The sequence below is a fragment of the Phyllobacterium sp. SB3 genome (assembly GCF_040009165.1).
Taxonomy (GTDB): domain Bacteria; phylum Pseudomonadota; class Alphaproteobacteria; order Rhizobiales; family Rhizobiaceae; genus Phyllobacterium.
In genome coordinates this window covers 1,261,531-1,313,481 of record NZ_JBDYKI010000001.1, presented here as the reverse complement: position 1 = coordinate 1,313,481, position 51,951 = coordinate 1,261,531, and the positions used below count along the sequence as shown (strand labels likewise).

58 protein-coding genes, 1 tRNA gene and 1 other RNA gene are annotated in these 51,951 nt (G+C 53.6%); 32 read left to right on the top strand and 28 right to left on the bottom strand.

What is annotated here, in order from left to right; translation table 11 throughout:
* Window positions 1–95: 95 nt before the first annotated feature.
* The 4 genes from ABKW30_RS06455 to ABKW30_RS06440 all read right to left on the bottom strand — a co-directional run bounded on the left by ABKW30_RS06455 (window position 96) and on the right by ABKW30_RS06440 (window position 4,832).
* Window positions 96–1,982 carry a TonB-dependent receptor plug domain-containing protein gene (locus ABKW30_RS06455; RefSeq protein WP_348597539.1) on the bottom strand — a complete coding sequence of 629 codons (1,887 nt, stop codon included), beginning with the start codon at window positions 1,980–1,982 and terminating at the stop codon, window positions 96–98.
* Window positions 1,983–2,135: 153 nt separating this feature from the next.
* Entirely contained in the window at window positions 2,136–3,107 is a 972-nt protein-coding gene (locus ABKW30_RS06450; RefSeq protein WP_348597537.1) for a FecR family protein, read from the bottom strand.
* 60 nt (window positions 3,108–3,167) lie between these two features.
* Window positions 3,168–3,659, bottom strand: a complete 492-nt coding sequence (locus tag ABKW30_RS06445; protein ID WP_348597535.1) for a sigma-70 family RNA polymerase sigma factor — start codon at window positions 3,657–3,659, stop codon at window positions 3,168–3,170.
* A gap of 276 nt (window positions 3,660–3,935) precedes the next feature.
* The gene (locus ABKW30_RS06440; protein ID WP_348597533.1) at window positions 3,936–4,832 is read right to left on the bottom strand and encodes an arginase family protein; all 897 of its coding nucleotides are present in this window, start codon (window positions 4,830–4,832) and stop codon (window positions 3,936–3,938) included.
* Between the two features lie 126 nt (window positions 4,833–4,958).
* Here ABKW30_RS06440 and ABKW30_RS06435 point away from each other — a divergent pair, with 126 nt between their 5' ends.
* Entirely contained in the window at window positions 4,959–5,855 is an 897-nt protein-coding gene (locus ABKW30_RS06435) for a LysR family transcriptional regulator (RefSeq protein ID WP_348597532.1), read from the top strand.
* A gap of 12 nt (window positions 5,856–5,867) precedes the next feature.
* Here the strand turns inward: ABKW30_RS06435 and ABKW30_RS06430 are convergent, their stop codons facing one another.
* On the bottom strand, window positions 5,868–6,446 hold the full coding sequence (locus tag ABKW30_RS06430) for a TetR/AcrR family transcriptional regulator (RefSeq protein WP_348597530.1): 579 nt from the start codon (window positions 6,444–6,446) through the stop codon (window positions 5,868–5,870).
* Between the two features lie 138 nt (window positions 6,447–6,584).
* Between ABKW30_RS06430 and ABKW30_RS06425 the strand changes: the two genes are divergently transcribed.
* On the top strand, window positions 6,585–7,142 hold the full coding sequence (locus ABKW30_RS06425; protein ID WP_348597529.1) for a DUF308 domain-containing protein: 558 nt from the start codon (window positions 6,585–6,587) through the stop codon (window positions 7,140–7,142).
* Between the two features lie 53 nt (window positions 7,143–7,195).
* On the opposite strand, the gene ABKW30_RS06420 is transcribed toward ABKW30_RS06425, so the two are convergent.
* On the bottom strand, window positions 7,196–7,981 hold the full coding sequence (locus ABKW30_RS06420; RefSeq protein WP_348597528.1) for a phytanoyl-CoA dioxygenase family protein: 786 nt from the start codon (window positions 7,979–7,981) through the stop codon (window positions 7,196–7,198).
* Window positions 7,982–8,200: 219 nt separating this feature from the next.
* Between ABKW30_RS06420 and ABKW30_RS06415 the strand changes: the two genes are divergently transcribed.
* Window positions 8,201–8,608, top strand: coding sequence for a putative immunity protein (locus ABKW30_RS06415; protein ID WP_348597526.1), 408 nt, complete (start codon window positions 8,201–8,203; stop codon window positions 8,606–8,608).
* A gap of 92 nt (window positions 8,609–8,700) precedes the next feature.
* Here the strand turns inward: ABKW30_RS06415 and ABKW30_RS06410 are convergent, their stop codons facing one another.
* Window positions 8,701–8,877: a YegP family protein gene (locus ABKW30_RS06410; RefSeq protein ID WP_008122608.1), complete on the bottom strand. Its 177-nt coding sequence runs from the start codon at window positions 8,875–8,877 to the stop codon at window positions 8,701–8,703.
* A 426-nt stretch (window positions 8,878–9,303) separates the two neighbouring features.
* Here ABKW30_RS06410 and ABKW30_RS06405 point away from each other — a divergent pair, with 426 nt between their 5' ends.
* The 15 genes from ABKW30_RS06405 (at window position 9,304) to ABKW30_RS06335 (ending at window position 22,364) form a co-directional block, all read left to right on the top strand.
* Window positions 9,304–11,091 (top strand): site-specific integrase, encoded by a 1,788-nt coding sequence (locus ABKW30_RS06405; RefSeq protein WP_348597524.1) that lies wholly within the window; start codon window positions 9,304–9,306, stop codon window positions 11,089–11,091.
* Between the two features lie 98 nt (window positions 11,092–11,189).
* The gene (locus ABKW30_RS06400) at window positions 11,190–12,434 is read left to right on the top strand and encodes a phage portal protein (protein ID WP_348597523.1); all 1,245 of its coding nucleotides are present in this window, start codon (window positions 11,190–11,192) and stop codon (window positions 12,432–12,434) included.
* Window positions 12,434–12,736 (top strand): gene transfer agent family protein, encoded by a 303-nt coding sequence (locus ABKW30_RS06395; RefSeq protein ID WP_348597521.1) that lies wholly within the window; start codon window positions 12,434–12,436, stop codon window positions 12,734–12,736. Before ABKW30_RS06400 ends, ABKW30_RS06395 begins: the two co-directional genes overlap by 1 nt.
* On the top strand, window positions 12,733–14,268 hold the full coding sequence (locus ABKW30_RS06390; protein WP_348597519.1) for a phage major capsid protein: 1,536 nt from the start codon (window positions 12,733–12,735) through the stop codon (window positions 14,266–14,268). Before ABKW30_RS06395 ends, ABKW30_RS06390 begins: the two co-directional genes overlap by 4 nt.
* Window positions 14,268–14,900 carry a hypothetical protein gene (locus tag ABKW30_RS06385; protein WP_348597517.1) on the top strand — a complete coding sequence of 211 codons (633 nt, stop codon included), beginning with the start codon at window positions 14,268–14,270 and terminating at the stop codon, window positions 14,898–14,900. The genes ABKW30_RS06390 and ABKW30_RS06385 overlap by 1 nt, the downstream gene beginning before the upstream one ends.
* The gene (locus ABKW30_RS06380) at window positions 14,900–15,244 is read left to right on the top strand and encodes an HNH endonuclease signature motif containing protein (protein ID WP_348597515.1); all 345 of its coding nucleotides are present in this window, start codon (window positions 14,900–14,902) and stop codon (window positions 15,242–15,244) included. Before ABKW30_RS06385 ends, ABKW30_RS06380 begins: the two co-directional genes overlap by 1 nt.
* Complete coding sequence (locus tag ABKW30_RS06375) at window positions 15,241–15,867, top strand: hypothetical protein (protein WP_348597513.1); 627 nt, start codon at window positions 15,241–15,243, stop codon at window positions 15,865–15,867. The genes ABKW30_RS06380 and ABKW30_RS06375 overlap by 4 nt, the downstream gene beginning before the upstream one ends.
* Complete coding sequence (locus ABKW30_RS06370) at window positions 15,864–16,166, top strand: head-tail connector protein (RefSeq protein ID WP_348597511.1); 303 nt, start codon at window positions 15,864–15,866, stop codon at window positions 16,164–16,166. Before ABKW30_RS06375 ends, ABKW30_RS06370 begins: the two co-directional genes overlap by 4 nt.
* Window positions 16,156–16,587: an HK97-gp10 family putative phage morphogenesis protein gene (locus ABKW30_RS06365; protein ID WP_348597509.1), complete on the top strand. Its 432-nt coding sequence runs from the start codon at window positions 16,156–16,158 to the stop codon at window positions 16,585–16,587. Before ABKW30_RS06370 ends, ABKW30_RS06365 begins: the two co-directional genes overlap by 11 nt.
* Entirely contained in the window at window positions 16,584–16,997 is a 414-nt protein-coding gene (locus ABKW30_RS06360; RefSeq protein ID WP_348597508.1) for a DUF3168 domain-containing protein, read from the top strand. Before ABKW30_RS06365 ends, ABKW30_RS06360 begins: the two co-directional genes overlap by 4 nt.
* Window positions 16,997–17,311, top strand: a complete 315-nt coding sequence (locus tag ABKW30_RS06355; RefSeq protein ID WP_348597506.1) for a phage head closure protein — start codon at window positions 16,997–16,999, stop codon at window positions 17,309–17,311. Before ABKW30_RS06360 ends, ABKW30_RS06355 begins: the two co-directional genes overlap by 1 nt.
* The gene (locus tag ABKW30_RS06350; protein WP_348597505.1) at window positions 17,308–17,694 is read left to right on the top strand and encodes a phage terminase small subunit P27 family; all 387 of its coding nucleotides are present in this window, start codon (window positions 17,308–17,310) and stop codon (window positions 17,692–17,694) included. Before ABKW30_RS06355 ends, ABKW30_RS06350 begins: the two co-directional genes overlap by 4 nt.
* A complete protein-coding gene (locus ABKW30_RS06345) occupies window positions 17,694–19,340 on the top strand; it encodes a terminase TerL endonuclease subunit (protein WP_348597503.1) in 1,647 nt (548 codons plus the stop codon). The genes ABKW30_RS06350 and ABKW30_RS06345 overlap by 1 nt, the downstream gene beginning before the upstream one ends.
* 11 nt (window positions 19,341–19,351) lie before the next feature.
* Entirely contained in the window at window positions 19,352–22,009 is a 2,658-nt protein-coding gene (locus ABKW30_RS06340) for a phage tail tape measure protein (protein WP_348597501.1), read from the top strand.
* 1 nt (window position 22,010) lies between these two features.
* Complete coding sequence (locus ABKW30_RS06335; protein ID WP_348597500.1) at window positions 22,011–22,364, top strand: phage tail protein; 354 nt, start codon at window positions 22,011–22,013, stop codon at window positions 22,362–22,364.
* An 888-nt stretch (window positions 22,365–23,252) separates the two neighbouring features.
* Here ABKW30_RS06335 and ABKW30_RS06330 read toward each other — a convergent pair.
* Window positions 23,253–23,510: a hypothetical protein gene (locus ABKW30_RS06330; protein WP_348597498.1), complete on the bottom strand. Its 258-nt coding sequence runs from the start codon at window positions 23,508–23,510 to the stop codon at window positions 23,253–23,255.
* 235 nt (window positions 23,511–23,745) lie between these two features.
* Between ABKW30_RS06330 and ABKW30_RS06325 the strand changes: the two genes are divergently transcribed.
* From ABKW30_RS06325 to ABKW30_RS06310, 4 genes are all read left to right on the top strand, one after another.
* Window positions 23,746–23,949, top strand: coding sequence for a hypothetical protein (locus ABKW30_RS06325; RefSeq protein WP_348597496.1), 204 nt, complete (start codon window positions 23,746–23,748; stop codon window positions 23,947–23,949).
* A gap of 69 nt (window positions 23,950–24,018) precedes the next feature.
* On the top strand, window positions 24,019–24,561 hold the full coding sequence (locus tag ABKW30_RS06320) for a hypothetical protein (protein ID WP_348597494.1): 543 nt from the start codon (window positions 24,019–24,021) through the stop codon (window positions 24,559–24,561).
* A 107-nt stretch (window positions 24,562–24,668) separates the two neighbouring features.
* The gene (locus ABKW30_RS06315) at window positions 24,669–25,109 is read left to right on the top strand and encodes a hypothetical protein (protein ID WP_348597492.1); all 441 of its coding nucleotides are present in this window, start codon (window positions 24,669–24,671) and stop codon (window positions 25,107–25,109) included.
* A complete protein-coding gene (locus ABKW30_RS06310) occupies window positions 25,109–25,279 on the top strand; it encodes a hypothetical protein (protein ID WP_348597490.1) in 171 nt (56 codons plus the stop codon). The genes ABKW30_RS06315 and ABKW30_RS06310 overlap by 1 nt, the downstream gene beginning before the upstream one ends.
* 56 nt (window positions 25,280–25,335) lie before the next feature.
* On the opposite strand, the gene ABKW30_RS06305 is transcribed toward ABKW30_RS06310, so the two are convergent.
* Both ABKW30_RS06305 and ABKW30_RS06300 read right to left on the bottom strand, forming a co-directional pair.
* Entirely contained in the window at window positions 25,336–26,100 is a 765-nt protein-coding gene (locus ABKW30_RS06305) for a glyoxalase superfamily protein (RefSeq protein ID WP_348597488.1), read from the bottom strand.
* Between the two features lie 329 nt (window positions 26,101–26,429).
* A tRNA-Gln gene (locus tag ABKW30_RS06300) sits at window positions 26,430–26,503 on the bottom strand.
* 190 nt (window positions 26,504–26,693) lie between these two features.
* Here ABKW30_RS06300 and ABKW30_RS06295 point away from each other — a divergent pair.
* Window positions 26,694–28,118, top strand: a complete 1,425-nt coding sequence (locus ABKW30_RS06295; RefSeq protein ID WP_348597486.1) for a phosphomannomutase — start codon at window positions 26,694–26,696, stop codon at window positions 28,116–28,118.
* Here ABKW30_RS06295 and rfbD read toward each other — a convergent pair.
* From rfbD to rfbA, 4 genes are read right to left on the bottom strand one after another with little or no spacing between them, the layout of a single operon-like run.
* Window positions 28,115–29,008, bottom strand: coding sequence for a dTDP-4-dehydrorhamnose reductase (gene rfbD, locus ABKW30_RS06290; RefSeq protein WP_348597484.1), 894 nt, complete (start codon window positions 29,006–29,008; stop codon window positions 28,115–28,117). The two genes, ABKW30_RS06295 and rfbD, sit on opposite strands and share 4 nt — an antisense overlap.
* Window positions 29,005–30,078 carry a dTDP-glucose 4,6-dehydratase gene (rfbB, locus tag ABKW30_RS06285; protein WP_348597482.1) on the bottom strand — a complete coding sequence of 358 codons (1,074 nt, stop codon included), beginning with the start codon at window positions 30,076–30,078 and terminating at the stop codon, window positions 29,005–29,007. Before rfbB ends, rfbD begins: the two co-directional genes overlap by 4 nt.
* A 9-nt stretch (window positions 30,079–30,087) precedes the next feature.
* Entirely contained in the window at window positions 30,088–30,642 is a 555-nt protein-coding gene (gene rfbC / locus ABKW30_RS06280) for a dTDP-4-dehydrorhamnose 3,5-epimerase (RefSeq protein ID WP_348597481.1), read from the bottom strand.
* Window positions 30,639–31,520, bottom strand: coding sequence for a glucose-1-phosphate thymidylyltransferase RfbA (gene rfbA / locus ABKW30_RS06275; RefSeq protein WP_348597479.1), 882 nt, complete (start codon window positions 31,518–31,520; stop codon window positions 30,639–30,641). Before rfbA ends, rfbC begins: the two co-directional genes overlap by 4 nt.
* A 251-nt stretch (window positions 31,521–31,771) precedes the next feature.
* On the opposite strand from rfbA, the gene ABKW30_RS06270 reads away from it, so the two are divergent.
* The 4 genes from ABKW30_RS06270 to ABKW30_RS06255 all read left to right on the top strand — a co-directional run bounded on the left by ABKW30_RS06270 (window position 31,772) and on the right by ABKW30_RS06255 (window position 36,025).
* Entirely contained in the window at window positions 31,772–32,218 is a 447-nt protein-coding gene (locus tag ABKW30_RS06270; RefSeq protein ID WP_348597641.1) for a MarR family transcriptional regulator, read from the top strand.
* A gap of 11 nt (window positions 32,219–32,229) precedes the next feature.
* Complete coding sequence (locus ABKW30_RS06265; RefSeq protein ID WP_348597478.1) at window positions 32,230–33,429, top strand: HlyD family secretion protein; 1,200 nt, start codon at window positions 32,230–32,232, stop codon at window positions 33,427–33,429.
* A gap of 3 nt (window positions 33,430–33,432) precedes the next feature.
* The gene (locus ABKW30_RS06260; protein WP_348597477.1) at window positions 33,433–34,986 is read left to right on the top strand and encodes a DHA2 family efflux MFS transporter permease subunit; all 1,554 of its coding nucleotides are present in this window, start codon (window positions 33,433–33,435) and stop codon (window positions 34,984–34,986) included.
* Between the two features lie 61 nt (window positions 34,987–35,047).
* A complete protein-coding gene (locus tag ABKW30_RS06255; RefSeq protein ID WP_348597475.1) occupies window positions 35,048–36,025 on the top strand; it encodes a LacI family DNA-binding transcriptional regulator in 978 nt (325 codons plus the stop codon).
* Here the strand turns inward: ABKW30_RS06255 and ABKW30_RS06250 are convergent.
* The 8 genes from ABKW30_RS06250 to ABKW30_RS06215 form a co-directional block, all read right to left on the bottom strand.
* Window positions 36,022–36,477, bottom strand: coding sequence for an RbsD/FucU family protein (locus tag ABKW30_RS06250; RefSeq protein ID WP_348597473.1), 456 nt, complete (start codon window positions 36,475–36,477; stop codon window positions 36,022–36,024). The two genes, ABKW30_RS06255 and ABKW30_RS06250, sit on opposite strands and share 4 nt — an antisense overlap.
* A 12-nt stretch (window positions 36,478–36,489) precedes the next feature.
* Complete coding sequence (gene rbsK, locus ABKW30_RS06245; RefSeq protein ID WP_348597472.1) at window positions 36,490–37,422, bottom strand: ribokinase; 933 nt, start codon at window positions 37,420–37,422, stop codon at window positions 36,490–36,492.
* A 25-nt stretch (window positions 37,423–37,447) separates the two neighbouring features.
* Window positions 37,448–38,443, bottom strand: coding sequence for an ABC transporter permease (locus ABKW30_RS06240; RefSeq protein ID WP_348597470.1), 996 nt, complete (start codon window positions 38,441–38,443; stop codon window positions 37,448–37,450).
* Window positions 38,444–38,451: 8 nt separating this feature from the next.
* A complete protein-coding gene (locus ABKW30_RS06235) occupies window positions 38,452–39,429 on the bottom strand; it encodes an ABC transporter permease (protein WP_348597468.1) in 978 nt (325 codons plus the stop codon).
* Window positions 39,426–40,925, bottom strand: a complete 1,500-nt coding sequence (locus ABKW30_RS06230) for a sugar ABC transporter ATP-binding protein (protein ID WP_348597466.1) — start codon at window positions 40,923–40,925, stop codon at window positions 39,426–39,428. The genes ABKW30_RS06235 and ABKW30_RS06230 overlap by 4 nt, the downstream gene beginning before the upstream one ends.
* 85 nt (window positions 40,926–41,010) lie before the next feature.
* Window positions 41,011–42,054 carry an autoinducer 2 ABC transporter substrate-binding protein gene (locus ABKW30_RS06225; protein WP_348597464.1) on the bottom strand — a complete coding sequence of 348 codons (1,044 nt, stop codon included), beginning with the start codon at window positions 42,052–42,054 and terminating at the stop codon, window positions 41,011–41,013.
* 209 nt (window positions 42,055–42,263) lie between these two features.
* Complete coding sequence (locus ABKW30_RS06220; protein WP_348597463.1) at window positions 42,264–43,646, bottom strand: FAD-containing oxidoreductase; 1,383 nt, start codon at window positions 43,644–43,646, stop codon at window positions 42,264–42,266.
* A complete protein-coding gene (locus tag ABKW30_RS06215) occupies window positions 43,643–44,104 on the bottom strand; it encodes a DUF4126 domain-containing protein (RefSeq protein WP_348597462.1) in 462 nt (153 codons plus the stop codon). Before ABKW30_RS06215 ends, ABKW30_RS06220 begins: the two co-directional genes overlap by 4 nt.
* A gap of 167 nt (window positions 44,105–44,271) precedes the next feature.
* On the opposite strand from ABKW30_RS06215, the gene ABKW30_RS06210 reads away from it, so the two are divergent.
* The gene (locus ABKW30_RS06210; protein ID WP_348597461.1) at window positions 44,272–44,403 is read left to right on the top strand and encodes a hypothetical protein; all 132 of its coding nucleotides are present in this window, start codon (window positions 44,272–44,274) and stop codon (window positions 44,401–44,403) included.
* 2 nt (window positions 44,404–44,405) lie between these two features.
* Here the strand turns inward: ABKW30_RS06210 and ABKW30_RS06205 are convergent, their stop codons facing one another.
* On the bottom strand, window positions 44,406–44,594 hold the full coding sequence (locus ABKW30_RS06205; protein ID WP_348597459.1) for a hypothetical protein: 189 nt from the start codon (window positions 44,592–44,594) through the stop codon (window positions 44,406–44,408).
* Between the two features lie 202 nt (window positions 44,595–44,796).
* Here ABKW30_RS06205 and ABKW30_RS06200 point away from each other — a divergent pair, with 202 nt between their 5' ends.
* Entirely contained in the window at window positions 44,797–45,723 is a 927-nt protein-coding gene (locus ABKW30_RS06200; protein WP_348597457.1) for a transglutaminase family protein, read from the top strand.
* A gap of 126 nt (window positions 45,724–45,849) precedes the next feature.
* Window positions 45,850–46,116 carry a hypothetical protein gene (locus ABKW30_RS06195; protein ID WP_348597455.1) on the top strand — a complete coding sequence of 89 codons (267 nt, stop codon included), beginning with the start codon at window positions 45,850–45,852 and terminating at the stop codon, window positions 46,114–46,116.
* A gap of 5 nt (window positions 46,117–46,121) precedes the next feature.
* On the opposite strand, the gene ABKW30_RS06190 is transcribed toward ABKW30_RS06195, so the two are convergent.
* Together ABKW30_RS06190 and recR are read right to left on the bottom strand one after the other, a co-directional pair.
* On the bottom strand, window positions 46,122–47,348 hold the full coding sequence (locus ABKW30_RS06190; protein ID WP_348597639.1) for a lytic murein transglycosylase: 1,227 nt from the start codon (window positions 47,346–47,348) through the stop codon (window positions 46,122–46,124).
* Between the two features lie 31 nt (window positions 47,349–47,379).
* Entirely contained in the window at window positions 47,380–47,985 is a 606-nt protein-coding gene (gene recR, locus ABKW30_RS06185; RefSeq protein WP_348597453.1) for a recombination mediator RecR, read from the bottom strand.
* A 572-nt stretch (window positions 47,986–48,557) separates the two neighbouring features.
* Here recR and ABKW30_RS06180 point away from each other — a divergent pair.
* Window positions 48,558–48,992 carry a translation initiation factor 2 gene (locus tag ABKW30_RS06180; RefSeq protein ID WP_348597451.1) on the top strand — a complete coding sequence of 145 codons (435 nt, stop codon included), beginning with the start codon at window positions 48,558–48,560 and terminating at the stop codon, window positions 48,990–48,992.
* Between the two features lie 54 nt (window positions 48,993–49,046).
* Here the strand turns inward: ABKW30_RS06180 and ABKW30_RS06175 are convergent, their stop codons facing one another.
* The 3 genes from ABKW30_RS06175 to ffs form a co-directional block, all read right to left on the bottom strand.
* Window positions 49,047–49,370: a YbaB/EbfC family nucleoid-associated protein gene (locus ABKW30_RS06175; RefSeq protein ID WP_008122553.1), complete on the bottom strand. Its 324-nt coding sequence runs from the start codon at window positions 49,368–49,370 to the stop codon at window positions 49,047–49,049.
* A 16-nt stretch (window positions 49,371–49,386) separates the two neighbouring features.
* Window positions 49,387–51,243: a DNA polymerase III subunit gamma/tau gene (locus ABKW30_RS06170; protein WP_348597637.1), complete on the bottom strand. Its 1,857-nt coding sequence runs from the start codon at window positions 51,241–51,243 to the stop codon at window positions 49,387–49,389.
* A gap of 89 nt (window positions 51,244–51,332) precedes the next feature.
* Window positions 51,333–51,429: signal recognition particle sRNA small type (gene ffs, locus ABKW30_RS06165), an RNA gene on the bottom strand.
* Between the two features lie 73 nt (window positions 51,430–51,502).
* On the opposite strand from ffs, the gene ABKW30_RS06160 reads away from it, so the two are divergent.
* On the top strand, window positions 51,503–51,904 hold the full coding sequence (locus ABKW30_RS06160) for an HIT family protein (RefSeq protein ID WP_348597449.1): 402 nt from the start codon (window positions 51,503–51,505) through the stop codon (window positions 51,902–51,904).
* Window positions 51,905–51,951: the final 47 nt, after the last annotated feature.

Sequence of the window (51,951 nt, the reverse complement as noted above, 5' to 3'; positions counted from 1 at the left end):
TCGGCTCCACTGCCGGCATGAGCCTTAACCCCGGAAAATTCCAGCTCCGGGTGGCCTAAAGACGGGGAGCACGTCAAAACCAGAACAGAGCTAACTTATAAATGCGGACACAAAGGGGAGCAGGTCATAATGGTTACACCCACACTCGGTGACCAGCCAGAACCACTTAACGCATTACGAGTAATACCGTATTCGTCGAAAAATTGTTTTTCATAGTGCGGAAAATTTTTATAGGAGACTCTGTCCGCAGTGTCATAGGTTGTATAACGCAAGCTACCATGGATATCTAACCATGATCGCGCTTTCCAGTTGAGTTGCGCGAAAGCACTGCCCTCCTCGCGACGCCCATCTGGCGGCTTGTACCAGTAATCACTGCCCAGCGGCTTGGTGTCTTCCCAAGCATACGAACCACCATAATTGATGGAGACATCGCCTAAACGTGTATAGAACCGCGATACGTTTGCAATTTCCATTCCGGCCATGAATGTATCGCTCGGCACGATCGAATAAGTATCAATCGCCTGTAGCTGCGCAGGAAACCAGCCAATCGTTGTTGCCGAACGGGTCTTTTGATCTAACCACGTCCCCCAGACATTGAAGCGAAAATCAATTAAATCATTATCTTGCGGATTATATGCATACTTGGCGATAGCGCGATGAGAAGTAACGGTATTCGGCTGTTGCTGTCCTACATTCGTCCAGTCAAAACGGCTAATCTGAGATGGCATTACCTCACCAAATTCGCTATCGAAATGAATGTAGGATACTTCGACAGCATGACCACCCTCGAATTCAGCCTTACCTTTGATATATGCAGAAATCACCTCACGCTGAGTGTTGACCACCTCACTACCTCGCGCCACAGGAGATATACGCTGCTCCGTAAAATTACCGCTGGTAGTTTCCTCTGAAATCGAGTTGGGACCATGCTTACCGACAAAAAAATTGCCTTGAGAACGGCGCGCAAATCCAGCAATAATCTCGGCGTCACCAAACCGCTTAGCAGCAACAATGCTGCCATGCCCACTTGCAATATCAAAGATCCCCGGCGCGCCAATTCGCTTGTCGAACGTCCCGATAGATGGCGCTTTTATGCTGTTGCTGGCTCCACCACCGCGTACACGAATGCCCCAATCCTTACCGTCCTTAATAATATCGTCGGCATCCAGTGTACGCATGCTGATGACGCCGCCAATGCTCCCGGAACCATTCGCACCTGAAGTCGGCCCTTTGGTAATATCAATCCCTCCGAGCAAATCCGGATCAACATAGGATCGGTTAGACGCACCTAAATATCCTCGATAAATTGGAGTACTTTGTAAAGTTCCATCCACCCGTATGGGTGTGCGATTCATGCCTTGAATACCGCGTATGTTGACTTCGATTGAAGGGGAGTTGCGACCATCCGCTGCGGCAACGCCCGGTGTATTACGGAAAATATCGCTTGTTGATGTGCCTCCTGTCTTGTCGAGATCCTCACGCGATATATGGTTGACCGAAGCCGATGTTCCATAAGGCGTATCTGAATCAAACGATTCACCCGGCGCTTTACGACGGCCAATAGTAATAGGGTTAAGGACAATGGAACCGTCATCACGCGCAGAGACAGCAGATGATCGTGCAGGACCGGAGAATGTGACACGATTGGGTGCTGTGAAGTGATAACTAAGACCTGTACCCGCCAGAAGGCGCTCAAGGGCTTTCTCAGTTTTAAGATTTCCCTTAACCCCTGCAGTTCTTATATTACGCGTAGACGAACTGTCGTATAATAATTGCACACCTGTGGCTGCACCGAAACGCGCTAAAGCCGTATCTAATGCTCCTGCCTCGATATTATAATTAATCATTTGCTGTGCTAATGCATTTTCGGGCAACAGCACATTATTTGTGCAAACGATTGATGAACACAATAGCGCAAGCCGCCATCGGCGCAGACATTTATTTTTCCCTGCGACACTTGCATAATACATAAAGAAACTCATCCCTGCTCCTATAAATAACTGCTACAGCAACATGCAGCATCAATTCACAAGACGATCAGAAAACGAGAACCCGAAAATTTTTTTAGTATTAGTATATTTTTTTAAATCAAATGCCTTCTAGTCCGACTCGAACAGGTTGGATCATGAGAGACTTCAGAGTAGCAACACAATCCCTCCGCCTAGATTCACCGGATGCAGTTGTAGCGTTTCTTCAAGTTGCGATATGATTTCGTGTGGCTGGTCAAGGTGGAAAATACCAGAGACATGGCGAGTGCGGAGCTCATTGCGGGCAATCAAAATTTTCCCGCGCCGGTTACGGTTGAGATCAGCAACTACATTTTCCAGAGACTGATCCTGGAAAATGAGTAAACGGTCACGCCATGCCGCAGCAGTATCCAGATCGATTGCAGATTTCGGCTTCAAACCATTTGCCGTATAGTTGACACCCTCTCCGGCGGTGAGTTGTACGGAGCTACTGCAATCAACGTGAAGGCTCCCCTTCAGACAATCAACCGAGACATCATCGACGCCTTTACGTATGGCAAAACTTGCCTCTGTCATGGCAACGCTTCCATTACTGGCCAATAGTTCAAAAGGCCGGCGCACGTCTTTAGCGATATCAAATACCGCTGCGCCAGAAACAAGCCGTGCTTGCCGGATTTCATCGGAGTATGAAAGAGAAAGTATCGTGCCACCATCGAGGACTGCAGTAGAGCCATCCGGTAGCTTTACGCTGCGTTGTTCCCCCACGGCAGTAGCGTAATCGGAAAACATTGCCCCGAGAGACGCTATGTAGCCGAGATCAGAAAGCACAATTCCACAACCGGCAAGACTCGCTGCTATAGAGCCGCCAACGATAAATCCACGCCGTGACAAATTTGCAGGTACATTCTCTGGTTCGACAGATAATGCCGGGCCAAGGTTTTTCCAAAGGCTCGCTGTTTCGTAGAAAGCCTGTTCGTGTTCTGCACTCAATGCACGCCACTCAGCCAACCTGTCCGCATCTTCAGTGGTCGCATCCCCCGAGGTAATCCGAATGATAAAGCCTATCGCTTGCTGCTTAAGCGCTTCGGAAGTCTCCACACTTCGCTCCCGTTTTGAATCCTCATCGCAAAGCGTATTCATGGCTTCATATCCATTAACGATCAGAAAATGACAACCCGCAATATTGGGGCAGAAATATCGTCACAGATGAGCGATACAATAATCAAGCGCTTTACGTATTTCGAGTTCGACCGTACGAACCGAAACCCCGAATTCTTGAGCAATCTCTGCGTAGGGACGGCGCTCTAGCCGTGCAGCAATAAGAATTCTACGGCGACGCTCCGGGAATGTCTTAATTATTGCCATCAAACTGCGAATTTGATCTCGATCAATCAGCTGCTGCTCAGGTCCAGGCAGTTCATCTCGCACAAGCAGAATGTGAGCAATGTCACAGCTGGTTAAAAGACGCTTGCGTTTACGGTCATGGTCAATCGCCAAAGAGCGCGCAATGCTTTTCAAATAAGGGATAGGAGAAACAATAGCCGCTGCTTTATTACGTGCCAGCTTGATCCATGCTTCTTGCATAAGATCTTCTGAATCTTCCCGCGATCCTGTCATGCGGGTTAGATAGCGTTTTATCTCCGGGGTAGTTTGAATGAAAGCGGACACAAACGCGTCGTCACTCTCTGCCATAGCTCTACTCCAAACCAACCCCTGATCTAAAGCTCATAGCCATAAAATACACAGCTAACAATAGTTGATTATAATAATCATATTTATATCGGGTTCTCAGCTTGAATTTCAACCTAGGAGCGTACCTAAGTTTTTGTTCTACCAATATATTCTGCTAAAATTGTAGGCGAAGTCGGCTTCCATCTCGCTAGCCTATATTACCAGACGCAGAAAGGCTGCGAACAAACCCCAAAGGCTGCGGCGAATTTGCCGCCGCAGCTTCGAGCATCCGGCCTGTTATTGAGATTTGCCGATCAAGGGCATTTCTGCAAGTGCGTTGCGGAGCGCCATCGCGTCCCAAGGCATATGCTCCGTGATACCCAGACCAACTACGTCGACCTCTTTCGCGACATCGGCAAGCAACCCAACTACTTGCGCAAGCGTCATACGACCGGCTTGAATGTCGTCTTCCGTTGGAGCGGGTGCGCCGGGCTTCGAAAAGGTCAGCGAACGAAACAGGTTGGCGTCGAGGACGTCGAGATCAAAATGCACCGCCACGTGCTTGGCACCAGTCGCGCGCAACCAGGCAAGAACCGGCTCGCTATTGCTGGCCAACTCTTCGGGTCCTATCCTCTGGATTTGCATACGCTCGGCCAATTCATCCTCAAAATCCTGCAATTCGGACAATTTATCCGGAAGCTTGCGCCAGCCCGCAATCAGCGCATTGCCAGGCTTGATAGGTGTTTTCACCGCCGTGAGAAATTCCGGATCGCCCTGCCCCATCAGGCTGCCGAGCACATGCGCGTGAGAATTAGGGAAGACCTTGTTCGAAAACAGGTCGCTATGCGCATCAATCCAAAGCACAGCAAGGTCTCCGCCATATCGCTCGTTCAAATAGGCGAAAGGTGCCAGATCAACGCCGCAGTCTCCGCCCAGCACGACAATCCGGTCCGGCTGATGACGATCAATGCGGCGGCGGGCGTCTTGGAACTGGCTCACGACAATTTCCCGTGCCAGAATTCCATCAGAGACCTGCAAAGGCTCGCCGTCCGGCTCTGCGACTGTGACTTCTTCGACGGGGCCGTCTGCTTCAGGCGCGAGCCAAGCCAGCAGTCTTGCGCCAAACATATATGACGGATCGCCACCGCCCTGCCATTGCGGGAAGAGCAGGCGAAGCGTTTTTTCGCGTTCCATAAGTTTTAACTCCTTGCCATTTTTCGATATATGACATGTAGAGATCATATCTGTCGCGTGCCATGGCCTATTGGGGAATAATAGGATACATAGACGGCAAGATTTTTCGCATCTATGGAGGTCTGATTGGCAGGTGCAAACCTCAATGATATTGCCGTGTTCATGGCTGTGGCGGATACGGGGAGCTTCGCTGCCGGCGCAAGAGCCACAGGCCTTACCCGGTCCGCCGCCGGCAAAGCCGTGTCGCGCCTCGAAGATCGGCTGGGGGTGCGCCTGCTCAATAGAACGACCCGAGCGCTCAGCCTCACCGATGAGGGCCGGTCTTTTCACGCTCATGGCCAGCGGATCGTTGATGCGGTTGATCAGGCGGAAGCGAGCGTGGTCAGCCCGACCGGCGTTCCGCGCGGTGTACTGCGCCTATCCGCGCCGCACGCTTTTGGTCAGCGTGTCATTATGCCTTTCATAGAAGAGTTTCTTGCCAAATGGCCCGGTGTGCAAATCGAAGCGAGTTTTTCTGACCGGCTAGTCGATGTCGTCGAGGAGGGTTTTGATCTCGTCATCCGCTTCGGCGGCTCGGCAGTCGATAGCCGGTTAGTATCGCGTGTCTTGGCGCGTGACCGATATCTAATTGTTGCGTCGGCCGATTATGTTGCCCGGCACGGCAAGCCGAACAGTCTGGATGAGTTGGAAGGCCATCTGTGCCTCTCCTTCAGCAGCCGGGGAAACAGGCAGCGATGGCGTTTTGCAGATTCGGGAGGGCATTGGTTTACCGCACAAGTCCGAACCCGTTTGCGATTGGACAGCGGAGAAGCCTTGCATAACGCGGTCGCACGTGGCCTCGGCATAGCCTTGCTGCCGAGCTTTCTCGTCGCACAAGATGTTCAGTCGGGTCGTTTAGTACATATTTTGCCAGAGATAATGACAGAGACTGTTGAGATCAGCGTGATTTATCCGGACCGACGGCTCCTGGACGCAAGGGTACGGCAGTTTATCGACCTTTTGGCATCCGGTCTTCAGTTCTGAAGATACTATTGGCTACTTTGTCAGCTTGGTCATCTGGGTGGTAACGATTGTGGTGAACAATCCGGGATCACCGAAAGCTCTTGCAGAGAGCATTGCCCCGTGAACTGAGGCCATCAGCATTTGGGCCTCGTCCTCGGGCCGCTTGCTCAACCTGAACAAGCCCTGCTCTACTCCAGCACGCAGCACTGATGTAAGCCAAGCCGCAAGGCTTTGGAAATGAACGCGAACGCCGGATGCGACCTCTTCCGGCAACATCTGCATCTCACCAGCGAGCATCGCGCAGACGCAGAAAGGATGCGAAGAATCCTGAATGCATGTCTGCCAGTAGTTCAGGTACGATTGCAGTTGCTCGGCGGGACTTACAACCTGTTCCGTGAGAGATTGCAAACCTGCTTCAGCCTGCCGCCTGTATCGGTCCACCAGCACCGAAACCAGTTCGGCCTTCGTTGGAAAGTGATGGTGGATACTCGCCTTCCTGATGCCGATCGCAACGGAAATATCAGCATAGCTAAACCCGTTATACCCCCCCGAAACAATGAGCGATTGCGCGATGTCGAGGATCTTTTCTGAAGTCGAAGCCATTGATTTCATAGCGCCACCTACCTTCTGGTAGGCAAACTGTCAAGATCGACCTCGTTTCCCCATCTCACAAAGTGGTGTTGGAGTAACGGGTTGACTTTCGACAATTACCTTCCTACTAGTAGGTAGATATCAATGAGGAAATCTACAATGCCAAAACTATCTCCCACCCAACCCGGTTGGCTACGATCCTATTACTTCACACGCGCCATATTCTCAGTTGCCTGGGTCGCGGCCGCCATACTCTTCAGTACGCAATCCCATCTCGTCATATTGCTGCTCGTTATTTATCCGGCATGGGACGCGCTCGCCAATCTGGTTGACGCGCGGGTGAATGGCGGGCTGAAAGCCAATCCATCGCAGGCATTTAATGTCGCGGTCAGCGCGATAATGACAATCGCTGTGATCGTGACAGTCAGCACCAGCATGTTTGCTGTTCTGGCAGCGTTTGGCGTTTGGGCAATTTTTTCCGGCGTACTGCAGCTCTACACAGGCGTGAGGCGCTGGCGTCACTACGGCGCGCAATGGCCAATGATCCTGAGTGGCGCGCAATCAGCCCTTGCCGGAGCCTTCATGATCAGCAGGTCCATCGGCACGGTTGTTCCAACAATTCTGGACATCGCTCCATATGCTGCCTTTGGCGCTTTCTACTTCCTGCTTTCCGCAATCTGGCTCGTCGTCGCGGCCTCTCGCAAAGCGGCCGCCTAGATGCTGCCTGTTCCGGAAGCGAGCCCCCCGCTTCCGGATAGCTCGGTATCGGATTACACCAACCCGCAAGCCTGACGGATGGCGATTTGAACGGGCGATGGGGGCAAAGCCGGATCAAACTCCCCTTTCGGAAACAGTGGCGGCTGCGCTATGAAACGCGGCTCTTTGCCCATATGTGCTTGTGCCGCATGAACAAGGAAGGGGTGGCACAAATAGACAGTGCCTGCCACTCCAGTTGCCAGTTCGACATCGCAATCTTCCGTTGAGGTATAGCCATCGGCGGAAAGCTGCCTGAGTGTCGCACCACCATCACCATAGGGCAGCAGCTCCCGCGCGATGGTTGTGTGCGAACCTTTCCTTATCCGCGTCGGCGCGTCTTCCAGCCCAACGTCCGATAAGAGAAACAGCATAAGCAGGGCCCTTCCCCTACTCTTCACATTGGCACGCCATTCCATAAAATCCGGGCTATCCCCGAAACTCACATCTACATGCCACCCGTCGTCACCCGGTGGTTGAGATGAGGGAAAGCGTATTGGAAAGGTGCCAAGCCCCTTGGGCGCTAGCCAGCGATCCACACCTGCGAGTTGATTGTAGGCTTCACATAAACGCGGTGTATTGGCGGCTTTAACGAAGGGAGGCGACGACTTGGACGTCACTCGAATGACGGGGTGCGTCCAGTCTTCAGGCCTATCGGGGGATAGACCAGTATCCGCCCACAACTCATCCCTGCATGTCTTTGCAACATCGGTTTCGAAGGCATGGTCGACTTTGACGAAACCATCACTAATGAAGTTCCGGACCTGACGCGCAGTCAGGCCAATATACTTGTTGTTTGGCATAATACATTCTCCGTTCGGTCCTCTGCATCAGCGGGACCGTTTTGATCTGATTGGCTATGTTGCGCCGCAAGGGCCGTTCAAATCAGCGGGAAGAATGTGGACATGAACATCATGCTTGAAAGCTTTACCCGAACGACGGCAGAATAATGGCAAATGGCTTCGTTCCTTGACATCTTTCGGTGGGAATCAATCAAAGTGCGAGACACGGGATTGCTAGCGATGGAAATCGTTTCACAGGAAGATCATCGGCTACTGGCGATCTGGGCTGGTGACTGTGCGGAACATGTGCTTACGCACTTTGAAAGCCGTTCCCCTTGCGATGACCGACCGAGGAGGGCCATTGAGGCATGCCGAGCGTGGGTGCGCGGAGAATTGCCAATGGCGCAGGCTCGAAAAGCGGCTTTCGCTTCGCATGAAGCTGCCCGCGACGCGAGGGAGCCCGAAGCTGTGGCCGCCGCGCGCTCAGCGGGCCACGCTGCAGCCACGGCACACGTGGCAACTCACGCGCCTCATGCCGCAGCATATGCTCTAAAAGCCGTGGCTCGCGAAAGCGGGGCGGAAGTCGAACGAGCATGGCAATATGATTGTCTGCCCGAACACTTGCGGGCAATAATCTTCGCTACGTAATACCGTGATGAGATGCGTCAGACCCAAACGCCCTGACGCAAACCGGTTTTGCCTGCCTTTAAATCAAAGGAAGGCCCCAGTTGACAACACGGTCAGCTATTATCTTCGGTCGGCGCGTCCGGGCCATTCTTCTTGATTGAATCAATGGCGTTCTGCGCGCTGGCCTTGGTCGAATAGCCCTCGGTCGAGAACATTACTTCGCTATTGTATTTGAAGCGAACACGAAACTCGCCAGCTTTGTCTTTATAGATTTCAAACTTATGGGCCAAGATAGAGCTTCCTTGTTGCAAGCATGAATCACACGCGTTCAAGGTGCCATTTGCTTGCACCAATGACAAGAGTTGCAATGACGGCAGGTTCTGCCGGTCGAATTGACCAACCCGCTAATTTGAGAGAACAGAAAACCCTCCATGACTACAGCGAGTGGCGCCCGTTTCTGGAACCGGATTTTACGGAAATATCCAGCCGGTAAAATCACCGATCAGGCCGGATGATAACCGTCCCTATATCATCGCTCGCAAACGATGATTACATCAGGAGAGTATGAGATCGAATGAAGATTGGCTGGGGAACCTGGACAGTAATCCAACTTTTTTCAAGGCATTGTTTTCGCTTATTTTATTGTAATCATTGACTAATTTTTGTCAAAGTTGTAACACCAGACTGTAACACCGGGATGCTACACGAGGGCAAAAATGGCACGCATAAGTTATCTTCTTCGACGCGGCGCGAGCTACTACGCTCGCATCAAAGTTCCGACCGATCTCGCGGATTTGATCGGCAAAAAGGAACTTGTGAAGGCACTCGGCACCAAGGAAGAGAATGTTGCCAAGCGGCTTATGTGGCCGGTCGTGGAAGACTGGAACCGGCAATTTGAAGATATCCGTTCCCGCCGCGAGATAACTGCCGACGACAAGGCCGTTGCAGTCTGGCAGCATTACGAAGCCACCCTTCAGCGCGACGATACCGCTCGGCGCAACACGCCGACACAAGCCGAAATTGACGAGGCTACCCGCGCCATGTTTGCCCGCGCCGAACGCGGTGAGATTTCCAGCACCGACCCCTTGGCGATCCTTGACGCCACGCTTGACGTTCAGGCCAAGCAGCGCGCCCGCGAAGTGGATGCTATGTCGCGCCGGGCAAAGCTAACCGACATGCAGAAGCATCTTGCGACCGGCAACACCGCCCTTATCGCTCATGAGGTTGACGACTATGTTGACAAGGGCCGCTTGCTTGTAGACCGGGACCACCCGGATTGGACAGACACGGCTCAACGTATGATGCGGGCCGAAATCGAAGGGCTGAAGCGCACCTTTGAGCGCGACGAAGGCGACTTCACCCGCACACCTACAGACCCTATCGTTAAGCCCGTAACTGGCAAAGTCCGAGAAGCCGCAGCACCGGGCGAAACCATCATGGAGCTTTTCGAGAAATACGCCCGCGAGAACCCGAAACAGATCAAGCCCGATACGATGGCGCAAGCACGTCGCGACGTAGGGCTTTTCGTTGAATATGTCGGTGGCACCTTCCCGGTGCATCGGATCGACAAGAAAGCTGTCCGCGAGTGGAAGGGTTTATTGCTTCAGTATCCGGTTAAGGCGACCGAAACTAAGGCTTTCGAGGGTATGAAGATCGTGCAGATCGTGAAGCACAATGAAACAGTAGGAAAGCCCGTAATCAGTCATACAACCATCAATCGCTATCTGTCCGGCTTCAGCGCTTTTTGCACTTGGTTATCTAATCACGGCTATCTAACTCAAAATCCCGCGTCCGATATGTTCCTGAAGAAGTCAAAGGACAAGACGACAAAGCCCTTCACGGTTGACCAGATGAACAGCTTGTTCAAGTCGCCGTTCTTCACTGGTTGCCAGAGTGACGAAGCGCCCCGTTTTTGGAGCAAGCCGGGAAATGTGCAAATCCGCGACCATCGGTTTTGGGTTCCCCTTATAATGCTGTATTCCGGCGCACGCCCGGCAGAGATTGCGCAGCTTTCAATTGATGACGTTCGCGAGGATCGCGGCCATTGGATCATGCACATTACGACCGATGGCGAAGGTGACAAGAGCGTGAAGACCAATGGCTCTATCCGGGTGGTTCCTGTTCATGCCGAACTGGTTAGGCTTGGCTTCATTGAATATCACGCCAGCATGAAGAAGGCGGGCGAACCCCGGCTGTTCCCGCTTGCCGAACGCAATGAACGCGGTCAAATGATGGCTGACTTCAGCCGCGACTTCCCGCGCTACTTAACCAAGATTGGCTTGAAGAACGGTCGCGGCCTATCCCTCTACAGTTTTCGACATGGTGTCGCAGACGCCCTTCGCCGGGCCGGGCATATGGACGAACAATTCGGTTTCATTCTTGGTCACACGTCCGGCACCACGACGCAGCGCTATGGCACCTTGCCGCAGGGTATGCTTGAAGCGCGTGTCGAGTTGATTGCCTCAATTGCCTATCCGGACCTAAAAATCGATCACTTAGTATGAAATAATTCCTACAAAATAGGAAAATAATCACTTTAGGGATTCACAAGCGATTCGCAGTATGAGAGAATCCGTCTCAAGTTAAACGAGAGACGGATTGAATGCCTTTTGCTTCCATTGTTGAAACGGTCAAGAAGTCTATTGGCCTTGGCAACGAACAAAAGGCGATTTCCCTTAATGATCCAGCTATCAGTGAAATCTTCGGCGTAAACCCTACTGCGTCCGGCGTTGCCGTTACTGGCTATTCTGCGATGCATGTTCCGGCTGTTCTTCAGGCCGTGCGGCTTATCTCCGAAACGATTGGCTCTTTACCTTGCAAGCTCTATCGGGAAACCGACGACAGCAAGGAATCGTCGAAAGATCACAACGGCAATAAGATCGCCCATAGCCGGGCGAATGACTGGACCAGTGCCGGGCAGCTTCGCATTGACCTCACCGTTGACGCCCTGCTTCATGGTGCAGGCTATGCGCAAGTCGTCCGCGCTTCCGATGACCGCCCCCTTGAGCTTCATCGGCTGGACCCTTCCAAGGTGCAGCGCAAGTTCGAAGATGACGGCGAACCCTTCTATCTCGTATCAATCGAACGCGGACAGGCACGGCTTTCCTATCACGACGTTCTCTATATCCCCGCCTTCGCTGGCGTTTCCCCGGTCAAGCTTGGCCGCGAAGCTATCGGCATTGCGATGCTACTTGAGCGGCACACCGCGCAATTGTTTGGCAGCGGCGCACGTCCGGCAGCAATGATCTATAACGACGCTAACAAGCTCGGCGGGGAAGACAACGGCGCAAAGACTATCGGCAATATCTTCCGGTCATGGCGCACTGCGTTTAGCGGCGGGAAGCAGACTACCCCGCTCATTCTGGACGGCGGATGGAAGTATCAGCAGATCGCGCTAACCAGCACCGATGCACAGTTCATCGAAAATCGCCTTGAACAGATCAATGAAATCGCCCGCATCTTCGGCGTCCCCCCCTCAATGTTGTATCAGCTTGAACGCGCTACTTGGTCAAACGCCGAACAGATGGCCGCAAGCTTCCTTCAGCTTTGCCTTCGCCCTTGGCTGGACAAGTGGCAGGACGCCTACGCGACCGTGCTTTTGACCGACGAAGAGCACGACACCCACTATTTCGAATTTGTCATTGATGACCTTCAGCGTGCCGATGCGGCAGGCCGGGCCGAAATCTTTGGCAAGCTTGTCGCCATGCGCGCCATGACCCCGAACGAAGTCCGCGCCGCAATGAACCTTCCGGCAATGCCGGGCGGCGACGAACTTGCAAACCCCTACACCACCACGAACACGACGCCCGAACCTTCCAAGGTTCAGGCGAAGGAAGCAGCCGAATAATGCAGCACACCGCCTATTTTGGTGACGGAGATAAAAACTTCGTCCTCACGACCGAGATGATTCTTGAATTGGAGCGGAAGACCGACGCGAGCATTGCCGCGCTTTATGCCCGGTTCATGCACTCGGATTTCCATTTCACCGACATGATTGAGATTGTCCGCACCGGCCTTATCGGTGGCGGAACGTCACCTGAAGAAGCGCAGACGCTTGTCGATACCTACGCCAAGCCGCGCCCGATCATGGAAATCTTTCCCCTCGCCTTCGACATCTTGGACGCCCGCTGGAGCGGTAAGCCCGAATGATCGAAGCTGAAAACCTCGAAATCAAGGCCGAAGTCTCGATTGACGATACCGGCACCGTGACCGGCATCGCATGGCCTTTTGGTTCGGCGGATAGCGTCGGCGACCTTATTGAGCCGTCCGCATTCCGGTTTGCATCCAAGGTTCCGATGATCTTGGAGCACGAGCAGCGGGAAGTTGTCGGTATCTGGGAAAACATGGAAGTCACTGACAAGGGCCTTGAAGTAAAGGGCAGCTTGTTTGTGGAAGGTGCGGCACCGGCCCGCACCGCACGCCAGCGTATCCGCGCTGGCATCATGTCCGGCTTGTCCATTGGCTACCAGCTTCACGGTTCCAAGGCACGCCCGGAAGGTGGCCGCATTCTTACCGACCTCACCATCACCGAAATTTCGCTCTGCCGTCGCCCGGTTCATCCGTCCGCGCGCGTGACCGAAGTCAAATCCATCATCGAAGGAAATCAAATGGAAAACGAAGAAATTCAAACTGCACCGGCAGTCGAGCAGAAGTCCGATCCGGTTGTTACCCCTGAAGAAATGAAGGCTTTCAAGGCCCGCATGGATAAGCTGGAAGCGAAAGCCAATCGCCCGCTTGCGGCGAACAACAATCACCCGGCAGCGGTCAATGATAACGAAGTTAAGGCGCTGTCCGAAGACCTGAAGCGCACCATTCTGGAACGGAAGGCGCTCACCATTGCGCCGCCCGGCACTGGTGGCAATCTGGTCAACGATACCCTGCTTGCTCAGATTTTGGAGAAGCTCGGCAAGAGCAACCCTATTCGCCAGCTTGCAAACTCGATCCAGCTTGACGGTGGCCTGCTTCGCATCCCTCGCCTTGTAGATCGGGTTACGCCGGGCAGCGTTACGGAAACCGGCACCAAGCCGGAAAGCGAACCGACCTTCGAACAGATCAGCATTGAACCGCAGATGATGGGTGCTCAGGTGCTTGTTTCGCGTTCGCAGCTTGAAGACAGTGCCGTCAATCTCGTGTCGTGGATTTCCGGCCATATCGCCGACCGCTTCGCAGAACTTGAGTCTACTTGGTTCGTAAACGGTAACGGCACCACGCAGGCCGAAGGCGTTCTTACGTCCGGCGAAGTGCAGGAACTGACTTCCGGCGCTTCCGCCCTCGACGTAGACGACCTGCTTGACGTTCTCTATTCGGTCAAGGCCAGCTACCAGAACGCCGGTGCATGGGTAATGAACCGCAAGACGGCGCGCTTCATTCGCGGCTTGAAGGATAGCGACGGCAACCTGATTTGGGAACGCAGCATTCAGTCCGGCGAACCGGCTCGCTTGTTTGATCGCCCGATCTACATGGCCGATGACATGCCGGACCCCGTTGCCGGTAATACGCCGATCATCTTCGGCGACTTCCATCGTGGCTATCTCATTACGGACCGCATCGCTTTCGATCCTTCCGTTGACTACGCCAAGTTCTCGGAAAATGACCTTGTGCAGTTCGTTGGCCGTCGCCGCGTTGGTGGCAAGGTCGTCATGGGCGAAGCCCTGACTAAGCTGAAGCTCAAGGCCGCTTAATGACTTCGCGGCTCGCAAATGATGAATTGACGCTTTTGCACGGTGAAAACAACACCGTGCGCTTGCGCCCGTCATTGCGGGCCGCTTCCAAGCTCGAACGCTTGCATGACGGCTTTTTCAACCTTGAGCGCCGTATCCTCGAATTTCACTTCGGCACCGTCCGCGAAATCATCATGATCGCCGCGACCGACCGGCAGGAAGCAACCGCTTTCCTTGCCTATCTGGACACCGTGCCGCTGAAGCATATTCCTGATGTAGTGATTCCGCCTATCCTTGCCCTTTGCAAGCTGTTTCTTCCCGCCCCGGAAAAGAGCAGCAAGCCCGTTGCCAATCCCGGCAAGCCGGTTTCGTGGCCGGACTACTACGCCGACCTTTATGAGAAGGCGACCGGCTGGCTTGGCTGGACGCCGGACACCGCATGGAACGCTACCCCTACCGAAATCGACCGCGCCTATTCCGGCCTTATCGCCAAGCTGAAGGCTATTCACGGCAGTAGCGAAGATGAGAAGCAGCCCGCCAAGACCGCACCCGACGCCGATCTTGCCGACCGCATGAAGGCTGATGGCCTTGATCCACAGTTTGACCGTGAAGGCTTGCGCGCCCTCAAGATGAAGATCGCGAGCGCCGCATAATGCCTAAGCCCCCTCATTTGTGCACTTGCGGCAAGACCGTCCCGCACGGCGTTCTTTGTGAATGCCAGAAGCAGGCAACCCGCGCACGCAATGCCCGCCATGATGCACGACGCCCCTCAGCACGCGCACGCGGCTATAATCATGAATGGCGTAAGGCCCGCGCCGAATACCTTATCATGCACACGCATTGTGCCATGCCCGGTTGTGGCAAGCCTGCTTCCGTTGTGGATCACATTATCCCGCACCGTGGCGACAAGAGCTTGTTTTGGCACCGCACCAATTGGCAGCCCCTTTGTGCACCTTGCCACAACAGCGTGAAGCAGCGGCAGGAGCGTGCACAATGACGCCTGCAACGATGCTCACCTATGACCGTATCGAACAGCCGATTGTTGAATGGGCGCTTGATTACGGTATCACCCCGGAAATCATAATTGGACGCCTCGAACGCGGCATGTCCATTGCCGACGCCATCACCACGCCCATGAAGGTCGGCCATCGCGGCCAGCGTCTTCCTATTTACAGCCGCAAACAGATGGCGCGGGAAAAGAAGCGGAAGACTGCTTCCCGTTTACGTTACCGGCAGAAGCACACCGTCAATGGTCATTGTTTGACCTTACACGAATGGGCGAATGAGTTGGGTATCACCTACAACGCATTATGCGTGCGCATGAACAAGCACGGTAGTCTCGCTGCCGCCGTTTCATTCAAGCGTGGCCGTAACCCGATGAGCCGCGCCGAACTTGCGCGTGAAGGTGGCGTTGAGCCTCGCACCGTTGAAAGCCGCTTGCGCCGTGGTTGGCCGCTTGAACTCGCCATGGCCGAACCGCCCTTCTCTCGCATGGGTAGGCACGCGCATGGCAGGCCGGGGGTATCTTCCAACTTTGCCCCTTCAAAGGGAACCGGCGGGGGGAGCGCTTTACAAGACAGTCCCGAAATAACTTTTTCTGAAAAGGTTGAAAACGCATGAGCAGCGTCACGCTTTCGCTTGCGAAATTACACATGAATATCGACGGCACGACCGATGATGAGCTTATTGAATTGTATGTCGACGCCGCTGAAGTCTGGCTTGGCAACTACATCGGAAAGCCGATTGTGGATTTCGATCCAATTCCGGCAGACCTAAAGCTTGCCGTTCTGAAGCTGGTTTCCTTCTATTATGAGCAGCGGGAAGCCGTTGCATTCGGTATTTCCATGCAGCTTGCGCCCTATGGAGTGACCAGTGTTGCCGATTCCTACCGTGAAAAGTGGTTCGGCGATGGCGAATAAGAACGATAACGGGCTTGCCTCGACTCTCGCGGCTATTGATCGTATCCGGCTTGCGCCAAGGAAGGGTATTAATTCGGCCTTGCTAAAGTCCGGCCATGAGCTTGCGCAGCATCAGAAGGCCCTTGCCGAAACTTCGCGTGATACCGGCGCACTGATCGACAGCATTGCCGTGACCCCGCCCGGTCATACCACGCCCGCATATTCGCAGCCGGGCGGTTCCCGCATTGCCGGTGAAACCGAAGTGATTGTGACTGTCGGTAACACCGATGTTCGTTACCCGCACCTTGTTGAATACGGGACCAACGATACCGACGCCCAGCCTTTCTTTTGGCCCGCGTTCCGGTTGCTTCGCCCGCGCCTTCAGAACCGAATTAATCGCGCTGCCAAGAAGGCGATTAAAGACGCATGGAATAACCAATGATTGAACCTACCCTTGCCCTTCAGACCGCTATTCGCGCCGCGCTTACCAGTGATCCAGCAGTCAGCGCCCTTGTCCCGGCGAACCATATCCGCGCCGGTGGCTCGCGCCCGGATAAGACGCCGTGCATTATAATGAGTGACGGCAACACCGCTTTGCAGGGTTATGACTATACCGCACAGCGTGTCGCGTGGGTTTATCTCGACCTTCATATCTGGACGCTTAACGCTGGCGAGGATGCAGCCAAGGAAATCGCCTTTGCCGCGACTATGGCACTCGATAAGACTATCGAGATTGACGGCGGATACTGTGACCATTTCCGCGTTACCCGCGCTGTTTATCCGCGTGACCCGGACCCGGCTTATGGTCATGGCGTGCTTTCCGTCGAAGCCCTTATCCGGTGGATTATCTAATGCGCGCCGGGAAGCTTGATCGCAGCATTTCCATTGAACGGTTGATGGAAATCGTAAAGCCGTCCGGCAGTGTCGTCACCGCCTGGACGAATATTGCCACGATCCGCGCCGAAGTAATTCAGCAGTCGGCAACCGAATTCTTGACCGGATTTGGCGAGGCAGAGAACGGCACTATCGTTTTCCGCGTGCGCTATCTTCCCGGCATCACCACCGCCGACCGCGTTCTCTACAATGGTGCAGCCCATGATCTGAAGGAAATCAAGGAAATTGGCAGGCGGCGCGCCCTTGAACTTAGGGCGGTAGCAACGTCATGACCCATCTTCGCGGCATTAAGCCCGCACTTACGCCCGACCGCGCACCGCTCACGAAGGCACCGACCGCACCTAAGTGGATGACGGAGGAAGCACGCGCCGAATGGAAGCGTATCATGCCGCGCTTGATTGAAGATCGTCTTATTACCAAGGCGGATTTAACCGGCGTCGAAAACTATTGCGTTGCCGTTGGCCGCGTCCGGGAAATCGAAGCGCTGTTCCGCGTGTCTGGTTTGGATAAGGTTCTCTTCGGAATGCAGAACCGGGCAATGCAAACCGCCCGGCAGCTTGCCGCAGAATACGGATTGTCACCGGTATCGCGCGCCCGCGTCGGCAGCGCCGCGAATGACGATGACGACAGCGACAATCCGCTGAAGGTGCATTGATGGCGAAAAGCACCTATCCGGAATGGATTTTTGACGGCAGCCCGATTGACGATCCGTTCGGCTATGGCGAGCGGGCTGTGAAGTTTCTCCGGTTGTTGAAGCATCCGAACAGCACCGCGCTCGGTCGATACTTTCAGCTTTATGATTGGCAGGAACGAATTGTCCGGCGCATCTATGGACCCCGGCACCCGGACGAACGGCGGATTGTTGAAACCGTGTTTTGGATGATCCCGCGTGGCAACCGTAAGACCAGCCTCGCCGCAGCCCTCGCCCTGCTTCACACCATCGGCCCGGAACATGTTCCTGCCGGACAGGTGATCTTTGCCGCGTCCGACCGCGAGCAAGCCGGTCTCGGCTTCAAGGAAGCCGCAAACATCGTCCGCATGGACAAGCGACTTGTAGCGGCGACCCGCATCTATGACGCGCATAACAGCGCCAAGAAGATCGCGTTCAAGGCTGAAGGCGTTGAGCTTCAGGCTATTTCCAGCGATGGAGCAGCACAGCACGGCAAGACGCCCGCCTTTGTGCTGGTTGATGAAATCCATGTGTGGAAGGGCCGCGACCTTTGGGAAGCGCTGAAGTCCGGCATGGTGAAGACCAGCGGCACGCTTATGGTGATTGCCACGACTGCCGGACGTGGTTCGGAAAATCTCGGCTTCACTGAATACGACTATGCCCGCAAGGTCGCGCTCGGCGAAATCGACAATCCGGCATATCTGCCGATCATCTTTGAAGCCGCACCCGGCGAGGATTGGCAGGACGAAGCTGTATGGCATCGCGTCAATCCCGGCCTTGCTCATGGCTTTCCGAATTTGAACGCTTTGCGCACGGCAGCAAAGGAAGCAGCCGACCGCCCTGCCGAATGTTTTGCCTTTCAACAGTTCAATCTGAACATCTGGCAGGCGCATTCCCGCGACCCGCTATTTGATATGGCGACCTATGACGCCGGGCTTGATCCTAACTTTGATCTTGCCGACCTCGCTTGCCTGCCCTGTTTCATCGGCGTTGATATGTCGAAGAATGGCGACTTGACTGCCGTTGTCGGCGCATGGCGTCACCCGGATGGCAGGATTTCCGTGCATCCTTGGCTGTTTGTTCCCGGCGATGACCTGAAGGCCCGTTCTGATCGTGACCGCGTTCCCTATGAGCAATGGCGCGACGAAGGTTTGATTACGGTCATTGACGGTCCGGTCATCGAACCGGAAGCCGTTGAAAAGCACATTCGCGAAATTTGTGCCGACAATGACAATGTGCAGGAAGTAGCTTTCGACCCTTACCTTGCCCGGCAGACCATGCAGCGGCTTTATGATGACGGCATTCCGACCGTGGAAATGCGACAGGCCCCGCTCACCATGGGACCGGCAATCGGCGACCTTGAGCGCACCGTGAATGGTCGCATGATCCGCCACAACGGACACCCGGTTCTTCGGCATCACTTCGATAGCGTTGTGGCTTCCCGCAACGTTACCGGACTTGTGAGGATGCACAAGGCCACGAAGACCGACCGCATTGACGGCGCGGTTGCCGCAGTAATGGCCGTATCTCGCGCCGTGGCGAACGATAACCGGCGCTCAATTCTCGAAATGGATACCGACGAACACGCCGACTTTATGGGCCGCCTTTGGTCCGAAACGGCAGCAGCATAAGGATTTATGAAATGATGGATGAACAGCGTCTTATCGTGAGCCTTGAGGCTCGCATGAACAAGTATGATCGGGATATGGCCCGCGCCTATAAAAGCACGAATGACAATTTCAAGAAGATGGAAGGCCGCGCCCGGCAGTCCGCACAGAATATGGAAAAGTCAGTCGGCAAGGCTTCTGCCTCTATCGCCGAAAAGATGGAAAGCATGTTTGCGCCCTTTCTCAAGGGCGGCGCAATTGTCGCTGGCGTCGGCGGTGCTGCAATCGCCTTGAGGGAAATCGCGAACTCAGTTGCCGAAGTAGACCGTGAAGCCCGCAAGGCTAGCGTATCGGCGGAGGTTTGGCAGCAGTGGAGCTATGTTGCCACGGCCACCGGCATGAGCATTGACGGTGTGACCGACGCCCTCAAGGAGTTAAACATTCGCGGTAGTGACTTCGCGAGAACTGGCAAGGGTTCCGCCGCAGACGCATTCGAACGGCTTGGCTATTCCGCGACCGATGTTGCAGAGAAGTTGAAAGACCCGAACCGGTTCCTTGATGAGATTATCGGCAAGCTTCAGGAATTGAGCAACGCTGATCGCGCTAGTGCGCTTGATGAGCTTTTCGGCGGAACCGGCGCGGAACAGCTTGCCAAGGTTCTCGGCATGTCCGTCACCGAAATTCAGAAGCTGCGCAGTGAGGCCGCGACCTTCAGCGACGAACAGATTGAATCTGCCAAGCGGATCGATAAGGAATTTTCGACCATGTGGCGCAACTTCATGGTTTATGCCAAGCAGGCCGCTATCGAAGGTGTTAGCGTTGCTTCAAAGGTCATTGATGTCATCAATAATCCCGGTGATCCGGGCGGCAGGCGCAAGCAGGCAGTGATTGACCGCCACAACTCGCCTGAAGAGCAGTTAAAGCGCCTTTCAGAAAGCCGTCGCCAGATTGTTGAGGCCATCGCGAACATTGAAGCTTCCGGCGAACAGGGCCGCAAGCTGGCCTTGCCACAGCTTCAGCGTGACCTTGAAGCCCTCGACAGGCAGATTCTTGAAGTGACGGGTGGCAGCGATGAATTCAAGCAGTCGCTTAAGGAATTGTCGTCGGCATCGCTCAGCCTGTCCGGCAATTTGAATTCGAACACGACCGCAGCGGCGAATTTTAAGTCTGCACTTACTGATCTGAAGAATCTCGTGCCGGACCTGAAGGCAGAACTTGATACCCTTGCCACGATTGACGGCATTGACGCGGCCTACAAGCGCGCCGTTGGCAATGCCCGCACCATGTCCGAAATCATGAACGTGACCGACATTGCCAACCGTGGCAAGACCATCGCCCGGTTCGGCAAGCACGACAATATTCTCGATTTGATTGCCAGCGTTGAAAGCGGCGGGGATTACAATTCCACGCTCGATAATGGGCGCTGGACGGGCGGCGCTCAGAACTTGACCGGCATGACGCTTAATCAGGTCCGCGCCCTTCAGCGGCAGATGCTTGCCGACCCGGCGAACCGCGCCCTTTACGGAAACGGCAAGGGTTCGTCGGCACTTGGCCGCTATCAGATCACCGGCGCAACCTTGGAAGGGCTGATTAAGGAACTCGGCCTTTCCGGCGACCGGCTCTATGATGAGAAGACGCAGGACGAACTTGCCCGCGCCCTGCTTCGGCGTCGTGGCAATGATCCGGCAGCACTTCGCAATGAATGGGAAGGCTTGCGCCGTGTCGACGATGGCACGATCCGCGATACCTATTTGAAGACGCCGACCGGAGCGCAGCCGCTTGCACCGACCGACAGTCAGAAGCAGCAGACCGAACTTATCAAGCAGCAGGACGCAGCCCGCAAGAGCTTGAACCAGTCGGTTCAGGAAGGTTTGGACCTTGCCCGCTTTGAACAGTCGATTTCCGGCATGTCAGCGCAGCAGCAGCGGATTGAGCTTGCCGTCTATCAGGCGCAGCAGGAAGCCAAGCGTGCGGGCATCACGCTTTCCGATCAGGAACTTTCGAAGATTCGCGAAAAGATCACCCTCACGCAGCAGCTTGACGGCGAGAACCAGAAGGTGGCGACCTCGACGGAAGGCTTGAAGAATGCGCAGCAGTATTTTGCAGAAAGCTTCACGTCTTCCCTTTCCGGCCTTTTGACCGGCACGCAGACCTTGAACGGTGCATTGCAGGGTCTTTTGAATAACCTGATTGACGCAACGCTTCAGGCCGCATTGCTCGGCAAGGGACCGCTTGCCGGACTGTTTGGCGGCACTGGCACCGGATTGCTCGGCGCAATCTTCGGCTTTTCTGAAGGCGGCTATACCGGCGACGGCGGGAAGTATCAGCCCGCTGGCGTCGTGCATAAGGGCGAATATGTTTTGAGCAAGAGGGCAACCAGCCGCATCGGCGTCGGAAACCTTGAAGCCCTTCACCGGGGAGCGCTCGGCGGATTTGCTGAAGGTGGCTTTGTCGGCAACGCGCCTTCGATCCGCAAGCCGGACCTGAAGCCCGCGAACAGCAATGCCGCAGCCACGCCCATCAACATCAATACGAATGTCACCGTGAACGCAAACGGCGGGGAACCGGCACAGAACGCCGACCTTGCCGCCCGCGTCGGCAAGCAGTTGGAACAGCAGATGAAGGGCCTTGTAGCAGGCGAGATTCGAAAAAATTCACGTCCCGGTAATTTCCTTAACTCTCGGAGCCGCTAACATGCCTATCCCTACCTTTGAACCGCCCGTTGGCCCCTCACCCGGAACGGCGCACAAGCCGACCGTCAACCTTTGGGAATCCGACTTTGGCGACGGCTACAGCCAGCCTACGCCGAAGGGCATCAATCATATCCGCAGGGCCGTGTCGCTCACGTGGAATGTTCTCACCTATGACCAGATGCGGGAGATTGTGGATTTCCTTGAACGCATGGGCGGGCATCAGCAGTTTTATTTCCAGCCGTTCGGCGAGCCGTGCACCCGGAAGTGGACGTGCAAGGAATGGTCCAATACCACCGAAAGCGGCATTTGGAAGGTATCGGCGGAATTGGTGCAGAGTTTTAGCAACGCTGTTTGACTCACAGCGAGTCACCGGCACGTTTTCGCGTGCCGCCTCGCCTTCCTCAGTCTTGACCCGAAACGCTTCCAGCGAGTCGCTATGTCCCTTTGAGAAGGGATTCACTTGCGGAATGTTTTCCTGTATAAGGTAGCTATAGAGATTTTTTAGCTTATCGACGCACTTTGCCAACGATCTTGCTATAATACGAGAAAGCCCCCGACAGTGTGCTTTCTGTCGAGGGCCTAGAATATGCTGCTTCTGACAGCGATTAAGATATAGGATTAAAATCCTTCTCTGTCAAGTCAGAATGCAGCGCCCCTTGTGGAGCGTTGTTAGCTTCCAAGGAAACATACTGGCCTTGGAATGCGAGGGCGATACCGGGAACCTGACCGGCGCTATCAGTCAGCCAGAGACGAACGGAAGATCATGCTGACCGCTCCCCGATGGAGAACATCGGACGCTTCAGCAAGGTTATCGCCGCACCGGGCAACCGCGTGGAATGGATGCAATAAAAAGACGAACGCACTGTGAAAAGCTGACTTGTTTAGAAACCACAACGTTCGGTCATGTATGGATTGAAGGAAAGTCCATGCGTGGCGCTTACCGCTTTGCCCTCCGGGGCAGGATGTCGGAGTGCTGCTAGGCAAATGGAAGCCGCCTAGTGGGTTTAACAAACCAGAACTCTTCACCACCTGTTTGACGCAGAAAATCCCCCTCGACTAATACGACCGCCGACCTTGTGTCGGCTTATATAGGTTGTTTCAGTCGAGGGGGAATAAGTCCTATTCCCGCAGGTATTATTATGAGAGTAAATTAAAGATACCAAGCAAACGTGCGAGCGCAAGCGAGCGGCAAGGCCGAAGGCCGCGCAGGCGAGAACCGAAGGTTCGAGTGATGACCCATTCGTTATTCGAAGCCTAAAGACACTGCCCCTGCTTTTTCCAGACTAGCGAACTTGCGGCGTGCCTTTTTGCGAAGGGTTTCGAGATCGCGGATCATGTCATCTATGACGCGCTCCATTTCTAAGAACGTGCCGCAATCGTGGCTTAACAGAGGTGTAGGATCATCGCCATCGGTGGACCAGTGATTAGCAGGCACGATGTGGGTTGATCCGTTGCTGCTCATGATCGTGTCGCGATGACGAATGTCGAAATAGACCTGCATTTTTATTCTCCCATTGATAGGCTTCGACGATATCTCGAATATCGATCAGGTAGCAATATTTTTGACATCTCACGCATGTTCCAGGTGGGTTAATTTTGGATCATATTTACGGAGTTGCATCGTCTTAAGTAAGCGCTTACTTACTCCAACCATATGATCTTATTATATTTTATATATTGCGCCCTCGATTTCGGCGTGTCATGATTCTTATGCAAATCAGCCCATGAGGACACCAATGACCGAACCGCAGTGCTACCATCACAGTCACCTATACCACGCCATGATTGACCAGCTTGAGCAGATCGCTCGGACGTTCGACGCGGCAGCGCCCGACGACCTACGCAGTCGCATCATTGAGTGCGTCGGCGACCTTGGCGTTTGGCCTATGGGTATCTTCAACGGGCAGGATGAAGGGAAAATTATTGCGGTCACAGCATAAAAATCCCATTACGGCTATTGCGTAATGATTATCATTATGCCATAAGCGTAATCATCAGGGAGATACGACATGGCGCTCACTAACGCAGAAATCCAGCGAAACTGGCGTTTACGCCGGAAAGCTAAAAAAGTGGAAGCTATCAAATCCGCTGAAGGTCCAGCCGTTGCGGCAATCATGCGAACCCCGTTCTTCGAATTCTTCGACAATCACGGTGAGCAGCAGACCTTTACCATGTGTATGGACACTGCCGGGATTGAGCCGCCTGATTTCAGTGACGACAGCGCGCCGAAGTCGGCAACCGGCGAGATTGAAACGCTTTTTGCAGAGAACCCCGAAAACAGCGTGTATTACGGCCAGACCAATTCGCTTGCACGTGCGGAAATCATGATTGGTCAGCTAATTGATGCAACGGCAGCGCTGGCCAAGATCGTCAACGACTATAAGCGGGATGAGATAGACGCCCGGATTTCAGAGCTTGAACAATCCGACCTAACCGTTTCCGACAAAAAGAAACAGGCTTTCGCCGACATGGCGAGGCTTAAGAAGATGCGCGACCAGCTTGATAAGCAGGTGCGTTGGACCTTCCCGCAATGGAAGGTGACGGGCGAATAAGCCCTCAAAGCAAGACCTGCCGGACGGGTGCAACCATCCGGCAGATAAATGGAATGCAGACCTACAAAATCAACATTCAGCGGCCAAAGGCCAGATAGGACTATACCATGGCGAACATCGACAATGCAAACAACGCACCCGCCGCAACGCTTACCAAGAATGAGCTTTTTGCAGAGTTTGCGCAGTCGGAAGTTACCACCTACGACAGGTTTGGTAATAAGGATTATTACACTCATCGTGTAGCTAACCTTCTTGAGCTTACCGGCGACTACGTTGAAATTCACTTCAATATCGACTTAGCCGACGACCCCGAAAGTGATCTTGAAATGATCGAAAACGATCTGCTTGGTATGCTTTATAATGTGCAGATTGCCCGCGCGGCGTTCGATGACCTTAAGTCGAAGCGCCTTATTACGCCGGAAGAACCCGACATTAATAATGTAGACGCGGAGACGTATGCAGCTTGGGAACAGGCAGCAGAAGAAGCGGAGGAAAATCCGCGCTTTCGTCCTGCATTTGTCGCCAGCGAAACGAAGGATGCAGCATAATGGTCTTGCAGATGTTTAAAAACTTGCGAAAGGCGCTCATGCCTTCACCTGTAGCGTTTTCAGCCAAGTCCGATCTTGAGCGCATGATTTCCGCGCAGATGAAGGATGCGTTGCCGGACGCTGAAGCCTATCGCGTATCGCGGGATAGCAGCGATCCGAAGGCTGAATAGTCCTATAGCCTTAGAGCAATTGGCCCGCCGATCTTCACCGGCGGGCCAAGCTAGAACTATGACTGTGGTCTCTGCTGACGCCCATGATTCGAGAGTGTGCGCTTCACAACAGAGAAATCGAGATTGGCTGGTTGGTTCAGAATATATTGCTTGTCCACAATTGAACCTAGCTCCGTCGTCTCGGTGTCGTCTGCTGCGATTTCCAGTTTAAATTTCCGAGCCCAAACCTTACCATAGCCCTTCAAAAAGAACCCATAGTGAATGCTCTCTGCTTCTTCAGGCACGTCGAGAATAATCTTTCGTTCAAGCCAACCTGTGGTTCCCGTAATGGCACCATCCGTTGTCCGTTGCATCATGTTGTCAAATCGCAACGAAGAGCCAGCCTCTTTATCGACGCGTAACCATATGGTTCCGGTATCAGCATCCTCTGCGCGAATATGCGCAGTCAATTGTATCTTATCGTTCCTATAGCTGGCAGCGCTGATGCTTTGCATCATTGTTGAAATGCCCGCTGCCTTAACATTGAGCCCGCTCTTGCGCTCAATAACGCATTCTATTACCGCCGTCCCCGGCGATGTATGATCCAAACCCATCCGATAATACTCAGAATTACCGGCAGAAAACCAATCATCTGCCATTACATACGCCTTATCCTTCGGCGTTGCTGCTTGAACAAGTGCAGAGAGAGTATTCCAATCAGAAAATCCAAACTGATACGCGACAATTTCCAAGCAAGCGCTGTGCGAAAGATGAAGGTTCTGATTGGCGAGTGATTGGCGCAATATTCGCGCCATCGCTTTCGCATTGAGAAAACTATGCATTATTTGATCCTCTTCTAGGCGATCTTCAAAGAGTGTCAGTGCTCGCATTGCTGAGCGGACCGCCCAGAGGTCAAATCATAATATTGGGTGCGTTCACCATTCCAAAAAGGCGCGAGCGGCAGGCTGCACTTGCCTGAACGAAGGAAATCAAATGAGATCGATTCTGTCAATTCACCAATTTTGCTCTCAAAAAAAAGCAACACCGAAACGGCATTGAGAATACACCGACATTTATCGAGCAGATTTCCAAGTGGAGCATCCACAAAGTTGTAACACTTGTGATTTTCTAAAATCATCTAGGTGGTTGATTTTATTGAGAAAAAGAGCGATGGCTGGGGAACCTGGATTCGAACCAGGACTAACGGAGTCAGAGTCCGTGGGTCTACCGTTAACCTATTCCCCAACAGCCGTCCTTCAGGACGACGGGGCATCAAGTGATGCGGGTCGTCATATAGTTGAATTCCACCGGATTGCAAACCCCTTCATCGCATCTTTTGGACAATTGTTTTGTCTTGTCGAACAGGCTCCCCTGTCGATATGGTTCTCAAAGCTGCACATCGCTGTGCTCCAGCTTGAGGCATGAAGAAGCAACCATGACGAGTTTAAAATTTGGAACGAGCGGCCTTCGCGGTCTGGTGACTGAACTGCCGGACGAAGTTTGCCGGGCCTACACGCTGGCATTCCTGCGTCACATGGACAGAGCACACGGCATTGCCCCCGGCGGCAAAGTGCTGGTTGGTTATGATCTGCGAGACAGCAGCCCGCGAATCGCCGCCGCCTGTATCGATGCTGCCCAGGTCTTCGGCATGGAGGTCGAAAATAGCGGCCCTCTGCCAACGCCCGCACTAGCCTTGCGGGCGCTTGCCCAAAAGCTGCCTGCAATCATGGTAACCGGAAGCCATATTCCGGCAGATCGCAATGGATTGAAGTTTTACCGTCCAGACGGTGAAATCGACAAAGCTGACGAAGCTGGCATTCTGGCGGCGCTCGATCTTGCCGGTGCCGATGCTTCTACGCCTGACTATGCGGGGGAAATCTCACCGGCAGCGTTGGCGGAATATGAAAAACGCTGCATGTCGATGCTCGCCACCGGTGTGCTGGCAGGCAAGCGCATTGGCGTCTATCAGCACAGTTCCGTCGGACGTGATCTTATCGTGCGTGTCCTTGGCGCGCTCGGCGCAGAGACGGTCGCCATCGCCCGCTCAGATGTTTTCGTGCCCGTTGATACGGAAGCCCTGCGTCCGGAAGATGTTACGCTCGCCGCTAATGCCGCGGAAAAATACCGGCTTGATGCGTTGGTTTCCACTGATGGCGATGCGGACCGGCCGCTGGTTGCTGATGAAACCGGTGCTTTCATTCGCGGCGATAGTCTCGGCTTGCTTACAGCGCGGTTTTTAAATGCCGATGCGGTGGTAACGCCAGTCACGTCCAACACTGCCATCGAACTTAGCGGCCTCTTCGGCAAAGTATATCGCACCAAAGTCGGCTCTCCTTATGTCATCGAAGGAATGGAACAGGCTGCCAAAGACGGATATCAGCGTGTTGTCGGCTTTGAAGCCAATGGCGGCGTCTTGCTCGGATCAAAAGTTGGTCTGGGTGGTGGCTCGGTATCGGCACTGCCAACCCGCGATGCGATGCTGCCGATCATCGCCGTGCTTGGGATGGCAGCGAAAGGCAATGTGCCATTGTCCAAACTACTGTCCGATCTACCAGCGCGTTTCACTCGTAGCGGCCGTATCGAGCATGTAGAGGCAACGCTCAGTGGTCCGTTTTTGCAGAGCTTGCTGGATGAAGCACAGCAAACGAACTTCTTCGCACCTGTTGGCACCGTTCAGTCCAATGATGCCATCGACGGCGTGCGTGTAATGCTTGCGACTGGCGAGGTGGTGCATTATCGCGCTTCCGGAAATGCGCCGGAACTGCGCTGCTATGCCGAGGCTGCCAGTGAGGCCCGCGCTGAACAGTTGCTTCAATGGGGGTTGCAACAGGCTGCAGCGCAGCTGCGCAAATACAGCTAGAGTTCAGGTGTCTGCAACAGGCGAGTAACCACCTTCGCCATTGATTGTTGCCAGTGGGGAACCTCCCAGCCAAAAATACGCGTGAACTTTTCCGTGTCGAGACGAGAGTTCAAGGGACGCAATGCTTTAGTCGGATATTGTGCCGTCGGAATGTCATCTACATCGACATGCGATCTGCCGAGCGTTTCCGCCTGTGCGAAGATCGCACGGGTAAATCCGCTCCAATTGGTGTGGCCCGAACCTGCCAGATGATAGGTCCCAAAACCGGCGAAAGCACTATCCGACTGTAAGCGTCCTGCGACGTGCAGGATTGCATCGGCAATATCGGTGGCGGAGGTCGGATTTCCCCATTGGTCTGAAACAACGGAAAGTTGGTCGCGCGTTTCACCGAGATGCAGCATGGTCTTGACGAAGTTCTTTCCGAACGGGCTATAGACCCATGCGGTGCGCAAAATCAGATGACGCGGATTTGCAGCCGCAACGGCATGCTCACCCTCCAGTTTCGTCTTGCCATAGACAGTTCGTGGGCCAGTGAAGTCGTCCTCCTTGTGAGGCCTGTCGCCCTCGCCTGAAAAAACATAGTCGGTGGAAAGGTGGATAACCGAGGCTCCCGCATCCGCTGCCGCTTTGGCAACTGCACCTGCACCGTGTGCGTTGATTGCTTCCACCAGTTCGGGCTCATCCTCAGCCTGATCGACAGCTGTATATGCCGCTGCCGAAATGACAATATCCGGCTTTGCAGCATGGATAGCTGACGCAACGCTATGTATGTCAGTCAGGTCGATTTCAGGACGTGCCAAGGTGCAAAGCTCAATCTGCGGTTGCCCGGCCGCCTGTTCAACAAGGCTTCTAACAACCTGCCCATGACGTCCAGTGACGAGGATTCTCATGCAGCGCCTTTTGATGAAATGCCGCCCAGTCGCTCACCAGCATAAGAATTGCTGCGGATCGGCCGCCACCACCAATCATTATCGAGATACCATTGTACGGTTTGCTCGAGTCCGGCTTCAAACGTCACGGACGGTTCCCATCCAAGCTCCAGTCCAATCTTGGTAGCATCAATCGCATATCGCCGGTCATGCCCCGGGCGATCAGCAACAAAGGAGATCAGGTCACGATACGATGTATTTCCAGGCAGCGGACGCTTGTGATCAAGAACATTGCATATGGCTTCAACGACCTGCAGATTGGTGCGCTCGGCACGGCCGCCAATATTATAGCTCTCACCGGGTTTGCCTTGTTTCACAACAAGCTCGAGTGCCCGCGCGTGATCTTCAACGAAGAGCCAGTCTCGCACGTTCGCTCCTTGTCCATAGACCGGCAACAGTTTCCCCTCCAATGCATTGAGGATCGTGAGCGGGATCAACTTTTCCGGAAAATGATATGGTCCGTAATTATTGGAGCAGTTGGATAGTACAATCGGCAGGCCATAGGTTGCATGCCATGCCCGTACAAGATGATCTGATGCAGCCTTCGAGGCCGCATAGGGGGACGACGGAGCATAAGGTGTTTCTTCTGTAAAAATGCTCTCGTCGAAAGGCAGATCGCCGAAGACTTCATCCGTGGAGATATGGTGGAATCGGAATACCGATTGTTTCGGCTCCGGCAGTTCCCGCCAATAGGTAAGAGCTGCATTCAGAAGCCGGAATGTCCCCACAATATTGGTCTCGATAAAAGCGGCGGGACCGTCGATTGAACGATCGACGTGGCTTTCCGCAGCAAGATGCATAACCGCATCAATCTCGTATTTATGCAATATCGCAAGGATAGTGGCTTCGTCCCAGATATCGGCTTGAACGAAGCAGTAGTTTGACTGGCTTTCAATCTGACGAAGGGATGCCAGATTTCCAGCATAGGTCAATTTATCAACATTCACCACGTGGTTCGATGGATTGTATGCCAATTGCCTACAAACGGCAGAGCCAATGAAACCAGCACCACCTGTCACGAGAATCTTCATATATATTCCTCAGACAAATATGTCCGCCTGTTCCAGTAGAGGTGCGCTTCGGTCTTTGTCAGATAGCTGAACCTTGGAAACGTCCACCTGCCAGTCTACGCCTATCGCCGCATCATCAAAACGCAATGACCTGTCATGTGCTGCGGAGTAATAATCAGTCACTTTGTAAACGACTTCCGTGTTGTCTTCCAATGTAACAAACCCATGGGCGAATCCTTTAGGGACAAGTATCTGGTTCCACCTTGCGGCAGAAACCTCCAATGATAACCACTGGCGAAATGTCGGCGAGCTTTTTCTGATATCCACAACCACATCGAGGATTGCGCCCCTGATTACCCGTACAAGCTTATCCTGAGCTCGCGGCGGCAATTGGTAATGCAGCCCACGCAAAACGCCTTTATTTACCGAGAGGGAATGATTATCCTGAACAAACTGCAGATTTATTCCGGCATTGCCAAAGCTCTCGGCATTCCAGGTTTCGGAGAAGAACCCGCGATCATCACCAAGTTTTCGCGGCAAAATCTCTAGAACGCCTTCAAGCGCGCGAGGGCGGACTTCAATCATGATCTCGTGACCTCATCGGCACGCCGCCGCAGATACAGGGCGTAATCGGTCATTCCCATTTTGTCTGCACGTTCATGCACCTGAGCCGGGCTTACCCAACCCCATTCAAGGCCGATCTCTTCAGGACAGGCAATTTTAATACCCTGCCGGAGTTCAATCGTGCGAACAAAGGACGAGGCATCATGCAAACTGTCGTGACTACCCGTATCGAGCCAAGCATAGCCCCGCCCCATTTTCTGCACACGCAAGTCACCGCGCTCCAGATAGATATTGTTGACGCTGGTTATTTCGAGTTCGCCCCTGCCGGATGGCTTGATGGACTTTGCGATATCGACCACTTCATTGTCGTAAAAGTACAGGCCTGTAACTGCCCAGCTGGATTTTGGCCTTAGCGGCTTTTCCTCGATGCTCAACGCCTTGCCGGTGGCTTTCTCAAATTCGACAACGCCATATCGCTGCGGATCATCAACATGATAGGCGAAAACAGTTCCACCTTTTGCTGCGAGCGATGCCTGCTGGCAAAGGTTCGAAAGCCCGTCACCGAAGTAAATATTGTCTCCGAGTATCATGGCCACACTGTCATCGCCAATAAAGTCGCGACCAATGATGAATGCCTCGGCCAAACCGTTTGGGTTCGGCTGCTCGGCGTAGGAAAAATTGACCCCGAATGCACTGCCATCTCCCAGCAGCTTTCGAAAAAGCGGTAAATCGTGCGGCGTCGATATCACGAGAATATCCCGTATCCCGGCCAGCATGAGTACGCTCAGCGGGTAATAGATCATCGGCTTGTCATAGATCGGAAGCATCTGCTTGGAGACTGCGATTGTAAGCGGATAAAGGCGCGTGCCGCTGCCGCCCGCCAGAATTATACCCTTCATCCATCGCTTCCTTAATGTCGGCGCCAGCCACCCGAACCGTTTCAACAGAAGCGGTACGCAATTCACCTGCTATTCTGGCAGATACTGAATGACGATAACAACCCCAATATGACCGTAAGTTAAATTCGATCCCGGATTTGCATCACAGCGATTTGACATCCTCCTGAGGTAAGCTGTCGCTTGTAAGCCATTTAATCCATGCTATATGTATGGCTGTTATAAGCATACTTACGAGTAGCCACCTTCCCATCATGGACAATGCACCGACACTCAGCTTTCTTCTGCATGAAGTTGCGCGGCTATTGCGCAAACGTTTCGAGCAGCGGGCTAAAGACCTGGGCCTGACAAGGTCCCAGTGGCAGACGCTTGCCTATCTTTCGAAGAATGAAGGTATTCATCAGGCCGGGCTGGCAGAATTGCTGGAAATTGAGCCGATCACGCTTGTTCGCATTCTCGACAAGCTTGAGCAGCGCGGGTTGATTGAGCGCCGGAAACATCCGACTGACCGGCGCATCCGCCTGCTGTTTTCGCGCGAAGAGGCGCGTCCTCTGCTGGATGGTATCCGCCGCGTCGCAGAGCTTACCCGTTCGGAAGCACTTGCCGATGTACCCGATGAAGATCGCAAGCACCTCATACGTACCCTTACCTTAATGAAAACAAATCTGGTCGACGCATGCCAAACGCCGGTCACGGACTAGAGAGAAAAATCATGGCTGACGGTTCAACTTCCTTACGTATCCCTGCCAATTCAGATACTTCGCCGGCTTCGCCTCAGATGGAAAAGCCTGAGCCTGCTATCGAAACGGCTCCGTCCGAGCAGTTGGCACCTTTGCCTCCAGAGCCCGTTGCAGTGCCTGCAAAGGCCAAACGCAACCGCAAGCGCACCGTGCTTTTCACTCTGCTTCCACTGGTGTTGATCGTCGGAGGCTACTTTTATGTGACCGGCGGCCAGGTCATGTCGACTGATAATGCCTATATCCAGGCTGATATGGTTGGCATATCGACAGATGTTTCCGGCATCGTGCAAAGCATCGAGGTTCGCGACAACCAGCAGGTGAAGCAGGGTGATGTCCTGTTCCGCCTTGATCCTGCCGTCTACAGCATCGCGCTTGCGGGAGCCAAAGCCCAGCTTGGTGTCGTTCGAAATCAGATTCTCAATCTGGAGGCCAGCTATAGGCAATCGCTTGCTGAAACCACACAGGCCGAAGCCGATATTCCGTTTTTCCAGAAGACTTTGCAGCGTCAGCAGGACCTGATTGCCAGCGCTTCTGCTTCACGCGCAACGTTTGACCAAGCCAAGCACGATCTCGACGCGGCTCAACAAAAAGTCGACGTTGCAAAGGCCGAAGCAGCCGCAACGCTGGCACAACTTGGTGGAAACGCCGATCTGCCGGTCGAACAGAATCCTTCCTATCTGAATGCACAATCCGCTGTGGACAATGCCCAGCGCAATTTCGACCGGACGATTGTACGCGCTCCCTTCGACGGCATCGTTACGAATGTCAGCTCGTTGCAGATTGGCTCATATCTCCAAGCCTCACAGGCCGGGTTCAGTCTCGTTTCGAACACTCATATGTGGATTGCAGCAAGCCCCAAGGAAACAGAGCTGACTTATGTTCGTGAAGGGCAACACGTCGCCATCAGTGTGGACACCTATCCGGGAGTGGAATGGAAAGGCACTGTTGCAAGTATCAGCCCTGCCTCCGGATCAAGCTTTTCATTGCTGCCCGCACAGAACACGACCGGCAACTGGGTCAAGGTCGTTCAGCGTATCCCCATGCTCGTCAGCATTGATGATATGGCCGGAAAGCCTCCTTTGCGCGTTGGCATGAGCGTCGATATCGGCGTTGACACCGGACACGCGCGCGGCCTGCCCAAACTCTTGGACGGCCTGTTCGGCGGTAAGTAAACCATGTCTACCGCAACAACAGTCAATGATGTGCCGATCGTCGCCAATCGCGGCATGATTACTGCATCTGTCATTCTTGCAGTGATCATGCAGGCGCTCGACACGACCATTGCCAATGTGGCGCTGCCCTATATTCAGGGCAGTGTCTCGGCAAGTGCCGATCAGATAAACTGGGTTCTGACATCCTATATCGTTGCCGCAGCTATCATGACGCCGCCTTCGGGCTTTCTGGCTGCGCGTTTCGGCCGGAAGAACGTGCTTCTGACTGCCATCGTTGGCTTCGTTATCGCTTCAGTTCTGTGCGGGCTCGCGCAGTCTCTACCGCAGATCGTCATCTTTCGCTTGATGCAAGGCTTGTTCGGGGCAGCACTCGTGCCCCTGTCGCAAGGCATTCTCCTCGACATTTATTCCGTAGAAGAACGCGGTAAGGCCATGGCTCTGTTTGGCGTTTCCGTGATGGTCGGCCCCGTGCTTGGCCCGGTCATTGGCGGCTGGCTTACGGACAATATAAGCTGGCGCTGGGTGTTCTACATCAATGTGCCAATTGGAATGCTGGCATTCTTCGGCATTGTTGCCTTCGTCTCCGAAACCGCACGCAACATCACGGCAAAGCTGGACTGGTTCGGTTTCGGCATGCTTAGCCTTGCCATCGCGACCTTGCAGCTTTTCCTTGACCGCGGTGAGCAATTGGATTGGTTTTCTTCTGCCGAAATTCAGCTTGAAGCGCTTATATGCGCCGGTGCGTTCTATCTTTTCCTTGTTCACACGTTTACGGCCAAGCAATCCTTCGTCAATCCGCGCCTTTTCCTCGACCGCAATTTCTCTGTCAGCATGTTTTTCATCTTCGTCATTGGCGTGACCTATCTCGCCTCGCTTGCGCTGATGACGCCTTATCTGCAAACGCTGATGGACTACCCCGTCATCACTGCGGGCATTGTCATGGGACCGCGTGGTATCGGAACCATGGCAAGCATGTTCATTGTCGGCCGGATGATCGGCAAAATCGATACACGGGCGCTGCTGATTTTCGGTTTCAGCCTGACCGCCTGGGCGATGTACGACATGACCGGCTGGACTCCGGATGTTTCGCAATCGACAATTATCTATGTGGGCTTCATTCAGGGTGCCGGATTGGGATTCCTGTTCGTTCCGCTAACGACTATTGCCTTTGCCACCCTTCCAGCCGCCATGCGCGGCGAAGGTACCGGACTTTACAATCTTTCGCGAAATATCGGCTCAAGCGTGGGCATTGCCGTCGTCACCGCACTGATCACCGAGAATGTACAGAGTAATCATTCGTCGATTGCCGCTTATGTGACGCCATTCAATCATGCCTTCAATGCACCTGTGGTGATGGAGCATCTCAATCCGATGACGGCTGCAGGCCGCGCAGCACTTGATGGAATGATTACCACGCAGGCTACCATCATTGCCTATATGGACGACTTCAAGCTGTTGATGATCATGTCAATCGTCTCGATCCCGCTTGTTCTATTGCTCCGCAAACCCGGATCGAGCGCTCCTGCGCCAGACGACCACCCTGCCGTGATGGAATAGACCGCTCGATTGGGGTAAGGCTGACACCAGTTGTGACTTAATGATTCGGAAAAGGTTCTCGATGGTCAACATTAAGGACGTAGCGGCGCGGGCCAATGTTTCCGTCGGTACGGTTTCCCGTGTGCTGGCCAAAAACGAAACCGTAGGCAAAGAGTTGCGCGAGTTGGTGGAAGCAACCATTCGCGAGCTAAACTTCCGGCCGAGCGGTGTCGCTCGGGGCTTGAGGCGCAGCCGAACCGATATGATCGGGCTGGTCATTCCTGATATTACCAACCCCTTCTTTGCCGAGCTTGCCAAACATGTGGAAGCCATTGCCTCCAAAGCCGGCTTTTCCGTATTGCTGTCTATCACCAATGACGACCCCAAGATTGAGCTTTCGCAGATCGAAAGCCTGCTCAAGAGCTATCCCACCGGGCTGATTATCGTACCCACGCAATTTGGCGCGTCAGAAGGATGGCAGAGCGAAATCGCGACAGTTGCTGTCGACAGGCGTTTGAGCAACTATCCGCTTATTTCTGTTGATCATTACGCTGGCGCGGGTCTTGCCGCACAGCACCTTCTGGACCTCGGCCATAAACGCATTGCCTATATTGCCGGGCCAAATAATTCCCCCGTATCGCGCGAGCGTCGCAGTGGTTTCCTGGATACGCTTGTCGCTGCGGGGATTCAGCCGGAAATAACTGAAGGCCAATTCGATTATCAATCAGGTGAGGTCCTGGGAAAACTGCTGCTTACACGCCCGGAAAACACCAGACCTACGGCAATTGCTACAGCCAGCGATCAGCAGGCCATAGGGCTGATCCGGGCAGCAACTGACCTTGATCTTAAGGTTCCCGATAACGTGTCGATTATCGGCTTTGATGACATCCCGCTCGCCAATCTGATTGCGCCACGGCTGACGACCATCAGTCAGCCGGTAGAACAGATCGCTGCACGCGCTGTCGCTTTCATCATCAGCGACAATTCCACTCTGCTTACCGGCGAATTACTGGATGCAACTTTGGTGGTACGCAATTCGACGGCTGCTATTTCAACTTAAGCGTTTTCCGGCGGTATCACGCCCTTTGTCAGGATGAAGCAGCCATAGAAGCGGCGTTCTCCCGTTGCGATGACACAATAGGCGTTCTTGGCATGCTCATAGAATGCCATCCGGTCGATTGATACCATCGGCCAGTGTTTGCCTTCGGCCTGATCGATTTCAGCCTGCATCTCGATCTGCACATCCGGCACTTCATCCGGGCTTCCGACAATCTCCATGCGCGCTGCTGCATCATCAATGAATGTATCGAGCGGCATGACCGAAAGGATCGCCCGCGCGGCACGTGGTGCCGTTACAGCATCAATACGCAGGAGGCGGCCCAGCCTTGTCTGCCGAGCGACGGAATCACCCGGGAAATTGGTATCGCAAATGACAAGACGGTCCCCATGCCCCATGGATTTCAGTGCATAGAGCACATCGGCGTTAAGCAGTGGGTCGAGATTTTTCAGCACTGTTCTACCTCATCAACGATTGGATTGGGTCGCCAGGAACTGCTCGAATACCTCGGCAGTAGCATAGGACTTTTGCGTTCCAGGGCGCGTAATGGAATCTGCTGCGTAAATTGCGGCCTTCTTCAATGATGCCTCAAGCTTGCCGGTCTCGACATAGAACTGCGCGAAGCTGCCGATGAAAGCATCCCCCGCGCCTGTCGTGTCCTTAGGCTTCACCTTGACCGGTTCAATCAACGTTGATTGATCTTTGGTTATCAGGCGTGCACCGCGCGAACCAAGGGTTACAATTACTGTACGGATGCCTTTGAAAATAAGCGAGTGGGCCGCCTCTTCAATCTCTTCATCTGTTCCGGTTGGCAATCCGGTCAGTAATGCCAACTCTGTCTCGTTAGGAACGACAAAAGTGGCGGTAGTGACTTTTGCAGGGTCAAGATCCGGGGCAGCAGGTGCAGGATTCAATATGGTTTCGATGCCATGCTTCTCGGCAAATTGAAGCGTGTAATAGACAGTCTCCAGCGGCACTTCCAACTGCATCAGGATCAGGCTGCATTTTTTCAGATCATCCGCTGCCGCATCGATATCGGCGGGCTTCAGATCATTGTTGGCACCTTTGATAATAAGAATGGAATTCTCACCTGTCTCATCGACAAAAATCGGCGCGACGCCGCTCGACGTCCCGGCAACCGTACCGACATGGGAAATATCGATACCATTTTCCTTGAGATTGTTGATCGTGCTCTGGCCAAACACATCGTCACCAACCTTGGTGAGCATCAGTACATCAGCGCCTAGCCTTGCTGCCGCAACCGCCTGATTTGCACCTTTGCCGCCAAATCCCATCGAAAATTCCGGGGCTTCCAGCGTTTCACCTGGTGCAGGCATGCGGATGATCGATGTCACCAGATCGGTCATGTTACTGCCAACCACTGCAATGCGTCGTGCCATATATATGTCCCTCAAATTGATGCTGTTATCTATCCGTATTGCGGAAAGCGTTCAAAGCAATAACGATCAGCAGAAATCCACCCCATATGAAATCGATCAAATGGTTGGAAAACCGCAATATCTGGAAACCGGAAGAAAGCAACATCAACGCAATCAGTGCAATAGAGACGCCAAGCACCCTACCCTTGCCGCCCGCCGGATTGGTGCCACCGAGCACCGCAATCAGAACCGCCTGCAACAGGTAGGACGCGCCATAGTCTGACTTTGCAGCATTGGTGCGGCCTGACAGGATAACCCCGGCAATAGCGGCCAGCAGACCTGTCAGCATGTACGAATAAAGGATCATGCGATCCTTGCGCAGACCGGCAAAAACCGCCGCCTTAGGATTGGTGCCGATGAGCATCAGATTAACGCCGAATGTCGTCCGGGTCAGCAGTACAGCGACAACTCCCGCCACGATAACAAATAGCACGAATGGTGTGGCCACTCCGACAATCTTGCCATTACCAATGAAATTCCAGCCATCCGGAAAACCGGTGATTGCCGGGCCGCCGGTGAGAACCACCGCAAGTCCAGTGAATATCTGTCCCGTGCCGAGTGTTGCAAGAATAGGGGTAATTCGCAGTTTCGAAATCAGAAAACCGTTCAGCAATCCGGCCAGCAGGCCAATGCCAAGCGCCATCAATATTCCAAGGCCAGTATAAAGCAGGATCATGCCGGTCGATTGATCCGTACCGACAATGACGGAGTGGAAAAACACCCCGGCGAGGATACCGGCAAGATTGGCGATACCGACCACTGACAGATCGATGCCGCCCGTCAGCATGGCAATCATCATGGCGATGGCCAAAATACCAAGTTCGGGCATGATGTAGGTGATGGACTCGAAATTGTAGTAGCGCAGGAACTTGTCGGGATTCAGCCATGACATCAGCGCGAATACCAGAATGGTGATCGCGATGAGCTGCAGGATGTTACGGTCCTGTCCGAGAATACGTTTGGCGATTGAGCTGTCTGACATTGTACTTCTCACACCAGTTTCTTGCGATCACGCCACGCGGTCAGCGCGGTCGCTCCAACGATAATCACGCCGACGACGACGCGCTGCCAGGTCGTATCGACCTTCATGATGATCAGGCTGTTTTTGACCATGACGAGCATGAACACTCCAAGCAGCGTTCCAACAACGCTGCCTCGCCCGCCAAAGATCGAGGCCCCTCCCAGCACGACCGCTGCGATGACATCGAGTTCGAAACCGGCGAAATCACGCGGATTTGCCTGCCAGATCATCGAGCCTTGCAGAAGTCCGGCAAATCCTGCCAAAGCACCTGCAAAGCAATAAACGAAAAGCAGTGTCTTGCGCGTATCGAAGCCGACACGCTTCGCTGCTTCCGGCGCGCCGCCATAAGCAAAGATACTCCGCCCGATCATCGTGTAACGCAGGAAAAGATGCGTCACGAGCGCAAGACCGAGGTAGATCAGGATCATCGCTGTCAGGCCAAAATTCGTGCCAGTTGCCGATGTCGAATTAACGAGATTGACCTTGGCAAAATTGATGAGCTGTGGAGGCATCTTGTCGATATTGATAATACTGGTGCCAACAAGACCGAGCAGCAGACCACGTACAACGCTGCCTGTTCCGAGCGTCACGATCAACGGGATCATCCGGAATGTATGGATGAAGAACGCGTTGAACGCACCAAGCAACAGACCTATCAGCGTTGCTGCCACAAAGGGCAAAAGCACGCCTTCATAACCGAAATAGAGCATGCCTTTGACGGTCAGATACATCGCCGCAACGGCAAATGCAGTGAACGAGACGTCAATGCCGCCTGAAATCATCACGACAAGGACACCCAGTGCCATGATGCCGATAATGACATTGCTGCGGAATAATCCGAACAAATTGTCCATTGACCAGAAGGCCGGATTGATCAACCCAATAAGGACCATGGCCACCAGAAGAATGGCCGCGATAATAGTTTCTGATCGGCGGAAAATTGTCATTTCAAAGCCTTCAACCGGTCGTTCAAAGCGTCTTCATTCAGTGCGTCTGCAGCGATCTCATCAACAAAACATCCACGATGCATGACGATGACACGGTTACAGTTCTGCACAAGCTCGGGAACATCGTCGGATATCATCAGCACGGCCAGCCCATTTTCTGTAGCCAGTTCGCGAATCTTGCGGTGAATCTGCGCTTTGGAGCCGACATCTACGCCGACAGTCGGCCCATTGAGAATAAGTACGCGGGCACCGGTCAACAGCCACCGCGCGAGCACCACGCGCTGCTGGTTGCCACCGGAAAGGTGATTAACCGGCGTCTGCGGACCGGGCGCTGCAATCTGCATGGCTCCGAACATGGCTTTCGTGGCCGCGTCCGCCTTTTTACGATCAATGAATATGCCGCTGACAAAGTTCTCGAACGAAGTCGCGAGCATATTGCGTTCGATGGATTGTGTGAGAAACAGCCCTTCGGTCAGACGGTCCTCCGGCACATAGGCAAGACCATTCTCAATCGCATCCTGAACGCTTTTCGGGTGAATCGGCTTTCCATCGATCATCACCGAACCCGTATATTTCGGGTTCATACCAAACAGAGCCAGCGCAAGTTCCGTTCGGCCCGAACCTATTAGACCCGACAGGCCAACAATTTCTCCGGCGTGCAATGCAAGGTCAATATTCTCCAAGGCCCCGGGAATGTTCAATTGCTTGACATCCAGCCGCGGCTGATCAATGGCAGCCGCGGGCTTCCATTCATATGTCTGATCGGTCAGATCATGTCCTGTCATGGCACGCGTAATCGCTGCCTCGTTGAAATCGCTGATCGGACCTTCGGCAACTTTTTTGCCATTACGCAGGACTGTGAGGCGCTCGCTGATTTCCAGCATTTCGCGCATCTTGTGACTGACGAAAAGCACGGCAATTCCCTGCGCCTGAATATCCCGCACAATTCGGAACAAGGCATCGACTTCCGGCCGTGTAAGGGCAGTTGTAGGCTCATCCATAATGATCAGCTTGGCGTCACCCATCATGGCACGGGCAATAGCCACGATCTGTTTGCCGGATGTTGGCAGAGACTCGACGTCGGCATCAAGGTCCATTGTAACGCCAAGACGCGCCAAAGCTTTCGTTGCAAGTTCGCGAATGCGTCTCCAGCTGACAGACTTCTTGCCCTCAAGCAGCAAGGTATTCAGTGCGAGGTTTTCTGCGACAGTCAAATTTCCGAAGAGGGAAAAATCCTGATAAATGACCTGGATACCCTGCTGCACGGATTGCGCCGGGGTAAAGCCCGTAACAGGCTTTCCATTGATCAGGATTTCACCATCTGTTGGCGTGTACACGCCAGACATGATCTTGATGATCGTGGATTTACCAGAGCCGTTTTCACCAGCGAGACAATGAATTTCGCCGGGTTTGAGCACAAGCGAAACATTGTCGAGAGCCACAAGACCGCCGAAGCGCTTGCTGACATTTTTCAGTTCCAGAAGATTTTCGCTCATACTTTCCCCGCTGCGGTGGAGACCCGCGAACATCAACGAAACGGAGGCGTCTTGCAACGCCTCCGTTTCAGAGTCAGGTTTATCATCAGAAGTTATACGAACCCATGTTTTCTACGGTCACGCCAACCCAGCCTGCACCATAGAGCAGGTTTGGCTTGGACGCATCCGGAGCGAGCAGCTTTTCATATCCCGGCAAGCCAAGATCTAGCCCGGCTTTGATAAGGTCGGTCTTCTTGTTAAGAGCCATAACTGCGAGTTCGTTCATGGCATAGCCTGCAACCGCAGGGTCCCAGAACTGGATATACTGAATATCGCCATTCTTGAGATATTCGCCCGCAACGGAAACCAGACCCGTACCGGCAAAGAATACCTTGCCCTTGAGACCACCCTCGGAAATCAAACGGCCAGCGCCAGCAGACGTTGGCATAGGCGCACCAAGAATGCCCTTGACGTCCGGATAGGTCGTCATGGCTTCCTTCAGCTTGGTATAATCCTGATTGGCGTCGTCATAGGTTTCAAGACGTTCTGTCGCGAGCGACATGTCGGGGTAGTTCTTCTTCTGATACTCGATGGCACCATCAATCCAGTCCATCTGGGACTTGGATGTAAGACTGCCGACAGTTGCAAGATATTTGCCCTTGCCGTCCATCGACTTGGCCAGAACTTCCATCAGCTTTGCGCCATAGGCCTTGTTATCAAAGGCTTCGAGGACATAATCGGCATTCACGATGTTTGAGGCTTCGTGCGCAATCACAACAATACCGCGTTCGCGTGCCTTTTTGAGAACCGGCTCAACAGCTTCCACGGAGAATGGCACGATGCAAATGGCATCGACGCCCTGAGCGATGAGATTCTCGACGATCTGCACCTGTGCCGCAGCATCCGCCGAGCTTGGACCAACCATCCATACGTCAGCGCCGGTTTCGGATTTGAACTGCTCAACGCCTTCGCGCATACGGTCAAACCATGCGATGCCGTCGACCTTAACGACAGTGGCGATCGTATAGCTCTTGCCGTCGGCACCCGTTACATATTCCTTATTGACCTTGGACGTGTCCAATGGCCCATCGGCCAGTGCCGGCATAGCCAGCGCCAATGTCATTGCCAAACATGCTAAAAGTTTCTTCACGAGGCTTCCTCCCTTGGTTTGCCCTTTGGAACAGGCTATCTGGCCAATTCCATTTCTCCCTGAGCGACCGAAATCATTCTTGATAACCTATCCGGTCGTTAGCGTTTCTTCAATATGAAACGTTTCATTTGACTTTCCGGGATCACAGACCCGTTGTCAATACGTTTGTATATGTCGCAGATCAAATGTACGCGATTATCAATATCTGTCTACTTATCGATAGGTTTTAAATCGCCAAGCAGCGTTGGAATCAACTCGGAAACTGTCGGATGGATGGGGACAGCCCATTGTAACGTTCGATAATCGGCATCAGCATTCATCATGTCCAATATGCCGTGAATGGCCTCGTCACCGCCCGTTCCCAAAATTGCAGCGCCTAAAATCTTTCTTGTATCTGCGTCTACGACGACCTTCATGAAACCCTTTGTTTCATCTTTCTCTACGGCACGCCCCACCCGGGTCATTGGCCTTTTGGAGATCAGAAGTGCCCGACCGGCCTTTCGTGCCTGCGTTTCGCTCAAACCAACGCGGCCAAGCGGTGGATCGATATAAAGCGCGTAGCCCGGAATTCGCGCACTGACTTTGCGATCCTGCCCATCAAGCAGATTGGCCGCGACGATCTCAAAATCATTATAGGACGTATGGGTGAATGCCCCTCGCCCGTTGCAATCACCAAGAGCCCAGATCCCGTTCGCGGTTGTTGAAAGATCGTCATTGACCTTGATGTAACCGCGTTCATCGATTTCGACGCCCGCCTTTTCAAGATCAAGATCATCGGTGTTGGGCCGCCTGCCAATCGCCAAAAGTACATGCGAACCAATTATAGCTGGCGTTCCAGAATTGCAGTCAACGCTGACTTCCGTTCCTTGCTCATGCTGCTTGAATGAAATGCACTCGGCATTCAATCGGCATTCGATACCCTCCGCTTCGAGTATCTCCCTGATCGTTTCTGAAACATCCTCGTCCTCACGGGAAACCAGCCGCGGCCCCTTTTCCACAACCGTCACTTTTGCACCAAAGCGGCGATACATCTGCGCAAATTCCAGGCCGATATAACTGCCCCCGATCACCACGAGATGCTCGGGGAGCGTATCCAGCTGCAAAATTCCGGTATTCGTCAGATAATCGATGTCAGCAATACCGGGCATATCGGGAATATTGGCGCGCCCGCCCGTATTGATGAATATTTGAGGAGCCGCGTAGGCTGCACCGTCAATATCGACCTCATGAGGCCCGGTAAATCGCGCATGACCCTGCACAACAGTGCAGTGCGCCATGCCCTTCAACCAGCTCTCAACGTTGTGTCTGGCATTGGAAGATACCGTATCGGCCCGTTGCCGGATACGCTTCATATCGATGCGGACAGGCGTGTCGATTGTCACACCAAAATCAGCTCCCCGCCGAGCCAAATGTGCTGCGTAGGCACTTGCGACAAGCGCTTTGGTGGGCATGCATCCCGTGTTGACGCAGGTGCCGCCAAAAAGCTTTCGCTCTACCAGCAGCACTTTCTTACCCGCACCTGTAAGCCTGCCTGCAAGCGCAGGCCCTGCCTGCCCTGCGCCGATTATGATCGCATCGAATGTACTGGTCATGGCAGGGCGGCGATTATCAGATAAGCGCCGATGATTGCGACCGCATCCTCAATCAAGGCAGCCGGACGATCCTGTCCAAAACTGGCTGCAAGCTTGCTCCGCACATATGCCCCACCATAAGTACCGATCACAGCGCCAATGGCTCCTGCAATCAACCCGGCGATCAGCGCGCCACCGCCAATGCCTATTGCAGCACCGCTAACCGCCCCCATGACAATACGTGCACCGAATTGTACAGGCACCTTGCGGCTTGGCGTTGATGGCAGCTGATCTGTAATCAATTCACCGATGGCGAGTAACGACAATATCCATGGTGTAAAAGCGTAACCCAGAAATGCCAGCCAGCTATCTCCGAGATTGAGCCAGCCTAAGTAGGCAGCCCAGCTTATGGCAGCGGGCGCGGTCATCGCTCGCAGGCCAGCAATGACACCAATCAGAAGCGCAAGTGTAATGATCATCAACATCTACCCCCAGTTGAATCCGTGATCAGTTCAGCACTGAAACGCCGGATGAACGCAGGGTTCAGCCAGCATTCACATTGCGACACATAATCTGAGAAAATTCAACTGCTGCACTATACCCACGATGGGGTTAGCTCGCAGTAAAATACTGGTGGGGTTATGTCATGCTTGTTCAGCGTCTTGGCATCGTATTTGCAATATTCTTTGCTTTCGCACTGTCCTTCGGGACCTTTGTGCACCATGCCAAATCAGGGCGTGCCGACTATCAGGGGCGTATCATTCAGATCAAAAACTGATCTCAGTGATCCTGCTCCTTCTCGGCATCGTCAAGCCGTTGCAGCAGATCGCGCAACACGTCAGGAATATTCTTTTCAGCTTGTGACGGGCGCGCAGTTTCTATTGTCCGGCGGTAGTCAGCACGTACGATCTGTTCGCGAAGAACACTGGCCGTCCTTGGGTTTGCTGGATGTCTTGCTACCATGACCATTCCAATCACTCCTTGCCGATCCGTATATGAAAGGCCCATCACCAAAATAACTCAAATGGAGGGATTTGGTTCAAACTCTCCTGACTTATGGTCAACAATTTATGAATTTGCCGGCTTGTGAATCCTTTTACGCAAAAAGTTTGAAATAGCGGAACCAGCACCCAGCGGCGGCGTTGTCCTGAAAAGGTTAAAGGATATGCCCATGTTGATCCGTATTGGTTACGAGATAGGAATTCGCTGCAACGAGCCGACGCCCATGACGACCTATCTGAATCTTGAATCTGCACGGTTGAACGACGTTCAATGTGAACGTGGCCCTACCGCTGCGCCGGATGTAAAGCTGGAAACTTTTACGGATTTATTTGGCAATAGCTGTTTGCGCCTGCTTGCTCCTGCGGGAAACCTTTCGCTCAAGTACGACGCTGTTGTGAAAGATGACGGCCTGCCTGATCCAGTCGATGAGGACGCCCAAGAGCTGACTGTCGATAAGCTTCCGACAGAATGTCTCGCCTATCTTTCCGCAAGCCGTTACTGTGAAACGGACGAGTTGAGCAATCTGGCATGGAACCTCTTCGGGCATGTAAAGCCCGGCTGGACGAGGGTTCAAACAATTTGCGACTACGTCAACCAGCGGCTGACTTTCAGCTATGGTTTTGCCCGTTCAACCCGGACCGCAGCGCAAGCACATGAGGAACGCGTTGGTGTTTGCCGCGACTTTGCTCATCTGGCGGTCGCATTCTGCCGCTGCATGAATATTCCTGCGCGTTATGTGAACGGGTATATGGGTGATATTGGCGTGCCATCCGATCCGGCGCCTATGGATTTCAATGCCTGGTTTGAAGTTTATCTAGGCGGCAAATGGCATACTTTTGATGCCCGTCACAATCAGCGGCGTATTGGCCGGATCGTGGTCGCACGCGGCCGTGATGCTGCGGACATTCCGTTGATTTATACATTTGGTCCGCATGAACTGACGAACTTTAAAGTGTGGACATTCGAGGAGAATGATCCTTCATTTACAAGCAAACGTTTTGAGAAAATTTCGCTTGTGACGCCGTGGTTTAGCCAACGCTGGTCAAGGTTATCGCGGCATATCCGGGAGGCGACCGAGACGGAGCCAATGGCCTAGACAAACACAAATATACCCACAAAATGATCCGGAAGCTTTTCCGGATCAGTGCATTTGTTGTTTGCCATGCCACATTTGGGGCATTAATTTACTGATTCGGGTCGGTCTTGAGGAGGAACCCACAAGATGCCTTTCGATAATCCTTCGAAGTCAATTTATTCACAAGAAGACTGGGACCTTATGCAGGCCGCCTATGACAAGGCAGCCAAAACTCTTGTCGTACAATCGAGTACGGATGACGACGCGAAGATCATTGCAGAAACGGTCATGATCGCCTTCAACAGGGGCAACAAAGACATCAATTCACTTGCTGCCCTGGCGGTGATCACAGCAATAAACTCTCATCCGGGCATCAGTCAGGATAGTTCCGAGCAGCAAACGCGATCAGGTTAAAGCTTTTATCTGATCGCTTTGATAAGCGTCTTGTCCGGGAAACAGGTTGGCTCCATGCCTTGTTTGGTTTGCCACGCACCAATGGACCGCCGCGTTTTGAATCCGGGAAATCCATCGGCACCACCGGCATCATAGCCCTGTTTTTCCAAGACTTTCTGAAGACTGGCAATATCGGAGCGGTAGAGCCCGCCAACATCGCCCCAGCTTGCCGAAAACCCTTTAGCGCCGTGAGCAATCCGATCGCCAACATGCCCGATAAACAGAGCATAGAGATCGCTCATATTGTATTCCTTGAGCACGTAGAAATTCTTGGTAACTATGAAAGCCGGGCCATGTCTGCCTGCAGGCATCAAAAGAAAGCCTTCGCGCTTCAACTCACTTGAGGGAAATGCCCTGCCATTAGTGCGGCTGATGCCCAGCTTTTCCCAAGCCGAAAACGGCTTGCCTTGGTCTGGCCCTTCAAGCGAACAGCTAACCGTTTCCGGCACAGTCACTTCGTATCCCCAGTCGCGCCCGGCCTGCCAGCCATATTGTTGCAGGTAATGCCCAATCGAGCCCAACGTATCAGGTACAGAATTCCAGATATCCCGTTTTCCATCGCCATCGAAATCGACGGCGTGCTCCAGATAGGAGGTCGGCATGAATTGCGGCTGGCCCAAGGCTCCAGCCCATGAACTCTTCATGTTTCCGGCACTAATATATCCCTTCTGGACTATCTCCAGCGCAGCAATCAACTCCTTTCGGAACATCTCCTTGCGGGACGCGAGGAAAGCTTTGGTGCCAAGAACGGTGAAGGCGTTATGGGGGATTTTCACACTGCCGTAACCACTTTCGCGTCCCCAGACTGCCAGAATAATCTCACCCGGAACACCGTATTTACTTTCGACGGCCTTCAAAGTGCGCGCATATTGTCCCGCACGCGCCACGCCCCCGGAAGTCGTCGTATTTATGGTCTTGTCATTGAAATACTTGCTCGGAGACCCGAACTCGGACTGTACCTGCTTCTTTGGCGTTTTCGGTTTTTCCCCCGGCATGACAAGATCGGGCAGTTCCAGATTGGGCGACACTCCCGCAAACGCCTGATCAAACACCGATTTTGACACGCCTTTCGCCTTGGCCTCGGGCCAGAGGTCGTTGGCCAGCCAGCTCTGAAACTGTGCCTCTACATCGGCTTTCGATGCCGCGAGTGAAGAGACCCCAGACGAAATAGCAAGCATTGCGCCCAAAGCCATAGTCAAAAAGGGCTTGATCAAAATGGCCTCCTCAAAGCACGGTGCGGGCACGCAAGGCGGCCGTTAGTGTTCCTTCGTCAAGATAGTCAAGTTCTCCGCCTACCGGCACGCCATGTGCTAGCCGGGTAATACGGATATCGAAGTCCGCAAGCTGATCGGTGATGTAATGCGCCGTCGTCTGGCCTTCGACCGTGGCATTGACTGCAAGGATGATCTCTTTGATCTCTCCTTCCGCAACCCTCCCGACAAGGGTGGCAATATTAAGATCATCCGGCCCTACGCCATCAAGCGGAGAGAGACGCCCGCCAAGAACGTGATAGCGTACATTCATCGAACCGGCACGTTCAAGCGCCCAAAGGTCCGAGACATCTTCAACGACGATAAGCGTAGCGCGTTCACGGCGCGGGTCAGTACAGATCATGCATGGGTCCGACGTATCGACGTTCCCGCATGTTGAGCAGATGCGCACCTTGTCGGCAGCGTCCTGCATCGCAGAGCCTAGCGGGATCAGCAGCGCCTCTTTCTTCTTGATCAGATGCAAGGCAGCGCGGCGCGCCGAACGCGGTCCCAGTCCCGGCACTTTGGCCAGTAGCTGGATCAGACGCTCAATTTCAGGACCGGCGATTCGCTTCGACATATCGCCGGTTTAGAGCAATTTGCGACTTAAGGGAATCAGAGACCACGGGACTATTCAACCGCATCGCAGTTTTGATCGAAATAATACAATCTTGGATTGGTTGCCCAGCCCCTCAGACCCGATAAGGATCAACTCAAGCGTGAGAGCGTAAGCTTTGAGGGCGAAAGCAGCAGCACTGAGCCAGCCAGTATATCAGAGAAGATAGGCTTCTTTGACTGCGGCATCAGCCTTGCCCTCGACTTGGAGGTGAACCTATGCGGAGATTTCCGTTTAGCGTAACCCTCATTATGAAAAGAACCCGGACCAGCTGGTCACTGACGTTCCGGGTTCACTTTTCAAAATGAGAACGGGGGACGGGCGAAAGCTCGTTCCCCACTCCAAGATCAACTTACCTTAAGCAGAGCCATTTTCCAATAAACTTCTGGTTGCCTCTGGAGAGTACGTATTCCCCGCAAATACCCTCGAAGCTTCAAATCACATTGACATTGGCCTGATTTAAACTAACGCCTGTCTGCGGGTGGGTTATCACCCAGAATTAATTTATTTCTTGTCAAATTTTTTTGGAGATTTTCATGAAGAACCATTTGGCAATTATTGCCATTCTCTCGATTTTACCGGGCTGCGCATCCATTGCGCGCGGCACCACCGAAGATGTTGTTATCATCACGTCCCCTTCAGATGCCAAAATCACGACATCCATTGGAAGCAACTGCACGTCCTCGCCCTGCACAATAAAGGTGAACCGCAAGACCCCTTTCACCGCTACAGCCAGTAAACCCGGCTACCACACAGGCAGTTTATTCATCGATACCAAGATGTCGGGCAAAGGCACCGCAGGCTTGGCGGGAAATGTGCTTTTCGGCGGGGTCATTGGCGTGGGAGTGGATGCCGTAAGTGGCGCTACACTTGATCACACACCAAACCCGGCAACCATTACGCTGGCGCCTATTGCCACCAAACCTGCTGCTGTTAAGCATCGCAAGCGCTCGGGTAAGCCGACTTCTTGAGTCCGCTATAGATAACTTATGCAGCCGCAAACAAAGGCTGCATAAGACGCCTGCTCAAAATGGCAGTTTGAAGCCCGGAGGAATTGGCAGACCAGCGGTCAAAGCCTGTGTCTTTTCAGCCATGATCGCTTCTACCTTTGCTTTCGCCTCATTATGGGCTGCAATAATTAGGTCTTCGATAACTTCAATGTCATCTTCCTTGAACAGCGAAGGATCGATGGTCAGCGCGGTCAGCGCACCTTTGCCGGAAAGCTTGACAGTAACGAGCCCGCCACCAGCCTGCCCTTCAGCCTCAAGTGCAGAAATCTCTTCCTGCATGGAAGCCATCTTGGCCTGCATTTCCTTGGCCTGTTTCATCATGCCCATTATATCACGCATGGGTTATCTCCTGTGTTCAATCGTCTTCTTCAACCGGTGCCAATGTATCGTCGCCCGCACCAGCGGAAAGATCATCATCAGCTTGCCCGGCAGGCGTGGCTATGCGCACATTGATTATCTTGGCGCCCGGAAACTTCGAAAGTATGGCGGCAACATCCGGGTCCGCCCGCGCATCGCTGAGCAGGCCCTCACGCTTTGCCGTCTCAACTTCATTAAGCGTCTTGCTGCCTTCTTCACGCGAAAGCGAAACCATCCAACGAATGCCGGTCCAGTCGCCAAGTTTTTGCGACAGATCAGTCAACAAGGTTTTCGGCGCGCTTTCCGTCAAGTTGATCTCAAGCCGTCCGGGTTTGATGCTGACAAGACGCACGCAATTCTTGACCATGATCTTGAACTGCATATCACGCTGCTTGTCAGCGAGAGCTACAATATCTTCGATGCTATCCAGCGGTACGGAAGGAGTTGCCTCCTCTACGATCACTGGAGCGGGGGGTATGACAGGGTCCTGTTGAACAGCCGGTTCAACCAGTCGCATGGTCGCACCACCGCCCGCATTCACTGTACCGTGGGCCGTTGCTACGGCATCGCTGGCACGTACCATCGCAGCACCGCCACCATTGCCCGGATTAGGGCGCGAGCCATTATTACTTCCAGAAGGCGTTGGCAGCGACGTGCCTTCGTCCAGTGCTTTCAACGCCTCATCAAGCGTCGGCAAGTCTGCGGCATGGGCAATCCGGATAAGCAGCATCTCGGCTGCCTGAACAGGCCGGTTCGACGCTTCGACCTCGGCAATGCCCTTCAGCAACATCTGCCATGTTCTCGAGAGCACGCGGATTGACAATTTATCTGCGAAATCACGCCCGCGAAGCCGCTCATCTTCCGATAATGAAATATCGTCGGCAACGTCGGGTGTGAAACGAATACGCGTTACCAAGTGGTTGAAATCGGCAAGATCGGTCAGTACCACACTGGGGTCGGCACCGACATCATATTGCGAGCGGAACTCGCGTAATGCCAATGCCACATCGCCGCGCATCAGCATTTCAAACAGATCGATGATCCGCGCGCGATCAGCAAGGCCAAGCATGGACCGCACTGCCTCGGCATCCACCGTGCCTGCACCATGCGCAATGGCCTGATCAAAGATCGACAGGGAATCACGCGCCGACCCTTCACCCGCCCGGGCGATCATGGAAAGCGAGGTGTCGTCGACCGTGATACCTTCCAAGCCAGCAATCTTGCGCAGATGCGCGGTCAAGACGCTGGTATCAATACGGCGCAGATCAAAGCGCTGGCACCTCGACAACACAGTAATCGGAACCTTGCGGATTTCCGTTGTGGCAAAGATGAATTTCACATGGGGAGGCGGCTCTTCCAGTGTCTTCAACAGGCCGTTAAAGGCCTGATTGGAGAGCATGTGCACCTCATCGATGATATAGACTTTATAGCGCGCCGATACCGGGCGATAACGTACCTGCTCGATGATCTCGCGAATATCATCAATGCCCGTATGCGAGGCGGCATCCATCTCGATCACATCGACATGCCGGCCTTCCATGATAGCCTGACAATGTTCACCCATAACGGATAAGTCGATAGTGGGCTTGTCGATATCGCCGTTTTTGTAATTAAGCGCCCGTCCGAGAATGCGGGCAGTCGTTGTCTTGCCGACACCACGCACGCCAGTCAGCATCCAGGCTTGTGCAATCCGCCCCGTCTCGAATGCATTCGTCAACGTCCGTACCATCGGTTCCTGACCGATCAGATCGTCGAAATTCTCCGGGCGATATTTGCGGGCGAGTACGCGATAGGCGCTGTCTGGCTTTTTCGTGTCCATCGCGTTTGATTCCGCTCCTGCATTCGCTTCTTGTATATGGCGCAAGTTTGGACCGCCATGCACCGCAGCGTCAATGCCGCTTTGCGGCTTTGACACAGGCTAGCGGTCCGATCGCAAAAGAAAAGGTGGGAGGCTGGCACGGCGACCCGTGCCTGGCTCGTTGGGGCTGCTTCCTTCCGGACCTGACCCGGTTGGCGAGTGGCTCGTCCACCACCAACCTCCCGGTTCTCATATCGGCAATTGTCTTGCAAAAAGCAAGCGCACACAGAAAAAAACTGCTATTTACCCTTACACCATGACATTCATACTCGATAGCAAACTGAACGCGGATACATTTTCGGTCGTCAAGCTGGGCCTTTGCGATCTGCGCCTGATGAACGATCGCCGCTGGCCATGGCTTATCCTTGTGCCCCAGCGGCCCGGAATTACCGAAATCCACGAACTGACGCCGCTCGACCAAACCATGCTGACCTTCGAGGCTGGCATTGCGGCACAAGCGCTCAAATCGGTTACCAACTGTGAAAAGATCAATACGGGTGCGCTTGGCAATATTGTCCGGCAATTGCACTTGCATGTCATTGCGCGCAACAGCGGCGATCCCGCCTGGCCGGGACCGGTTTGGGGCCATGGCACTCGAGAACCTTATGGCCAAAACGACGCAAAGGCCTTTGCCAAAGCCATTCTCGACGCTATTTAATACAAGGTCATTCTGTCCAGTTCCCACCCGGGTCCTATTCTGGAGCT

Bases quoted from the DNA above. Each gene is read 5' to 3' on its own strand.
- ABKW30_RS06455 (WP_348597539.1), bottom strand. From the start codon at position 1,982: ATGAGTTTCTTTATGTATTATGCAAGTGTCGCAGGGAAAAATAAATGT.
- ABKW30_RS06450 (WP_348597537.1), bottom strand. From the start codon at position 3,107: ATGAATACGCTTTGCGATGAGGATTCAAAACGGGAGCGAAGTGTGGAG.
- ABKW30_RS06445 (WP_348597535.1), bottom strand. From the start codon at position 3,659: ATGGCAGAGAGTGACGACGCGTTTGTGTCCGCTTTCATTCAAACTACC.
- ABKW30_RS06440 (WP_348597533.1), bottom strand. From the start codon at position 4,832: ATGGAACGCGAAAAAACGCTTCGCCTGCTCTTCCCGCAATGGCAGGGC.
- ABKW30_RS06430 (WP_348597530.1), bottom strand. From the start codon at position 6,446: ATGAAATCAATGGCTTCGACTTCAGAAAAGATCCTCGACATCGCGCAA.
- ABKW30_RS06425 (WP_348597529.1), top strand. From the start codon at position 6,585: ATGCCAAAACTATCTCCCACCCAACCCGGTTGGCTACGATCCTATTAC.
- ABKW30_RS06420 (WP_348597528.1), bottom strand. From the start codon at position 7,981: ATGCCAAACAACAAGTATATTGGCCTGACTGCGCGTCAGGTCCGGAAC.
- ABKW30_RS06415 (WP_348597526.1), top strand. From the start codon at position 8,201: ATGGAAATCGTTTCACAGGAAGATCATCGGCTACTGGCGATCTGGGCT.
- ABKW30_RS06405 (WP_348597524.1), top strand. From the start codon at position 9,304: ATGGCACGCATAAGTTATCTTCTTCGACGCGGCGCGAGCTACTACGCT.
- ABKW30_RS06400 (WP_348597523.1), top strand. From the start codon at position 11,190: ATGCCTTTTGCTTCCATTGTTGAAACGGTCAAGAAGTCTATTGGCCTT.
- ABKW30_RS06395 (WP_348597521.1), top strand. From the start codon at position 12,434: ATGCAGCACACCGCCTATTTTGGTGACGGAGATAAAAACTTCGTCCTC.
- ABKW30_RS06390 (WP_348597519.1), top strand. From the start codon at position 12,733: ATGATCGAAGCTGAAAACCTCGAAATCAAGGCCGAAGTCTCGATTGAC.
- ABKW30_RS06385 (WP_348597517.1), top strand. From the start codon at position 14,268: ATGACTTCGCGGCTCGCAAATGATGAATTGACGCTTTTGCACGGTGAA.
- ABKW30_RS06380 (WP_348597515.1), top strand. From the start codon at position 14,900: ATGCCTAAGCCCCCTCATTTGTGCACTTGCGGCAAGACCGTCCCGCAC.
- ABKW30_RS06375 (WP_348597513.1), top strand. From the start codon at position 15,241: ATGACGCCTGCAACGATGCTCACCTATGACCGTATCGAACAGCCGATT.
- ABKW30_RS06370 (WP_348597511.1), top strand. From the start codon at position 15,864: ATGAGCAGCGTCACGCTTTCGCTTGCGAAATTACACATGAATATCGAC.
- ABKW30_RS06365 (WP_348597509.1), top strand. From the start codon at position 16,156: ATGGCGAATAAGAACGATAACGGGCTTGCCTCGACTCTCGCGGCTATT.
- ABKW30_RS06360 (WP_348597508.1), top strand. From the start codon at position 16,584: ATGATTGAACCTACCCTTGCCCTTCAGACCGCTATTCGCGCCGCGCTT.
- ABKW30_RS06355 (WP_348597506.1), top strand. From the start codon at position 16,997: ATGCGCGCCGGGAAGCTTGATCGCAGCATTTCCATTGAACGGTTGATG.
- ABKW30_RS06350 (WP_348597505.1), top strand. From the start codon at position 17,308: ATGACCCATCTTCGCGGCATTAAGCCCGCACTTACGCCCGACCGCGCA.
- ABKW30_RS06345 (WP_348597503.1), top strand. From the start codon at position 17,694: ATGGCGAAAAGCACCTATCCGGAATGGATTTTTGACGGCAGCCCGATT.
- ABKW30_RS06340 (WP_348597501.1), top strand. From the start codon at position 19,352: ATGATGGATGAACAGCGTCTTATCGTGAGCCTTGAGGCTCGCATGAAC.
- ABKW30_RS06335 (WP_348597500.1), top strand. From the start codon at position 22,011: ATGCCTATCCCTACCTTTGAACCGCCCGTTGGCCCCTCACCCGGAACG.
- ABKW30_RS06330 (WP_348597498.1), bottom strand. From the start codon at position 23,510: ATGCAGGTCTATTTCGACATTCGTCATCGCGACACGATCATGAGCAGC.
- ABKW30_RS06325 (WP_348597496.1), top strand. From the start codon at position 23,746: ATGACCGAACCGCAGTGCTACCATCACAGTCACCTATACCACGCCATG.
- ABKW30_RS06320 (WP_348597494.1), top strand. From the start codon at position 24,019: ATGGCGCTCACTAACGCAGAAATCCAGCGAAACTGGCGTTTACGCCGG.
- ABKW30_RS06315 (WP_348597492.1), top strand. From the start codon at position 24,669: ATGGCGAACATCGACAATGCAAACAACGCACCCGCCGCAACGCTTACC.
- ABKW30_RS06310 (WP_348597490.1), top strand. From the start codon at position 25,109: ATGGTCTTGCAGATGTTTAAAAACTTGCGAAAGGCGCTCATGCCTTCA.
- ABKW30_RS06305 (WP_348597488.1), bottom strand. From the start codon at position 26,100: ATGCATAGTTTTCTCAATGCGAAAGCGATGGCGCGAATATTGCGCCAA.
- ABKW30_RS06295 (WP_348597486.1), top strand. From the start codon at position 26,694: ATGACGAGTTTAAAATTTGGAACGAGCGGCCTTCGCGGTCTGGTGACT.
- rfbD (WP_348597484.1), bottom strand. From the start codon at position 29,008: ATGAGAATCCTCGTCACTGGACGTCATGGGCAGGTTGTTAGAAGCCTT.
- rfbB (WP_348597482.1), bottom strand. From the start codon at position 30,078: ATGAAGATTCTCGTGACAGGTGGTGCTGGTTTCATTGGCTCTGCCGTT.
- rfbC (WP_348597481.1), bottom strand. From the start codon at position 30,642: ATGATTGAAGTCCGCCCTCGCGCGCTTGAAGGCGTTCTAGAGATTTTG.
- rfbA (WP_348597479.1), bottom strand. From the start codon at position 31,520: ATGAAGGGTATAATTCTGGCGGGCGGCAGCGGCACGCGCCTTTATCCG.
- ABKW30_RS06270 (WP_348597641.1), top strand. From the start codon at position 31,772: ATGGACAATGCACCGACACTCAGCTTTCTTCTGCATGAAGTTGCGCGG.
- ABKW30_RS06265 (WP_348597478.1), top strand. From the start codon at position 32,230: ATGGCTGACGGTTCAACTTCCTTACGTATCCCTGCCAATTCAGATACT.
- ABKW30_RS06260 (WP_348597477.1), top strand. From the start codon at position 33,433: ATGTCTACCGCAACAACAGTCAATGATGTGCCGATCGTCGCCAATCGC.
- ABKW30_RS06255 (WP_348597475.1), top strand. From the start codon at position 35,048: ATGGTCAACATTAAGGACGTAGCGGCGCGGGCCAATGTTTCCGTCGGT.
- rbsK (WP_348597472.1), bottom strand. From the start codon at position 37,422: ATGGCACGACGCATTGCAGTGGTTGGCAGTAACATGACCGATCTGGTG.
- ABKW30_RS06240 (WP_348597470.1), bottom strand. From the start codon at position 38,443: ATGTCAGACAGCTCAATCGCCAAACGTATTCTCGGACAGGACCGTAAC.
- ABKW30_RS06235 (WP_348597468.1), bottom strand. From the start codon at position 39,429: ATGACAATTTTCCGCCGATCAGAAACTATTATCGCGGCCATTCTTCTG.
- ABKW30_RS06230 (WP_348597466.1), bottom strand. From the start codon at position 40,925: ATGAGCGAAAATCTTCTGGAACTGAAAAATGTCAGCAAGCGCTTCGGC.
- ABKW30_RS06220 (WP_348597463.1), bottom strand. From the start codon at position 43,646: ATGACCAGTACATTCGATGCGATCATAATCGGCGCAGGGCAGGCAGGG.
- ABKW30_RS06215 (WP_348597462.1), bottom strand. From the start codon at position 44,104: ATGATCATTACACTTGCGCTTCTGATTGGTGTCATTGCTGGCCTGCGA.
- ABKW30_RS06210 (WP_348597461.1), top strand. From the start codon at position 44,272: ATGCTTGTTCAGCGTCTTGGCATCGTATTTGCAATATTCTTTGCTTTC.
- ABKW30_RS06205 (WP_348597459.1), bottom strand. From the start codon at position 44,594: ATGGTCATGGTAGCAAGACATCCAGCAAACCCAAGGACGGCCAGTGTT.
- ABKW30_RS06200 (WP_348597457.1), top strand. From the start codon at position 44,797: ATGTTGATCCGTATTGGTTACGAGATAGGAATTCGCTGCAACGAGCCG.
- ABKW30_RS06195 (WP_348597455.1), top strand. From the start codon at position 45,850: ATGCCTTTCGATAATCCTTCGAAGTCAATTTATTCACAAGAAGACTGG.
- ABKW30_RS06190 (WP_348597639.1), bottom strand. From the start codon at position 47,348: ATGGCTTTGGGCGCAATGCTTGCTATTTCGTCTGGGGTCTCTTCACTC.
- recR (WP_348597453.1), bottom strand. From the start codon at position 47,985: ATGTCGAAGCGAATCGCCGGTCCTGAAATTGAGCGTCTGATCCAGCTA.
- ABKW30_RS06180 (WP_348597451.1), top strand. From the start codon at position 48,558: ATGAAGAACCATTTGGCAATTATTGCCATTCTCTCGATTTTACCGGGC.
- ABKW30_RS06175 (WP_008122553.1), bottom strand. From the start codon at position 49,370: ATGCGTGATATAATGGGCATGATGAAACAGGCCAAGGAAATGCAGGCC.
- ABKW30_RS06160 (WP_348597449.1), top strand. From the start codon at position 51,503: ATGACATTCATACTCGATAGCAAACTGAACGCGGATACATTTTCGGTC.